General features: G+C 72.6%; 48 protein-coding genes and 2 pseudogenes (1 of these 50 running past the window's edge). 23 read left to right on the top strand and 27 right to left on the bottom strand.

Annotation, left to right across the window (positions count from 1 at the left end):
• A protein-coding gene (locus AB0I21_RS17890) for a dihydrofolate reductase family protein (RefSeq protein WP_360562327.1) crosses the window boundary here: on the top strand, nt 1-432 show its 3' portion. Its footprint begins 150 nt before the window's first position; only the last 432 of its 582 coding nucleotides appear in the window; its start codon lies beyond the left edge, outside the window; the stop codon is at nt 430-432.
• On the opposite strand, the gene AB0I21_RS17885 is transcribed toward AB0I21_RS17890, so the two are convergent.
• The 3 genes from AB0I21_RS17885 to AB0I21_RS17875 are packed head-to-tail and all read right to left on the bottom strand — an operon-like array spanning nt 429 to nt 2,148.
• Nucleotides 429-833 (bottom strand): hypothetical protein, encoded by a 405-nt coding sequence (locus tag AB0I21_RS17885; protein WP_360562325.1) that lies wholly within the window; start codon nt 831-833, stop codon nt 429-431. The two genes, AB0I21_RS17890 and AB0I21_RS17885, sit on opposite strands and share 4 nt — an antisense overlap.
• The gene (locus AB0I21_RS17880; protein WP_360562323.1) at nt 820-1,524 is read right to left on the bottom strand and encodes a helix-turn-helix domain-containing protein; all 705 of its coding nucleotides are present in this window, start codon (nt 1,522-1,524) and stop codon (nt 820-822) included. Before AB0I21_RS17880 ends, AB0I21_RS17885 begins: the two co-directional genes overlap by 14 nt.
• Before the next feature lie 45 nt (nt 1,525-1,569).
• A complete protein-coding gene (locus tag AB0I21_RS17875; protein ID WP_360562321.1) occupies nt 1,570-2,148 on the bottom strand; it encodes a TetR/AcrR family transcriptional regulator in 579 nt (192 codons plus the stop codon).
• 65 nt (nt 2,149-2,213) lie between these two features.
• On the opposite strand from AB0I21_RS17875, the gene AB0I21_RS17870 reads away from it, so the two are divergent.
• Nucleotides 2,214-3,143, top strand: coding sequence for a DUF2867 domain-containing protein (locus AB0I21_RS17870; protein ID WP_360562319.1), 930 nt, complete (start codon nt 2,214-2,216; stop codon nt 3,141-3,143).
• 127 nt (nt 3,144-3,270) lie between these two features.
• Here AB0I21_RS17870 and AB0I21_RS17865 read toward each other — a convergent pair whose 3' ends face one another.
• The 3 genes from AB0I21_RS17865 to AB0I21_RS17855 are packed head-to-tail and all read right to left on the bottom strand — an operon-like array spanning nt 3,271 to nt 6,831.
• Nucleotides 3,271-3,648: a VOC family protein gene (locus tag AB0I21_RS17865; RefSeq protein ID WP_360562318.1), complete on the bottom strand. Its 378-nt coding sequence runs from the start codon at nt 3,646-3,648 to the stop codon at nt 3,271-3,273.
• 19 nt (nt 3,649-3,667) lie between these two features.
• Nucleotides 3,668-6,088, bottom strand: coding sequence for an FtsX-like permease family protein (locus tag AB0I21_RS17860; protein ID WP_360562316.1), 2,421 nt, complete (start codon nt 6,086-6,088; stop codon nt 3,668-3,670).
• Nucleotides 6,082-6,831: an ABC transporter ATP-binding protein gene (locus AB0I21_RS17855; RefSeq protein ID WP_360562314.1), complete on the bottom strand. Its 750-nt coding sequence runs from the start codon at nt 6,829-6,831 to the stop codon at nt 6,082-6,084. Before AB0I21_RS17855 ends, AB0I21_RS17860 begins: the two co-directional genes overlap by 7 nt.
• Nucleotides 6,832-6,975: 144 nt before the next feature.
• Between AB0I21_RS17855 and AB0I21_RS17850 the strand changes: the two genes are divergently transcribed.
• Nucleotides 6,976-8,289 carry a condensation domain-containing protein gene (locus AB0I21_RS17850; RefSeq protein ID WP_360562312.1) on the top strand — a complete coding sequence of 438 codons (1,314 nt, stop codon included), beginning with the start codon at nt 6,976-6,978 and terminating at the stop codon, nt 8,287-8,289.
• Between the two features lie 100 nt (nt 8,290-8,389).
• Nucleotides 8,390-9,094 (top strand): laminin G domain-containing protein, encoded by a 705-nt coding sequence (locus AB0I21_RS17845; RefSeq protein ID WP_360562310.1) that lies wholly within the window; start codon nt 8,390-8,392, stop codon nt 9,092-9,094.
• A gap of 17 nt (nt 9,095-9,111) precedes the next feature.
• Here the strand turns inward: AB0I21_RS17845 and AB0I21_RS17840 are convergent, their stop codons facing one another.
• Nucleotides 9,112-9,921, bottom strand: coding sequence for an ROK family protein (locus AB0I21_RS17840; RefSeq protein ID WP_360562309.1), 810 nt, complete (start codon nt 9,919-9,921; stop codon nt 9,112-9,114).
• Nucleotides 9,922-10,060: 139 nt separating this feature from the next.
• On the opposite strand from AB0I21_RS17840, the gene AB0I21_RS17835 reads away from it, so the two are divergent.
• Genes AB0I21_RS17835 through AB0I21_RS17825 form a run of 3 tightly spaced genes read left to right on the top strand, consistent with a single transcriptional unit; the run spans nt 10,061 to nt 11,535 of the window.
• Nucleotides 10,061-10,564 (top strand): GNAT family N-acetyltransferase, encoded by a 504-nt coding sequence (locus AB0I21_RS17835; protein ID WP_360562307.1) that lies wholly within the window; start codon nt 10,061-10,063, stop codon nt 10,562-10,564.
• A complete protein-coding gene (locus AB0I21_RS17830; protein ID WP_360562306.1) occupies nt 10,561-11,025 on the top strand; it encodes a hypothetical protein in 465 nt (154 codons plus the stop codon). The genes AB0I21_RS17835 and AB0I21_RS17830 overlap by 4 nt, the downstream gene beginning before the upstream one ends.
• A 9-nt stretch (nt 11,026-11,034) precedes the next feature.
• A complete protein-coding gene (locus tag AB0I21_RS17825; RefSeq protein ID WP_360562305.1) occupies nt 11,035-11,535 on the top strand; it encodes a hypothetical protein in 501 nt (166 codons plus the stop codon).
• On the opposite strand, the gene AB0I21_RS17820 is transcribed toward AB0I21_RS17825, so the two are convergent.
• Both AB0I21_RS17820 and AB0I21_RS17815 read right to left on the bottom strand, forming a co-directional pair.
• Nucleotides 11,456-12,112 carry a hypothetical protein gene (locus AB0I21_RS17820; RefSeq protein ID WP_360562303.1) on the bottom strand — a complete coding sequence of 219 codons (657 nt, stop codon included), beginning with the start codon at nt 12,110-12,112 and terminating at the stop codon, nt 11,456-11,458. The genes AB0I21_RS17825 and AB0I21_RS17820 overlap by 80 nt on opposite strands.
• Nucleotides 12,109-13,872 carry a carbamoyltransferase C-terminal domain-containing protein gene (locus AB0I21_RS17815; RefSeq protein WP_360562302.1) on the bottom strand — a complete coding sequence of 588 codons (1,764 nt, stop codon included), beginning with the start codon at nt 13,870-13,872 and terminating at the stop codon, nt 12,109-12,111. The genes AB0I21_RS17820 and AB0I21_RS17815 overlap by 4 nt, the downstream gene beginning before the upstream one ends.
• A 166-nt stretch (nt 13,873-14,038) precedes the next feature.
• Between AB0I21_RS17815 and AB0I21_RS17810 the strand changes: the two genes are divergently transcribed.
• Both AB0I21_RS17810 and AB0I21_RS17805 read left to right on the top strand, forming a co-directional pair.
• Nucleotides 14,039-15,055, top strand: coding sequence for a hypothetical protein (locus tag AB0I21_RS17810; RefSeq protein WP_344498367.1), 1,017 nt, complete (start codon nt 14,039-14,041; stop codon nt 15,053-15,055).
• A 58-nt stretch (nt 15,056-15,113) separates the two neighbouring features.
• Entirely contained in the window at nt 15,114-15,284 is a 171-nt protein-coding gene (locus tag AB0I21_RS17805; protein ID WP_360562300.1) for a hypothetical protein, read from the top strand.
• Between the two features lie 376 nt (nt 15,285-15,660).
• On the opposite strand, the gene AB0I21_RS17800 is transcribed toward AB0I21_RS17805, so the two are convergent.
• Nucleotides 15,661-15,996: a PadR family transcriptional regulator gene (locus AB0I21_RS17800; RefSeq protein ID WP_344498365.1), complete on the bottom strand. Its 336-nt coding sequence runs from the start codon at nt 15,994-15,996 to the stop codon at nt 15,661-15,663.
• Nucleotides 15,997-16,126: 130 nt separating this feature from the next.
• On the opposite strand from AB0I21_RS17800, the gene AB0I21_RS17795 reads away from it, so the two are divergent.
• Nucleotides 16,127-18,469, top strand: a complete 2,343-nt coding sequence (locus AB0I21_RS17795) for an EAL domain-containing protein (RefSeq protein WP_360562298.1) — start codon at nt 16,127-16,129, stop codon at nt 18,467-18,469.
• On the opposite strand, the gene AB0I21_RS17790 is transcribed toward AB0I21_RS17795, so the two are convergent.
• Complete coding sequence (locus tag AB0I21_RS17790; protein WP_360562296.1) at nt 18,462-19,508, bottom strand: hypothetical protein; 1,047 nt, start codon at nt 19,506-19,508, stop codon at nt 18,462-18,464. The genes AB0I21_RS17795 and AB0I21_RS17790 overlap by 8 nt on opposite strands.
• 35 nt (nt 19,509-19,543) lie before the next feature.
• On the opposite strand from AB0I21_RS17790, the gene AB0I21_RS17785 reads away from it, so the two are divergent.
• Together AB0I21_RS17785 and AB0I21_RS17780 are read left to right on the top strand one after the other, a co-directional pair.
• The gene (locus tag AB0I21_RS17785) at nt 19,544-20,698 is read left to right on the top strand and encodes an NB-ARC domain-containing protein (RefSeq protein ID WP_360562295.1); all 1,155 of its coding nucleotides are present in this window, start codon (nt 19,544-19,546) and stop codon (nt 20,696-20,698) included.
• Complete coding sequence (locus AB0I21_RS17780; protein WP_360562293.1) at nt 20,698-21,102, top strand: tetratricopeptide repeat protein; 405 nt, start codon at nt 20,698-20,700, stop codon at nt 21,100-21,102. Before AB0I21_RS17785 ends, AB0I21_RS17780 begins: the two co-directional genes overlap by 1 nt.
• Here the strand turns inward: AB0I21_RS17780 and AB0I21_RS17775 are convergent.
• Together AB0I21_RS17775 and AB0I21_RS17770 are read right to left on the bottom strand one after the other, a co-directional pair.
• Nucleotides 21,096-25,097, bottom strand: coding sequence for a bifunctional nitrate reductase/sulfite reductase flavoprotein subunit alpha (locus AB0I21_RS17775; protein ID WP_360562292.1), 4,002 nt, complete (start codon nt 25,095-25,097; stop codon nt 21,096-21,098). The genes AB0I21_RS17780 and AB0I21_RS17775 overlap by 7 nt on opposite strands.
• Nucleotides 25,098-25,232: 135 nt before the next feature.
• On the bottom strand, nt 25,233-26,660 hold the full coding sequence (locus tag AB0I21_RS17770) for an MFS transporter (protein WP_360562291.1): 1,428 nt from the start codon (nt 26,658-26,660) through the stop codon (nt 25,233-25,235).
• A gap of 26 nt (nt 26,661-26,686) precedes the next feature.
• On the opposite strand from AB0I21_RS17770, the gene AB0I21_RS17765 reads away from it, so the two are divergent.
• Nucleotides 26,687-27,649: a winged helix-turn-helix transcriptional regulator gene (locus AB0I21_RS17765; RefSeq protein ID WP_360562289.1), complete on the top strand. Its 963-nt coding sequence runs from the start codon at nt 26,687-26,689 to the stop codon at nt 27,647-27,649.
• A 17-nt stretch (nt 27,650-27,666) separates the two neighbouring features.
• On the opposite strand, the gene AB0I21_RS17760 is transcribed toward AB0I21_RS17765, so the two are convergent.
• From AB0I21_RS17760 to AB0I21_RS17725, 8 genes and pseudogenes are all read right to left on the bottom strand, one after another.
• The gene (locus tag AB0I21_RS17760; protein ID WP_360562288.1) at nt 27,667-28,125 is read right to left on the bottom strand and encodes a pyridoxamine 5'-phosphate oxidase family protein; all 459 of its coding nucleotides are present in this window, start codon (nt 28,123-28,125) and stop codon (nt 27,667-27,669) included.
• A gap of 41 nt (nt 28,126-28,166) precedes the next feature.
• Nucleotides 28,167-28,556: a hypothetical protein gene (locus AB0I21_RS17755; RefSeq protein WP_360562286.1), complete on the bottom strand. Its 390-nt coding sequence runs from the start codon at nt 28,554-28,556 to the stop codon at nt 28,167-28,169.
• A gap of 657 nt (nt 28,557-29,213) precedes the next feature.
• Nucleotides 29,214-29,395: pseudogene (locus tag AB0I21_RS17750) on the bottom strand (IS5/IS1182 family transposase); the annotation flags it as partial.
• A gap of 108 nt (nt 29,396-29,503) precedes the next feature.
• Nucleotides 29,504-29,697, bottom strand: a pseudogene (locus AB0I21_RS17745) (IS5/IS1182 family transposase); the annotation flags it as partial.
• A 1,040-nt stretch (nt 29,698-30,737) separates the two neighbouring features.
• Complete coding sequence (locus AB0I21_RS17740; protein ID WP_360562284.1) at nt 30,738-31,304, bottom strand: DUF4240 domain-containing protein; 567 nt, start codon at nt 31,302-31,304, stop codon at nt 30,738-30,740.
• Between the two features lie 38 nt (nt 31,305-31,342).
• On the bottom strand, nt 31,343-33,709 hold the full coding sequence (locus AB0I21_RS17735; protein ID WP_360562282.1) for an FtsX-like permease family protein: 2,367 nt from the start codon (nt 33,707-33,709) through the stop codon (nt 31,343-31,345).
• A gap of 203 nt (nt 33,710-33,912) precedes the next feature.
• The gene (locus AB0I21_RS17730; RefSeq protein WP_360562280.1) at nt 33,913-34,581 is read right to left on the bottom strand and encodes an ABC transporter ATP-binding protein; all 669 of its coding nucleotides are present in this window, start codon (nt 34,579-34,581) and stop codon (nt 33,913-33,915) included.
• Nucleotides 34,581-35,105 carry a PadR family transcriptional regulator gene (locus tag AB0I21_RS17725; protein ID WP_360562279.1) on the bottom strand — a complete coding sequence of 175 codons (525 nt, stop codon included), beginning with the start codon at nt 35,103-35,105 and terminating at the stop codon, nt 34,581-34,583. The genes AB0I21_RS17730 and AB0I21_RS17725 overlap by 1 nt, the downstream gene beginning before the upstream one ends.
• Nucleotides 35,106-35,380: 275 nt before the next feature.
• Here AB0I21_RS17725 and AB0I21_RS17720 point away from each other — a divergent pair, with 275 nt between their 5' ends.
• Nucleotides 35,381-37,228, top strand: coding sequence for a glycoside hydrolase family 9 protein (locus AB0I21_RS17720; protein ID WP_360562277.1), 1,848 nt, complete (start codon nt 35,381-35,383; stop codon nt 37,226-37,228).
• A gap of 76 nt (nt 37,229-37,304) precedes the next feature.
• On the opposite strand, the gene AB0I21_RS17715 is transcribed toward AB0I21_RS17720, so the two are convergent.
• A complete protein-coding gene (locus tag AB0I21_RS17715) occupies nt 37,305-38,240 on the bottom strand; it encodes a small ribosomal subunit Rsm22 family protein (protein ID WP_360562275.1) in 936 nt (311 codons plus the stop codon).
• Nucleotides 38,237-39,175 (bottom strand): DUF389 domain-containing protein, encoded by a 939-nt coding sequence (locus AB0I21_RS17710; protein ID WP_360562273.1) that lies wholly within the window; start codon nt 39,173-39,175, stop codon nt 38,237-38,239. Before AB0I21_RS17710 ends, AB0I21_RS17715 begins: the two co-directional genes overlap by 4 nt.
• Before the next feature lie 77 nt (nt 39,176-39,252).
• Between AB0I21_RS17710 and AB0I21_RS17705 the strand changes: the two genes are divergently transcribed.
• Both AB0I21_RS17705 and AB0I21_RS17700 read left to right on the top strand, forming a co-directional pair.
• Entirely contained in the window at nt 39,253-40,671 is a 1,419-nt protein-coding gene (locus AB0I21_RS17705) for a WGR domain-containing protein (RefSeq protein ID WP_360562271.1), read from the top strand.
• Between the two features lie 1,315 nt (nt 40,672-41,986).
• The gene (locus tag AB0I21_RS17700; protein WP_360562269.1) at nt 41,987-42,787 is read left to right on the top strand and encodes a phosphotransferase; all 801 of its coding nucleotides are present in this window, start codon (nt 41,987-41,989) and stop codon (nt 42,785-42,787) included.
• Between the two features lie 38 nt (nt 42,788-42,825).
• On the opposite strand, the gene AB0I21_RS17695 is transcribed toward AB0I21_RS17700, so the two are convergent.
• Nucleotides 42,826-45,570 carry a cellulose binding domain-containing protein gene (locus AB0I21_RS17695; protein ID WP_360562267.1) on the bottom strand — a complete coding sequence of 915 codons (2,745 nt, stop codon included), beginning with the start codon at nt 45,568-45,570 and terminating at the stop codon, nt 42,826-42,828.
• Nucleotides 45,571-45,691: 121 nt separating this feature from the next.
• Between AB0I21_RS17695 and AB0I21_RS17690 the strand changes: the two genes are divergently transcribed.
• The gene (locus tag AB0I21_RS17690) at nt 45,692-46,750 is read left to right on the top strand and encodes a hypothetical protein (RefSeq protein ID WP_360562265.1); all 1,059 of its coding nucleotides are present in this window, start codon (nt 45,692-45,694) and stop codon (nt 46,748-46,750) included.
• Nucleotides 46,751-46,862: 112 nt separating this feature from the next.
• On the top strand, nt 46,863-48,425 hold the full coding sequence (locus tag AB0I21_RS17685; protein WP_360562263.1) for a DHA2 family efflux MFS transporter permease subunit: 1,563 nt from the start codon (nt 46,863-46,865) through the stop codon (nt 48,423-48,425).
• Nucleotides 48,426-48,488: 63 nt separating this feature from the next.
• Here the strand turns inward: AB0I21_RS17685 and AB0I21_RS17680 are convergent, their stop codons facing one another.
• A complete protein-coding gene (locus AB0I21_RS17680; RefSeq protein ID WP_360562261.1) occupies nt 48,489-49,319 on the bottom strand; it encodes an alpha/beta hydrolase in 831 nt (276 codons plus the stop codon).
• A gap of 74 nt (nt 49,320-49,393) precedes the next feature.
• Between AB0I21_RS17680 and AB0I21_RS17675 the strand changes: the two genes are divergently transcribed.
• Both AB0I21_RS17675 and AB0I21_RS17670 read left to right on the top strand, forming a co-directional pair.
• The gene (locus tag AB0I21_RS17675; protein ID WP_360562259.1) at nt 49,394-49,699 is read left to right on the top strand and encodes a helix-turn-helix transcriptional regulator; all 306 of its coding nucleotides are present in this window, start codon (nt 49,394-49,396) and stop codon (nt 49,697-49,699) included.
• The gene (locus AB0I21_RS17670; protein WP_360562258.1) at nt 49,693-50,493 is read left to right on the top strand and encodes a hypothetical protein; all 801 of its coding nucleotides are present in this window, start codon (nt 49,693-49,695) and stop codon (nt 50,491-50,493) included. Before AB0I21_RS17675 ends, AB0I21_RS17670 begins: the two co-directional genes overlap by 7 nt.
• A 1,876-nt stretch (nt 50,494-52,369) precedes the next feature.
• Here AB0I21_RS17670 and AB0I21_RS17665 read toward each other — a convergent pair.
• The gene (locus AB0I21_RS17665) at nt 52,370-53,614 is read right to left on the bottom strand and encodes a benzoate/H(+) symporter BenE family transporter (RefSeq protein ID WP_360562256.1); all 1,245 of its coding nucleotides are present in this window, start codon (nt 53,612-53,614) and stop codon (nt 52,370-52,372) included.
• Nucleotides 53,615-53,676: 62 nt separating this feature from the next.
• Between AB0I21_RS17665 and AB0I21_RS17660 the strand changes: the two genes are divergently transcribed.
• Nucleotides 53,677-54,198, top strand: a complete 522-nt coding sequence (locus tag AB0I21_RS17660; RefSeq protein ID WP_360562254.1) for an XRE family transcriptional regulator — start codon at nt 53,677-53,679, stop codon at nt 54,196-54,198.
• Here AB0I21_RS17660 and AB0I21_RS17655 read toward each other — a convergent pair.
• Nucleotides 54,195-54,383 carry a hypothetical protein gene (locus AB0I21_RS17655; RefSeq protein ID WP_360562253.1) on the bottom strand — a complete coding sequence of 63 codons (189 nt, stop codon included), beginning with the start codon at nt 54,381-54,383 and terminating at the stop codon, nt 54,195-54,197. The genes AB0I21_RS17660 and AB0I21_RS17655 overlap by 4 nt on opposite strands.
• 59 nt (nt 54,384-54,442) lie before the next feature.
• Here AB0I21_RS17655 and AB0I21_RS17650 point away from each other — a divergent pair, with 59 nt between their 5' ends.
• Both AB0I21_RS17650 and AB0I21_RS17645 read left to right on the top strand, forming a co-directional pair.
• Nucleotides 54,443-54,901 (top strand): GNAT family N-acetyltransferase, encoded by a 459-nt coding sequence (locus AB0I21_RS17650; RefSeq protein WP_360562251.1) that lies wholly within the window; start codon nt 54,443-54,445, stop codon nt 54,899-54,901.
• A 63-nt stretch (nt 54,902-54,964) separates the two neighbouring features.
• A partial coding sequence (locus AB0I21_RS17645; RefSeq protein WP_360562434.1) for a histidine kinase occupies nt 54,965-57,671 on the top strand: 2,707 nt, incomplete at its 3' end.

Raw genomic sequence — 57,671 nt, 5'->3', positions numbered from 1 at the left:
GGCCTGGCGTCGACCTCGGCGTACCTGTTCGGGCGCCGCACCTACGAGCACATGATCGCGTTCTGGCCCGGGCAGCCCGACTCGAACCCGATGGCGGCCCACCTGAACTCGACCGTGAAGTACGTCGCGACCGGCACGCCCCGGTCGCTGACGTGGCACAACGCGCACGTGCTGGACGGCCCGCTCGGCCCGTCGGTGCGCAAGCTCAAGTCCGAGGGCGAGGGCACGATCGCGGTGCTGGGCAGCGGCGTGCTCGTCCAGGACCTGATCGCCGAGGACCTGGTGGACGGTTACCGCCTGTTCCTGCACCCGCTGCTGCTCGGCACCGGCAAGCGCCTGTTCCGCGGCGCGGCCGTCCCGCGGCGGCTGTCCCTTGTGGCCTGCACCCCCACCTCCACCGGCGTCGTCATGCTGTCGTACGACGTGATTTAGACGACGTGCTTGCGGGCGGTGTCGCGGGCGCGCGACACCGCCGGCATCCGGGAGCGCAGCAGCCACGAGTCGGTCTGGCAGCCGCGGCAGGTGCGCACGGCCCCGACCGGCACGCGGGTGTCGCCGCGGACGTACTCGAGCCGGTGCAGGTCGACGAGCGGGCGGCCGCACCTGCGGCAGTCGCCCTCGCCGGTGCCGATCGTCGTGTATGCGACGTGCTGGGTGGTGTACCGCACGGTCGAGTACGACTTCTCGTCGCCGATGCGCAGGTCGGGGTCGCGCGGGGCGCCCGCATACGGGCCGGTGTCGGCGTGCGAGACCGCCCCGGCCACCCCGCCGAGGACCCGGAACCGGCGGCGCAGCCACGCCATGAACGCCGACCGCCGCTCAACCGGCTCCACGCGCGCCCCTCTCCACTGACGCCCCCGACGAAGACGGCGACGCTGACGACCGCCGCGACGGCGACGGCGACAGTGACGGCGACGACGACAGTGACGGCGACGGCGACGACGGGGCGGGCAGCAGCGCGGCGAGCACGCCGGCGGCGACCGTCGCCACGTCGGTCGACGGGTCGACGGCGTGCAGGAGAGCGAGGCCGCCGCCGAGGGCGCCCCACGCGACCACGAACTGCGCCAGCGGCACCGCCGGCCGGATCCCCAGCCGGTGGCAGTGGCGGTCGAGGTCGGCGGCGACGGCCTCGTCGAGGCGGCGCTGGGTCTCGGCCTGGTGCGCGGATCGGCCCGCGACTGCGGCGAGGTGCTCGGCGGAGACGAGGGTCCAGCGGGCCGCCGCCGGGTCACGGACGAACGCCGCCGGGTTGAGCACCTCCAGCAGCTCGTCGCGGCTGCCCGCGCGGTCGAGTGCGGCCCGCAGCCCGTCCAGCAGCGCGCCGGCCCGGGCGTCGACGATCGCCTGCCACAGGCCTTCCTTGCCGCCGAAGTGCTTGTAGACGGCGCCGCGCGTGAAGCCGGCCTCGGCGGCGATCTCCTCGACCGTCGCGCTCAGATACCCACGCCGCAGGAAGACGGCCAGCCCTGCGTCCAGCAGCTGCTCATGCGTCCGTTGCTGCTGCTGTACGCGGGTCAGCCGCACCAACTCGCACCGCCCGAACTCAGAAACGTCGTGTATCCAGAAACGCTACGTCACCGAGTGCGGCGGCGACAAGAGGGCACTCAGAACCGTGTCGAGGTAGGCGCCCTGAGCGCCGACGTCGGCCGGGAGCAGCTCCGGCAGGCGGGCGGCGAGCTGCGACTGCCCGACGTACGCCGAATAGGCCAGCAGCGCCCGCCGGGCGGCCTCGCCCGGGGCGAACCCGGCCTCGGCGAACAGCTGCTCGACGTACTCCAGGCGGCGGCGGGTCACCCGTTGCACCACCGGCGCGACCAGAGGGTGGTCGGCGACGGCGAGGACGTTGGTCTCCAGCCGGCTCGACCGGGCGTGCCCGAGCACGGTCGTGAACAGCAGCGACAGCTTCCGCGGCGGATCTCCCGCCGTCTCCACCATGTCGATGATCGCGTCGGTGCAGGCGCGCTCCCACAGCTGCATGGTCGCCTCGATGAGCGCGTCGCGGTTGGTGAAGTGCCAGTAGAAGCTGCCCTTGGTGGCGCCCAGCCGCGCGGCGATGGGCTCGACCGCGACCGCGGGCAGCCCTCCGTCGGCGATCGCGGCCAGTGCCGCCGCCGTCCAGTCCTCCGCGCTGAGCCGCCGTTGTGCCATCCCCATACGGTAGCGTACGGTTCTTCCATACGGCACCGTACGGAACGAGGGACGGGCAGGTAGCCATGGAGAACGTTCAACGCCGCACGATCGACGCGCCGCCGGAGCTGATGGGCGTGCTGCTGGACCGCGTCGCCGGGCCCGACAACGTGTTGTGGCCGGTCAAGGCCTGGCCGCCGATGCGGTTCGACCGGCCGCTCGGCCCGGGCGCGTCCGGCGGGCACGGCATGATCCGGTACGACGTCGTCGAGCACGTCCCCGGCCGGCTGCTGCGGTGCCGGTTCGACCCGGCGATCGGCGTCGTCGGCGAGCACGAGCTGCGGATCGAGCCCGACGGCGACGGCACTGCGGTCGTCCACGTCATCAGGGGCCGGCTCACCGGCGCGATGCGGGTGCTGTGGCCCGTCGCCGTCCGGTGGCTGCACGAGGCGCTGCTGCGGGACCTGCTCGACAACGCCGAGCGCGCCGGCACGGGCACGGTGCGCCGCCCGGCCCGCTGGTCACCGTGGGTGCGCCTGCTGCGCCGCGCCTTCCGGGGGCCGCGGCGGGTGCCGCTTCCCCGCGGCGCTCGGCTCGCGGCCGGGACGCTGGACCGGGTCGACCTGATGGACGCGTGGCAGGGCACCCGCCCGCCGGGCGCGAGCGCCGACCCGGCCGCCTGGCGGGCCGCGATGTTCGGCCGCCCGCCGCGCTGGGTCGGCGCGCTGATGCGGCTGCGCAACCACATCCCGGGCCTGGAGCCCCTCGACACCGGGAAGGTGTTCGCGCCGCTGGACGCCCGCACCGACGAGGTCCTGTTCGGCGCCGACACCCGCCACTTCGACCTGCGGATCTCGCTGTTCGTCGACGCGGAGTCGGTGGTCTGCTCGACCCTCGCCCGCCCCCGCACCCGCCGCGGCCGCGCCTACCTGGCCGTGGTCGGCCGCGTCCACCCGTTCGTGGTCAGGACGATGCTCGGCCGCGCCCTCCGTGCAGCCCCACCGGCGCTCGCCTGACCAAGACCGCCTGACCAGAGCCGCCCCGGCGACAACCTGACCAAGACCGCCTGACCAAGACCGCCTGACCAAGACCGCCTGACCAAGACCGCCTGACCAAGGCCGCCCCGGCGACAAACCTGCAGACCTAAGCGGTACCCATGATGGCCAGCAGCGAGCCGTCGGGGTCGGCGAAGAAGGCCATCCACTCCTCCACCCCGTTCTCGTGCCGGTGGATCATCGTGGGCGGCGCCTGGAAGGTGACGCCGCGGCCGGTCAGCGAGTCGTGGGCGGCGCGGATGTCCGGCACGCGGAAGTAGACGATCGACTGGGCGGCGGGGTCGAACGCGCCGGACTCGGGCCGGCTCAGGAACAGCCGGGTGCCGTCGCAGTCGAAGAACGCCAGGTCGCCGAACGTGTACAGGTGGGGCAGGCCGAGCACCCCGCCGTAGAAGTCGACCGCGCGGCCGATGTCGCTCACGTGCCGGGCGATCTGCCCGATCGGTCCGAGCCCGAACAACGCCATGGACCCGACCATAGACCTGTCACTCCCGGACGGACGACAGGCGCCCCGGCGGCGTGCGCAGGGCGAGCGCCGCCGGCACCAGGCTCGCGACGAGGGTGATCGCCACGCAGACGGCGGCGATCACCCCGATCGGCGTCCACGGCACCACGGTGCGCGGGTCCGCCACGAGACCGGCGAGCCCCGCCCGCAGCCCGGCCAGCATCCCCGCGGTGACGGCGCCGGCGAGCAGGACCCCCGTGGCGCCCACCAGCAGCGCCTCCACCGCGATCATCGCGAGGACCTGCCGCGGCGTGGCGCCGCCGAGGCGCAGGACGGCGAGGTCCCGCACACGGGCCCCGGTGGCCATGACGAGCGTGTTGGCGATCGCGATCGACGTGTACACCAGCGCCATGCCGAGCACGGCGACCAGCGCCAGGTGGTTGAGGCGGCGCTGCGCGGCGTTCAGCGACCGGAAGTACTCGGCGGCGGTGACGACCCGCGCACCGTCCAGGGTGGACCCGGTGAGGTAGACCGCGTCGGCGCCGGTCCGCGGGGCGTGCGCCGCCCGGAGCGCCCACGGCAGCAGGACCGTCTCGTCGAGGTCGAGCGACGGCTCCAGCACCGCCACGACCCGCAGCTGGACGGGCGAGGCGTCGTCCAGCCACAGCGTCGCCGTGCCGCCGGTCCGCCAGCCCGCGGCGCGGGCCAGCCCGGCGCCGGCCACGACGGTGTCGGTGCCCGCGAGGTCGGCGACCGAGCCGGAGCGCACCGGCAGCCGCAGCACGCCGTCGACGCCCGGTCCGGCGTACAGCGCGTCGAACTCCTCCGGATAGTCGTCGGTCGACACGTACACGACGGACTGCGCCGTGGGAACGCCCACAAAAGCCCGTGAAGGACCGACAGCACCGGAAGCGACCGGAATGCCGGCGGACCCCGACGGCAGGGCGATGGAGCCGGCGGTCACGCGGGCGGCCGACGCGCGCTCCGAGGCGTCCCCCAGGGTCGCGGTCGCCGCGAAGGTCGCCGCCGCGATGCCCACCGTGACGAGGATCGGCGCGACCGTCGACGCGGTCCGCCGGACCGCGGTGCGGGCGTTGTCGCGGGCCAGCGCCGCCGCGACGCCGGGCACCGGCAGCCCGGCCAGCCACGCCAGCCGCGGCGCGAAGACCGGTGCCAGCAGCGCGATCCCGGTGATGGCCAGCTGCGCGTCGAGCAGGACGAGGGCGATCGCCTCGCCGCCGAGGGACGGGACGACGGCCAGCAGGACGGCCGCGCCGCCGAGGAAGAGCACGCCGAAGACCCAGCGGCCGGCGGTCATGACCCGCCGCTCCGCGGCCGCCTCGCGCAGCGCCTCGATCGGGCGGACCTTCCCGGCCCGCCGGGCGGCGACGGCGGCGCCGGCGAGCGCGACGAGCAGGCTCACCCCGAAGGCGGCGAGCAGCGGCCACAGGATGAACCGGGCGGTGAACCCGGGCGGCGCGAACCCGGACCGGGCCAGCCACGCCGCGAACGGCGGCGCGACCAGCAGACCGGCGAGGCAGCCGGCGAGGCCCGCGACGACGCCGACGATGAGGGACTCGCCGAGGACGAGCCGCCGCACCTGGCGCGGCGTGGCCCCGGCGGCGCGCAGCAGCGCGAGCTCCTGGCGACGCTGCACGACCGCGAACGCGAACGTGCCGGCGACCACGAACACGGACACGAAGAGGGCGACCCCGGCGGTGGTGCCGAGCAGCGACGCGGCGGCGGCGAGGAGGTCGCCGCCGGGGTCGGCCTCGGCGCCGGCCCGGCGGTCGCCGGTGAGCACGGCCGGCCCCGGCCCGACGATCTCGCGGACCTGCGCCGCGGTGACCCCGTCGACGGCGATCGCGTCGACCCTCCCCTCGGCGAGCGCCGCCGCGGCCTGGTCGGTGAGGTAGGCGGCCGGTGGGCCGGTGACGATGCCGGCGACCAGCAGCGCCCGCGGCCCCAGCGGCGTCGACACCTCGACCCGGTCGCCCGGGCGGGCGCCCACGGCCTCGGGGAGCGCGACCTCGTCGTCGGCGTGCGGCGGATGGCCGTCGCGGATGGTGTACGGGTGCAGCCCCGCACTCGACCACGGGTGCGCCTCGAGCGCGACGCCGGCCACGTCGACCGGGACGGCACGGTCCACGACGACGGTGGCGCCGGGCAGCGCGGCGAGCCGCTCGGCGGTGCCGGCCGGCAGTTGCTGCGGGCGGCGGGTCCGGGTGCTGGAGGTGGAGTGCTCCCCGTCGCCCTCGTCGACGGTGACGCTGACGGTCTGGCTGCCGGTGACGACGACGGCCGGCCGCGCGTACCACACCGGCGCACGGCCGTCGGAGACGGTCGAGGCGATCGTCAGGCCCGTCGTGGCGAGCAGGCACGCGCCCAGCGACAGCGCCACGAACACCCCGGCGAACGACGCCCACCGCGCCCGCAGCGTCTGCGTGGCGACGCTCAGCACGGGACCGCCTCCAGGGACGTCATGCGCGCGGCGACGGCCTGCGCGGTCGGCCGGTCCAGGGTGCCCGCGACGCGCCCGTCGGCGAGGAACACGACCCGGTCGGCGTAGGACGCGGCGAGTGGGTCGTGGGTGACCATGACGACGGTCTGCCGGCCGCCGCCGTCCGCCGTGGACACCATGGCGCGCAGCAGCCGCAGCACGTCCCGCCCGGTCGCGGAGTCCAGCGCGCCGGTCGGCTCGTCGGCGAACAGGACCGCGGGCCGGGTGACGAGCGCCCGGGCGATCGCGACCCGCTGCTGCTGCCCGCCGGACAGCTCCGCCGGCCGGTGCCTTCCCCGGCCGCCGAGCCCGACGGCGTCGAGGACGGCGCGGACCTCGGCGCGCGCCGGCCGGCGGCCCGCGAGGCGCAGCGGCAGCGCCACGTTCTGCTCCGCGGTCAGCGACGGCAGCAGGTTGAACGCCTGGAACACGAAGCCGATCGTGTCGCGCCGCAGCAGCGTCAGCCCGGTCTCCGACAGCGTCGACAGGTCGGTCCCGGCGACGGTGACGGTGCCGCCGGTCGGCCGGTCCAGTCCGGCGGCGCACTGCAGCAGCGTGCTCTTGCCGGACCCTGACGGGCCCATCACCGCGGTGAACGTCCCGGCCGCGAACCCGAGCGTGACCTCGTGCAGCGCGGTGACCGCCCGGTCCCCGGCGCCGAACCGCCGGTGCACCCTGTCGAGCGTGACGACATCCGTCTCCATGCCGTCGATTCCACCGTGGACGACCCGGCCGGCACACGCCCGTACACCAGCCGAACACCGGTATGGCAGGCACTACTACAAACCGTATGGCAGGCCCGACACCATGATCCGCTACGATCGGCGCCGTCGAGGCGGAGGTATGGCATGACCACGGTTGCCGAGCACATCAACGTGGCGTTCGCCGGGGACGGCGCCGGGGAAGCCGACCTGTCGTGGGGGCAGCAGGACATCTGGCAGGCGATGGTGCGCCAGCGCTCGTGGCTGCCGAACGGCGCCTGGGGGCCGCTGCCCGAGGGCACCACCGTCGACGACGTCGCCGAGCAGCTGCGGTACATGATGAGCCGCTTCCCCACGGCGCGCACGAGGCTGCGGTTCGACGCGGAGGGTCGCCCGAGCCAGGTCGTGGCCGGGTCCGGCGAGATCACCCTCGAGATCGTCGACGCGGGCGACGACGACCCGGCGGCCGTCGCGGAGGCGGTACGGCTGCGGCTGCAGGACGCCGAGTACGACTTCGCCACGGACTGGCCGGTCAGGATGACCGCGGTGCGGTCCGGCGGCCGGCTGACCCATCTCGTCGTCGTCATGTGCCACCTGGTCGCCGACGGCTTCGGCACCGGGGTGATGCTGGAGGACCTCGCCACCAGGGTGGAGACGCCGATCCCGGAGCTGCAGCCGCTGGAGCAGGCCCGGTGGCAGGCGTCGCCGTCCGGCCAGCGGCAGAACACCCTCGCGCTGCGGCACTGGGACGGCATCCTGCGCGGCATGGCACCGCGCCGCTTCCCGGACCCGGCCGCGAAGCCCGAGCCGCGGCACTGGCGGGGCGAGCTCACGTCGTGGGCCCTCGCGCCCGCGCTGCGGGTGGTGACCGAGCGGACCGGCGTGCCACCGGCGCCGGCGCTGCTCGGGGTGTTCGCCGTCGCGCTCGCCCGGGTCACCGGGGTCAACCCGGTGGTGCTGCGCCCGATGGTCAACAACCGGTTCCGCCCCGGGCTGGACCGGGTGGTGTGCATGCTCGCCCAGTACGGCATCTGCCAGCTCGACGTGGCGGGCGCGTCGTTCGCGGAGGTCCTCGACCGGGCCAAGCGCGGCGCCATGGCCACGTACAAGCACGCGTACTACCACCCGGTGGAGCTCGACGACCTGGTCCGCCGGGTGGTCGAGGAGCGCGGCGGCGACCTGGAGCTGCCGGCCTACTTCAACGACCGGCGCGCCGCGGGTGAGGGCGGCACCGAGTTCCAGGGCCGCAAGGACGCGGCGTTCGAGTGGACGACCCGGCAGGACGTGCCGTTCGAGCCGCTGATCGTGCACATCGACGACCTCCCCGACGACGCGGTGCGGGCGATCATCTTCATGGACACGCACGTGATCTCCCCGGCGGACGGCGAGGCGCTGCTGCGCGGCATGGAGGCCGTCGCGGTCGAGGCCGCCCTGGACCCGGAGGCGCCGACAGGAGTGTGACGGCGCTGCGGCGATCCCGCCCCTGATAAGGCCTTTCGAGGTTTACGATCTGGTTTGTCCGGATTGCGGACTTTGAGTTCGGGGGTATTGCATGGTCTCTGTGACGCGGGTTCTGGCGGTGGCGGCGGCGGCCGCGGTACTGGGCGTCGGGGTGCCGGCCGCGGCCGGCGCCAGCTCCGGCCACTACCCGGTGGCGACCTGGTCGATGAACGAGGGCCCGGGCGCCCGCACGATGATCGACAGCAGCGGCAACGGACTGCACGGCCAGATCGGCAACGAGGTCGTCACCGACGTCGGCGTCCGCGGCGCGACCGGCTACCGGTTCACCCGCCTGCAGCCCGACCAGCCGCCCACGCACCCAAGGCACCTGGTGACCGTGCCGGACAGCTCCGCCCTCGACCCCGGCAGCCGCGACTACGCCGTCACGCTCAGGCTGCGCACGACCTACCAGTTCGGCAACATCATCCAGAAGGGCCAGGCCACCACGTCGGGCGGCAACTTCAAGTTCCAGATCCCGAACGGCATCGTGCAGTGCCTGTTCCGCGGCTCCAACGGCACGATCATCGTGCAGGCGACCCGGCGGATCAACGACGGCTGGTGGCACGTCGTGCGCTGCGAGCGGACCCGCTCCGGCGTCAGCCTCGAGATCGACGGCCGGACCGTGGCCCGCCGCGGCGGCTGGACCGGCTCGATCTCCAACGCCTGGCCGCTGTCCATCGGCGGCAAGACCGACTGCGACCAGCGCGACGTCGGCTGCGACTACTACGCCGGCGACCTCGACTGGGTCGAGATCGAGGCCCGCTGACCCGCTGACAGGGCCGTTCAGTGCAGGATGCTCGTCGGCGGCGTGCCGGCGAGCACTCTCGCACCCACCAGCGGGGCGTCCTCCGTCGCCGCCTGGTGTACGCGCACCGCCTGATACGTGAGCCGGTCCGCGAGCGCCTGCCGCAGCGGCGGCCACAGCTCGGCCCGGCGCGCCGCGATCGCCCCGCCGACCGCGACCGCCTCCAGTCCCGCGGTGAGCGCGAAGTTGGCGATGCCGGCGGCCAGGCGCTGCGCGTACACCTGCCAGAAGCGCGGATCGTCGACGTCCTCCAACCCGCGGCCCAGCCGCCGGCGCAGCTGCGCACCGCCGAGCAGCGTCTCCAGGCAGCCGGTCTGCCCGCAGCCGCAGCGCCGGTCGTTGCCCTCGACGAGCTGGTGGCCGGCCTCGGTGGTCAGCGCCACGAAGTGCTCCCCCCGCCCGAGCCGCACGGCCGCGCCGACGCCGGTCGACAGGGTGAGGTAGCCGCACCGGTCCTCCCCGCGCAGCGTGCCGAGCGCGTGCTCGCCGAGCAGGCCGCAGGTCGCGTCGTGGGCGACCCGCACCGGGCAGCCGAGCGCCGCCGCCAGGTCCCGGCCCAGGGGCCGGCCCTCATACGCCCGCAGGTGCAGCGAGACCCGCACGTCGCCGTCCTGGGTGACCCGTCCGCCGAACGACACGCCGACCGCCTCGGGCCGGCCCTTGACCGCGTCCCGCAGCAGGGCGAGCTGCCGGTCATAGTCGGGGTCCGTCGGGAAGCGCACGACCGTCCCGTCCTCGGCCGCCACTCTGGAACGGGTGCCGCCGACGTCGATCGCCACGACCCTCATCGCCCGCGTCACCGCGGCGGCGCCGGCTGATCCCACGGTCCGGTCTCCGGTGCCGGCTGCGGCAGGAGGTACTCCAGCTCGAACATGGGCCCGACCGTAGCAGCGCACCCTCACCGCGCGGAGGGACGACAATGGAACGATGATCGACACGTTGCGGCACCCGACGGAGGACGACCACGCCCGCGTCATGGCGGTCATGGACGAATGGTGGGGCAGCCTGGGCGGCGAGTCCGGCAGCGTGTACCGGGCGACGCTGCTGCCCCGCCTGTACTTCCAGCACTTCACCGACACCAGCTACGTGCTCGACCTGTCCGGCGGCCGGCTCGGCGCGTTCCTCGTCGGGTTCGTGTCGCAGTCCGACCCCGGGGTCGGCTACATCCACTTCGTCGGTGTCTCGCCGGCGCTGCGGCGCACCGGGGTCGGCGGCAGGCTGTACCGCCGATTCTTCACCGACGTCGCGGCGCGCGGCGTCCGGAAGGTCCACTCGATCACCGGCGTCGCGAACCGCCAGTCCCTCGCCTTCCACACCCGGCTCGGCTTCACCCTCGTGCCGGGCGACACCTCGCTGGACGGCCTGCCCGTGCACACCAACTACGACGGGCCGGGCCGCGACGCCCTCAAGTTCGTGAAGCACCTCCCATGACGACGCGGGTGGTGTTCTTCGACCCCGAGCACGGCATCGGGCTGCGGATCGCGGCCGGCAGCGGGCGCAGCTGGCAGGACCAGCCCGACGGGGACCCGCGGCACGCCCACTGCTCGCTCGACATCCCCCGGGACACGCTGTTGCCGTACATGGGCGAGGAACGACCCTGCTCGGACACCCTGTTCGTGCCGTGGTCCGACCTGGCCGCCTTCGCCGACGACCCGGCGGCGCTGCAACCCGGCGGCACCGCCCGCCTCGGCGACGCCGGCACCGCCCTGACGATCCGGATGCGCCGCGACGGCCACCTCCGCGCCGAGGCCGTGTTCAGCGTCGGCCACCACGTCGCCACCACCGTGCGCTGCCGCACCCTGTGGGACCGGCACCACGGCACCCCCGGCGACCTGCCCGCCCTGGCGGACCGCATCCGCGCCGTGGACCGCGTCCGCGCCGCGGGCCGTTAGGATCGATCGATGTCGGTGCTGCTGGTGGGGGCGAATCCGGGGCTGACCGTGGAGCGCGACGGCGGGACGGTCGCGTTCGTGTCGGTGTGGCGGGTCGACTGGTCGGCGCACGGCGCCGGGCGGGTGATCGTGCTGTGGCACGAGGGCCGCACCACGCTCGTCACGGACCGGCCGGTGCTGGGCCGGTGGCTGGCGGACACGTTCAACCGGCACTTCCCCGAGGTCGGTGGGCTGCCGTGGCCCGAGCCGGCGCTCATCGAGGCGGCGGTCGCCGTGGAGCTCGACCTCGCCACCGGCTGCACGGCCACCGGCGGCGGGATCACGGTCGAGCTGAGCGGCCCGTCCGGGCACCGCCTGATCACCGTGGACGACTTTCAGGGCACCGGGCGCAACCTGTCCACGGTGTTCGCCCGGTGCGGGCACGGCGCCCTCACGGCCGGGGGGACGCCGGTGCCGGGGACGGCGTCGGGGTTTCTCGCCGACGCCGAAGTGTGGACCTCGGCAGGGTGAGCACGGCCGCGGCCAGCAGCAGGTGCACCGCGCAGAAGACGATCGCGACCGCCGGGGTGGGCGTGCCGCCGACGAACACCGTGATGTGCGACGCCCAGTCCAGCCGCGCCGGGCGCCCTTCCGGCCAGTCGTTGAGGTAGTAGAACGACAGGTCGTTGAGGCCCGACACGACCACCAGCGCCGACGCGAACCCGAGCCGCAGCACCCGCTCCGTGCTCGCGCCGCCGAGCCGGTAGCCGAACAGGATCGCCAGCACGGTGAACGCGTTGACGAAGATCGCCATCTGGTAGAACGGCGCGAAGTCGCCGCCGTCGGCGAGCGCGACGACCCGCAGCACGTACAGGGTGTCCAGGACGCCCATGTACCCGAGGACGACGGCGGCGAGCAGGATCAGGCCCGGCGCGGCCCGCTGCGGGAAGCCGCCGATCGCGACGACCGCGAACAGCACCGGGCTGATCCGCAGCAGAAACTCCGCCGGGTTGTCGATCGTGCGGTCCGGCGGCAGGACACCCATGATGAGCACGGTCATCGCCGCGCCGGCGACCCCGGCCGCCAGCCACCACCAGCGACGGATCACTTCTGCGTCCAGAACGGCCCGAGCGCCAGCGCGTCCATGTCGGTCTTGAGGTAGCAGCGGACCGCGTCCTGCGGCGTGCAGACGATCGGCTCCTCGTTGTCGTTGAACGAGGTGTTCACCACCATCGGCACGCCGGTCAGCGCGTAGAACTCGCTGATCAGCTCGTGGTAGACCGGGTTGTCGACGGGCGAGACGGTCTGCACGCGGGCGGTGCCGTCCTCGTGCGTGATGGCCGGGACGACGGCCCGCTGGTGCTCCAGGACGTCGAAGACGAGCAGCATGACCGGGCTCGGGTAGCCGCTGGCGAAGTACTCCCCCGCGTGCTCGACCAGGCACGACGGCGCGAACGGGCGGAACGGCTCGCGGTGCTTGACCTTCTCGTTGAGCCGGTCCTTCGTGTCGGCGCCGCGCGGGTCGGCGAGGATCGAGCGGTTGCCGAGCGCCCGCGGGCCGACCTCGCCGCGCCCCTGGAACCAGCCGATGATCTTCCCGTCCGCGATCGCGGCGGCGGCGGTCTTCGTGATCGGGTCCCGGCGCTCGTACGGCAGGCCCGCCTCCGCGAGCGCCTTCTCCATGTCCGCCTCGGCGTAGGTCGGCCCGAGGAAGATGTACTCGCCCCGCGGGCGGGGCAGGCCCAACCCGGCGGAGACGACGGTCGCGGCGCCGAGCGCGGAGCCGTCGTCGGCGGCGGCCGGCTGGGCGAAGAACTCCTCGAACCCGGTCTGCAGCAGGATCTTGCCGTTCATGACGCTGTTGAGCGCGACCCCGCCGGCGGTCAGCAGCCGCGGGTTGCCGGTCTTCTCGTGCACCCACTTCGCGACGTGCAGGCCCGCCTCCTCCAGGGTGTTCTGCAGCGCGTACGCGACGTCGGCGTAGTGCTGCGGCACGGCGTCGCGGGTCTTCGGCCGGGGCGGGCCGAACGTGGCGCGGAACTTGTCCGACACCTGGTGCTTGCCGGTCGCGTGGTGGCGGAACCAGCTGAGGTTCAGCGCGTAGCGGCCGTCGCTGTCGAGGCGGACCAGGTCGCGGAACTGCTCCACGAACGTCGGCCGTCCGTACGCGGCGAGGCCCATGACCTTGCCCTCGTCGCGGGTCGGGTGGAAGCCGAGCCAGCCGGTGACGTCGGCGTACATGGCGCCGAGCGAGTGCGGGAACTTCACCCGCCGCAGGTCGTGGATCCTGTCGCCCTCGCCGACGGCGAGCAGCGTGCTGGTGCCGTCGCTGCCGATGCCGTCCCAGGCGATGATCGCGGCGTCGTCCCACGGCGAGATGTGCAGGGCGCTGCCCGCGTGCGCGTGGTGGTGGTCGACCAGGTGCACCTTGAGCTTCGTCGGCCCGTCGTAGCCGGTCGCCGCCCGCAGCAACGCCTCCAGCTGCGACGCGCGGCGCCACAGCACGAGCAGGGTGCCGCCCATGTGGTGGTCGTCGGCGTTGGTGGACGTCTCCCGCCGGGTGGTCGTCTCATGGAAGCCGCGGGCCTTGCCGTAGTCGCCGGCGTCGTTGCGCAGCACGGCCAGGGTGGCCGGGAAGTAGCGCAGGAAGTGCTTGCCGGCGTGCCACAGCAGGCGCCGGCCCTGGAAGAAGTACGCGACGTGGTCGACGTCGCCGAGGGTGATGCCCGCGCTGCGCAGGCACCACTGGATCGCCCGGACGGGGAAGCCCCCGTCGTGCTTGATCCTGCTGAACCGCTCCTCCTCACAGAACGCGACGATCCGCCCGTCGTGCAGGAGTGCCGCAGCCGAGTCGTGGTGTTGACTCAAGCCGAGTACATACATTGATCCTCATCTCATCGACCGAAGATCGTCCAGTCCCCCCGCCAACCTGCAAAAGTATTGACGTAAGTGGTTGTCGAAGGGAAGCCTTCCGGTCGGATTGTTGACCGCCTGCAGATCTTGGCGGAACATCAACAGCATCGAAGAACTGGTATTGGATCTTCTCGATCCGACCGGCTCCGCCGCGCCGCCGTGGTGGGGCCCCGCGGTCCGCGACGCCGAGCTGCACTCGGTGCTGGACTGGCCGGTCATGCGGACGCTGGCGTCGACCCGGCGCGGCCCGGTCCTCGTCGGCGCGCTCCGCGACGGCGACAAGGTCGCGGGACTCGTCACGCTGCGCCTGCGCCGGCTCCCGGCCCTCGGCCTCGCCGTCGCCGACGTCGAGAGCATGATCATCGGGGCGTTCTCCGGCATCGCCCTGGCCGGCGGCCTGCCCGGCACGCTGCACCCCAGCGGCGGCCCGGCGCCGTCCCTCTTCGCGGCCGCGGTCAGGACCCTCGAGGCGTCGCTGCGGCAGCGCTACGGCAAGCGCCTCCAGGCCGTCATGTACCGCCACATCTACCGCCGCGAGCTGCCCCACCTCCTGCACGGCGTCTCGGTCGTGCGAGCCGGCGCCCCGGCCCTGCTGCTGCGCAACACGTTCCCCGACTACGACTCGTACCTGCGAACCCTGCGCAAGTCGCGGCGCGTCGACCAGCAGCGGCTGGTCCGCAACATCGACGCCGACCCGTCGCTCACGGTCGCCTTCGGCCCGGCCGCCGACGCGGGCCTGGACGCCACCACCCTGCACCGCCTCTGCGCCGACACCGCCCGCCGCAACCACACCCACCGCTGGCCGCCGATGCGGGTCTGGCCACGGTCCCTGTTCGAGACCGTCCTGCAGCAGCCGGACGTCCTCGCCCTGCGCTACACCGGCCCGGACGGTTTGGTCGCGGCGACCCTCACCTTCGACCACCCCGTCGCGCCGATCCTGGGCCCGTGGGGCGCCCTCCCACTCGGCGGCCCCCGGCGCAGCGGCCTCTGGTTCGACCACCTGGCCCGCCTCATCCGCTGGGGCATCGAGCAGCAACGCCCCCTCATCGTCGGCGGCAAGGGCGCCCAGGGCCCGAAGGAGGCCCTCGGCTTCACCCCAGAACCACAGTGGACAGTCCTCCGCCGCCTGACCCCCTGACCCCAACAGCCCTCGCTGCGGCGCGTGCCGTGTCGCCTCAGAGGGTTAGGTTGATCGAGTGAGTTCACTCGAGACGGGTTACCGCGAGAAGATGCTCAAGAGCTGTGCGACGTTCCTGTCCCGCTGGGTTGACGCCGATGCACTGATGCTGGAACTGACCCTGTCGATCAAGACCCTCAAGATCGTGCCGACCGAGGAGGGCAGGAGCGGGAACCTCGCGTGCGGGTGAAGGCGCATCGTCGCCGCCGGGTTCGCGCGCGTCGCCGAATCGTCCGCGTGATCGAGCGGCGGCCGCTTCAGCGGAGTCGAGTGACCTGCCTCCGAATTGATCTCTGGAATCGCGGCTGAATCACGGAGCATCGATGGCAAAGGAGGGCGAATGGGGCATTGACCAACGTCTGGGCGTGGGCACGATGCCTCGCCGGCGTCGCGCTCCCCCGGTATCCGGCCCGACACAAAGACGGCGCTGGTGGCGGGCGTCAGGCCTGGGGCGCCGCCGAAGGGCCGGCGCAGCAGGCGGCAGGCGGCAGGCGGCAGGGCAGCAGGGCAGCAGGGCAGCAGGGCAGCAGGGCAGCAGGGCAGCAGGCGTCGCCAGTCCGGCGCAGTTACTCCAGGCCCGCCTGGAAGCCGCGCCGGCGGAGGCCCGCGGCGGCGGCGTTGGCGTTGCGGCGCAGGCGCTCCACCTCGGTGGCGAGCCGGGCAGCACCCTCGTCGGTGAGCCGGTAGTAGCGGCGGAGCCGGCCGTCGACGGCCTCCTCGCGCTCCACAGCGACCAGCCCCTGCTCGGCCAGCCGGTCCAGCGCGCCATACAGCGTGCCCGCGCCGAGCACCACCGCGCCGCCGGAGAGGGCGGTCACCTGCTGCAGGATCCCGTAGCCGTGCAGCGGCTCGCCGGTGAGCGCGGTCAGCACCAGAAACGTCGGCTCCTGTAAAGGCGGCATGACCAGCAAATTACAACCGCCGTGATATTACGTCAATCGTAACATGCTGAAATCGGGCAGCGGCTCATGGCAGCATTCGGTGGTCGATGATGGCGGCGCACTGGCGGACAGCACGGGACGAGGAGACCGGATGGGCGCACTGCGACGGCTGCGGGCCATGTCCGGGCCGATGCGCGCCTCGTGTCTGGTGCTGGCCGCCTGCACGACCTGGTTCCTGGTCAACCTGGTGACGCCGGTGGGGCCGCCGGTCCTGCTGTGGCTGCCCACCCCGGCCGGCGCACTGCTGCTCACGGCCGCGTTCCGGCGCACGGCGAGGACGATGACGCTGCCCGCGCCGACCCGCAGGTTCTGGGGGCACCTGAGCATCGCCGCGCTGTGCGTCGGGGTCGCGCACACCGCCCAGGCAGTCGACGTGCTCACCCATCCGGACGTCGGCGGCGCGTACAACGGGCCCGTCCTGCTGGCCTTCGACAGCGCCGCGGTGCTGCTCATCCTGTACGCGCTGTACCGCCTCCCACTGTCCCGGCGCAGCGCCGGCGAGCGGCTGCGGGTGGCGCTGGACGGCGGCACGGTCGTCGCCGGCGCCGCCGTGTTCATCTGGCACTTCCAGACCAGGGTCGCGCTGCGCACCGACAACCGCAACGAGGTCCTCGGCTCGCTGATCCTCGCCGTGCTCGCCCTGGTCGTGGTGCTCGCGGTGGCGAAGGTGATGCTGTCGGGCTACGAGTTCATCGACAAGTCGGCGCTGCAGTGGCTCGCCTTCTCGATCTTCTACGGCGCCACCAACTCGATGCTGCAGCCGCTGCTCGCGCCCGGCCACCCGCACCTGATGTCGACCCAGCTCAGCATCCCGGTGGTGTGCTGCCTGGCGGCGTGGGCCGCGGAGCGGGAGCGCGGCGCGCCCCGTAAAGCGGTGGCGGCGAAGCGGCGCCCGTTCAGCCTGGTGCCCTACGCGGCCGTTGCCGCCGTCTACGTCCTGCTCGTCCTCGAGACCTGGTTCGGCGACCACGGCGACGAGAAGATGCTGGTGCTCGGTGCGGTCACCCTCACGGCGCTGGTCATGGTGCGGCAGGTGGCCGCGTTCGTCGACAACGGCCGGCTCCTCGCCCGGCTCGACCACACCGCCACCCACGACGCGCTCACCCAGCTGCCCAACCGGGCGCTCTTCGGCCAGCGCCTCCAGCAGGCGCTGCGGGAGTCCGGCCCGGTCAGCGTCGCGCTCATCGACCTCGACGACTTCAAGGAGGTCAACGACACGCTCGGGCACGAGGTCGGCGACCTGCTGCTGGTCGAGGTGGCCCGGCGCCTCGCGGGTCGCGCCGGCGCCGCGGACACGGTCGCCCGGCTCGGCGGCGACGAGTTCGTCGTGGTGCTGCCCGGCGCCGACCCCGCCGCCGCCAGCCTCGCCGTGGAGCGGCTCGCCGACGCGCTGCGGGCGCCCGCCGTCGTCAACGGCCAGGAGCTGCCGATCTCCGCCAGCATCGGCATCGCCGACGGCCGCGCCGGCGACGACCCGAGCCTGCTGCTGCGCCGCGCCGACATCGCCATGTACGCGGCGAAGCGGCTCACCGGCACCGCCTACCTGCACTACGACTGCGCGATGTCGGAGCTCGGCGGCGAGAAAGGCGTGGCCGGTGCGGGCGGCGACCATCCGTCCCAGCTGCGTGAAGCCATCGACGGTGGGCGTTGTTTCCTGGTGTACCAGCCGATCGTGTCCCTCGACGACGGCCGGCTCGTCGGCGCCGAGGCCCTGGTCCGCTGGGACCACCCGGTCCACGGCGTCCTGCCGCCCGACGCGTTCATCCCCCTCGCCGAACGCACCGGCCTGATCGTGCCGCTCGGCCGGTTCGTGTTCGCCGACGCGTGCCGGCAGTTCGCGGCGTGGGACGCCCGGCACGGCGCCGCCGCCCCGGCCGTGCTCAACATCAACGTGTCCCCGCGCGAGCTGCGCGAGGCCGACTACGCCGGGTTCGTCGCCGAGACGCTGACGCTGCACGCCGTCGACCCGGCCCGCATCGTCCTGGAGATCACCGAGTCGATGGCCCTGACCCTCGGGCCGGCGACCGCGACCCTCGAGCGGCTCCGCGCGCTGGGCCTGCGGATCTCGCTCGACGACTTCGGCACCGGCAGCTCCACCCTCCGGCTGCTGCACGACTGCCCGGTCGACGAGGTCAAGCTCGACCGCTCCTTCACCCAGGCGCCCGCGCCGCCGTCGGGCGAGGGTCGTCCACCGGTCGCCGCCGCCGTCATCCAGCTCGCCCAGGCGTTGCGGCTGCACGCGGTCGCGGAGGGCGTCGAGACGCCGGAGCAGGCCGAGCAGCTGCGGTCGCTGGGGTACCGCTCGGCCCAGGGCTACCACTTCGCCCGCCCCGTGCCCGCCGCGCAGCTCACCGAGTGGATGACGGACCGCGCACCGCGCCCGACGACCTCAACCGGGTCGGCCGCGACGGCGCTGACCCGCGTCGCTACTTGAGCGTGATCTTCTGCTGGGCGCTGCCGGTCAGCTTCAGCGTGGCCGGCTTGCCGGCGCGGGTCAGCGCGCCCTTGGGCTCGAACCGGAACGTCAGCGTCTGCACCGAGCCCTCCGCGACCTCCATCCGCACCTCGTCGCGGATCGTGTAGCCGTTGGTCGGCACCGTCTCGCCCACGACGTCGGCCTGGGACGCCTCGACGGTCACCGCCTTGCCGTTGGCCGTCAGCTGCAGGCTCTGCCGCATGTCGATGGTGCCGTCCAGCACACCGATCGAGGTGAGCTTCGCCGCCACCCACACCCGCAGCCACGTGTGCCCGGCCGGCGCCCACGTGCCCTGCTGGCGGTGGTCGTACGGCTCCAGCGCCGCCGACACCTCGATCTCCACGTAGGTCTGGTGCGGCTCGCCGCTGATCTGCCCGACGAGCTTGTAGGACGTCTCACCGTACGGCCGCGGCTTCAGATAGGCGGCGACGGCGCCCGTCCCGACGGCGCCCGTGCGCAGGTCGATGCTCTGGTCCTTGTCGGCGTCGGACACGACGAGCGTCACCGGCGCCCCGGCGGGCACGAGCGCGACGAGCACACTGTTCGGCGACACGATCCCCTCGACCGGGCGGGCCTTGTCGCCGACCCGCAGCCGCGCCTTCACCACCGCGGACGGCTGCGTCTCCAGGCCCGGCACCGCCGCCAGCCGCGCGAACACGAACTCCTTGCCCTGTCCGGCGGCGATCGGTCCGCTCGCGTCGCGCGGGACGCCGGTCGCCGACTGCATCTTGCCGAACTGCGTGACGACCGCCGGCTCCAGGTGATCGGTGGTGCCGACCTCGGTGAGCCGCACCGCGTAGTCGGGCCCGCCGATCGCGGCGCTGGCCGGCAGCTGCTTCGCCGACGGCACCGCCAGCCCGCCGCCCGCGACGACGGCCAGTTCCTCGGCGACCGACGCCTGCGAGGACGAGGCCGCCGCGGGGACCTTCACCGGCTCCCCGCCGCACCCCGCCAGCAGCGCGCACGCCACCACGACAACCCCGACCCGTCTGCGCATCGGCACACCTTATAGGTGGATGCGACGATGGCATCGTGGACGTCAGGGGCCTACAAGCCGGCTCATACAACACACAGATCAACCATTACGCGGCCGCCCCGCCGCCGCTCGCCTGGCCGCTGCTCGTGGGCCGCGCCCCGCTGCGCGCCGACGCCTTCCAGCCCAGAGGTGCCCTTGTTTCCGTTTCGTCGCCGGTACTGGTGGGCGACGGCGGCACGGGGAAGACCCAGCTCGCCGCCGCGCTGTTCGAGCAGGCCCGCGCCGACGGCACCGACCTCGCGGTCTGGGTCACGGCGTCCTCGCGCACCGCGACGCTGACCGGCTACGCGGACGCCGCCGGCGCCCTCCGCCTCGCCACCGGCGACGTGGAGCGCGCCGCCGCCGCGTTCCTGACCTGGCTCGCGAACACCGACAGGACCTGGATCGTGGTCCTGGACGACGTCGCCGACCCCGCCGACCTGCGCGGCCTGTGGCCCTCCGGCCCGACCGGCCGCCTCGTGCTGACCACCCGCCGCCGCGACGCTGCCCTGCGCTCCCGCGGCACCGTGATCGACGTCGACGTCTTCACCCCGGCGGAGTCGGCCGCCTACCTGACGGCCAAGCTGGACCGGGCCGACCCCGACGCCGCGGCCCTGGCGGCGGACCTCGGCCACCTGCCCCTGGCCCTCGCCCAGGCCGCCGCCCTGATCGTCGACGACGCCTTGACCTGCGCCGAGTACCGCGCCCTGTTCGCCGACCGGACCAGCCGCCTGGCGGACCTGTTCCCCAACGCGACGGGCGACGACTACGACCACGAACTCGCGGCCACCTGGTCCCTGGCCGCCGACCGCGCGGACGCCCTCGCCCCGGCGGCCCTGGCCCGCCCGATGCTGCTCATGGCCGCCACCATTGACCCCAACGGCACAGGCCTACTTCTCCTCGATGGCGGACATCGCTGGCAAGCTCTGGGGCGACAGCCACCGCGACACGTTGGCGTTGCGGTATCGGACCGGCTACTGGCAGGGCGAGCGAGGCGACTTCCCCGCGGCGGTGTCCTCGCTGGAGCAGGTCCTGGCAGATCAGACCCGGATTCTCGGCGCAGAGCATCCCGACACCCTGCGCACCCGGGGCAACCTGGCCTATTGGCGCGGGCACGCCGGCGACCCGGCCAGGGCCGCGCGCGAGGACCCTGGAGGTCCTCTCCATTCTAGTGCGGACCCCCGACATCGAAGCATCGACGATCCTGAGCACGCGGCACAACCTGGCGCACTGGCGGGGGCTCGCCGGGGACCCGAGTGCCGCCGCGGAGGAGAGTGCGCGGCTACTCGTCGACGCCGAGCGGGTGCTCGGACCCGATCACCCGGACACGCTCGACACCCGTCGGAACCTGGCGCACTGGCGGGGGCTCGCCGGGGATCCGGACGCGGCCGTCGAGGGCCTCGATGCGGTGCTCGCCGACTACGTGCTCGGGGCGGATCATCCCGACACGATGCAGGTGCGGGAGAACCTCGTACATTGGCGGCCTCAGGAACTCGACGCGCTGCTCGCCGACAGGACCAGGGTCCTCGGGGCCGACCATCCGCACACCGTGCGGACGCGGCGGATGCGTCAGTAGACGTCGCGGACGTAGCGCTTGTCGGCGGCGAGCTGCTTCACATAGGCCTCGGCGGCGTCCGGGGTCAGGTGGCCGTGGGCGACGGCGATCTCGCGCAGGGTCCGGTCGACGTCCTTGGCCATGCGGCTGGCGTCGCCGCAGACGTAGAAGCAGGCGCCGTCCTGGAGCCAGGACCACAGGTGGGCGCCGTGCTCGCGCATGCGGTCCTGCACGTACACCTTGTTGCGCTGGTCGCGGGAGAACGCGAGGTCCAGGCGGGTGAGGACGCCGGTGTCGCGCAGGGCGAGCAGCTCGTCGGCGTAGTAGAAGTCGGTGCCGCGGCGCTGCTCGCCGAAGAACAACCAGTTGGCGCCGCGGGCGCCGCGCGCCTGGCGCTCCTGGAGGAAGCCGAGGAACGGGGCGACGCCGGTGCCGGGGCCGACCATGATCATGGGGGTGGCCGGGTCGGCCGGTGGGCGGAAGTGCGGGGCGCGCTGGACGAAGACCGGCACCTCGCCGTCGGCGGGCAGGTCGGCGAGGAACGTCGACGCGACGCCCTTGCGGATCTGGCCGCGACTGTTCGCGAAGCGGACCACCGACACCGTGAGGCTGACCCGGGAGGGGTCGAGCAGCGGCGTCGAGGAGATCGAGTACTGCCGCGGCTGGAGCCGCTTCAGCACGCCCGCCCACTCCTGCGCGGTCGCGTCGACGGGCCACTCGGCGATGACGTCGATCGCCTGGCGCCCCCACGTCCACTTCGCCAGCTCGCCCTGGTTGTCGGGGCGCAGCAGGGTCTTCAGGTGCGGGTCGGTGCCGCGCTCGGCGACGAACCGCAGCAGGTCCGGGCTGATCTTCGCGATCTCCAGGCGGCGGTGCAGCGCCTCGGCGAGCGGCAGCGTGCCGTGCTGGGCGACCTCGACCGGCTCGTCGGCGCGCAGTCCCGTGACCTTCAGCCACTCGTCGACCAGGTCCGGGCAGTTGACGGGCCAGACGCCGAGGGAGTCGCCGGCCTCGTACGGCAGGACGCCCTCCTCGGCCTCGAACGTGAACCGCCGCACCTCCTTCGCCGAGCCGGGCAGGCTCAGCAGGCGGTTGCCGGTGAGCCGGGCCGTCACCGGCCGGTTGCGGGTCGGCACCGGCGGTGGCGCCGCCCGCCGGGCCGGCGTGGCCCGCAGCGCGGCGATGACCTGGTCGAGCCAGGCACTGGCGGCAGGCTGGTAGTCCGGCTCGCAGTCGACGCGGGCGGTGAGCCTGGTCGCGCCGAGCTCGCTGAGCCGCGCGTCGAGGCGCCGGCCGTGGCCGCAGAAGTCGTCGTAGTTGGAGTCGCCGAACGCGAGCACGGCGTACCGGCGGTCGTCGAGCCGCGGCGTGTCCGGCCCGCCGAGCGACTGCCAGAACGCGGCGCCGTTGTCGGGCGCGTCCCCGTCGCCGAACGTGCTGGTGATGATGAGCAGGTCCGCCGGCCCGGCCAGGGTGTCGACGCCGACGTCGGCCATGCTGCGCACGCTCGCCCGCCAGCCCGCGTCGGCGAGCCGCCGGCCGACGACGCCGGCGAAGTCCTCGGCGTTGCCGGTCTGTGACGCCCACAGCACCTGGACCGCCGGGCCGGCCGGCTCCTCGGGCGCGGCCACCACGACCGGCGCTGCCGCCGGCACCCGCGAGTACCGCCCGGCGAGCAGCCCGTTCACCCACAGGGCCCGCTCGGGCAGGATCGGCGCCGACGCCGGGAGCACGGGCACGGTCGTGTGATCCGGCGGGGTGGCGACGAGCGCGTCCAGGAATCCGGCCAGATACCGCTTCTCATCGTCGGTGAGCTGCGGCGGTACCGGCGGAAGACCCAGCATCTCGCGCAGGCCCGGCTCGTCCGCAGGCAGGTCCGCGACCCTGGCCAGGGACACGGCGCAGACCTTCAGCTCCGGCTGGAAGGAGATCGGGTCGACGGCGTCGTTCGTGACGGCGTTGACGCTGAGGTACTCGCCGAACAGGTCGTTCCAGTGGAACGGTGCGAAGCAGCCGCCCGGCATCACCCGGTCCGTCACGACGGCGGGCAGCACCGCGCGGCCGCGGCGGGAGGCGACCTCGACCCGGTCGCCGTCGACGATCCCGAGGCGCGCGGCGTCGGCCGGGTTCAGCTCCACGAACGGGCCGGGGTTGAGCTTGTTGAGCTTGCCGACCCGGCCGGTCTTGGTCAGCGTGTGCCACTGGTGCTGCACGCGGCCCGTGTTGAGCAGAAACGGGTAGTCGTCGTCGGGCAGCTCCGCCGCCGGCAGGTGCGGACGCGCGAAGAAGACCGCGCGGCGGCTCGGCGTCGCGAACGCCAGTCGCGGCCGTGAGCCGTCGGGCCGCTCGTGCAGGTGCTGGCTGACGCCGTCGTTGAGGTAGCGGATCGGGTTGCGGGCCCCCGCCCCCGGCGGCGCGGGCCACTGCACCGGGCCGTCGCGGAGCTGGTCGTAGCTGACGCCGCGCAGGTCGTACCCGGTGGCCGGGTTCCAGAACGCCCGCAGCTCGGCGAAGATCTCCTCGGCGCTGCCGTAGTCGAAGGCGGCGCCGTGTCCCAGCTCCGTCGCGATGCGGGCGATCAGCTGCCAGTCGGGCAGGGCGTCTCCGGGCGGGGTCACGGCGCGGTGCACGAGCGTCAGGTTCCGCTCGGAATTGATCATGATGCCGTCGGTCTCGCCCCAGATCGTCGCGGGGAGGATCACGTCGGCGTACGCGTTGGTCTCGGTGTCGCCGTACACGTCCTGCGTGATGACCAGCTCGGCGGCCTCGAGGCCCTCGATGACGGTGCGGCGGTTGCCCACGGACGCGACGGGGTTGGTGCAGATGATCCAGCAGGCCTTGATCTCGCCGTCGGCCATCCGCTGGAACATGTCGACGGTGCCGGTGCCGACCTCGGTGCGGATGGTGCCGCGCGGCAGCCCCCACTGGTCCTCGGCGAACGCGCGGTCCTGCTCGACCAGCACCGAGCGCTGCCCGGGCAGGCCGGGGCCCATGTACCCCATCTCACGGCCGCCCATGGCGTTGGGCTGGCCGGTGAGCGACAGCGGCCCGCTGCCGGTGCGGCAGATCGCCCCGGTTGCGAGGTGCAGGTTGACCAGGGCGTTCGTGTTCCAGGTGCCGTGCGTGGACTGGTTGAGCCCCATGGTCCAGCAGCTCACCCAGTTCTCCGCGGTACCGATGAGCGCCGCGGCCTCACGCAACGATTTTTCGGAAATGCCGGTTATTTCGGACACTCTTGCCGGGGCGTAGTCGGCCAGGAAGGCGGGCATGGCGTCCCAGCCCTCCGTGTGCGCCGCGATGAACTCCTCGTCGACGTGGCCGCCCTCGACGAGCAGGTGCAGCAGACCGTTCAGCAGCGCGAGGTCGGTGCCGGGGTTGACCTGCAGGAACAGGTCGGCCTTGTCGGCGGTGGCGGTGCGCCGCGGGTCGACCACGATGAGCCTCGCGCCGGCCTTCATGCGGTCGAGCATCCGCAGGAACAGGATCGGGTGGCAGTCGGCCATGTTCGCGCCGATCACGAGGAACACGTCGGCGTGGTCGAGGTCGTCGTACGAGCCGGGCGGCCCGTCCGAGCCCAGCGACAGCTTGTAGCCGCTGCCGGCGCTCGCCATGCACAGCCGCGAGTTCGACTCGATCTGGTTGGTGCCGATGAAGCCCTTCGCCAGCTTGTTCGCCAGGTACTGCGCCTCCAGGGTCATCTGCCCCGACACGTACAGCGCGACCGCATCCGGCCCGTGCTCGTCGATGATCGCCCGCAGCCGCCGCGCGGTCTCGGTGATCGTGGCGTCGAGGTCGGCGTCCTGCGGCGCGGCACCGCGTTCCCGGCGGACCTTCGCCGTGCCGAGTCGCCCGGGCGCCGCGAGCATGTCGGCGCTCGTCGCCCCCTTGGTGCACAGCCGCCCGCGGTTGGCCGGGTGCTCCTTGTCACCGGCCGCCTTCAGCGCGCTCCGCCGGCCGTCAGGCCCGGTCTGGATGTCCAGCACCATCCCGCAGCCGACGCCACAGTACGAACACACCGTCCTGACCTGCGTGCCGAGTGCTACCACAACCACATCCCTCCGCCCGGCCGACACCGTCGCGTCGACCGTGACGCTGCGGGCAGCCTAAGGAGAGCGCGTTACACGCACGTCACGCCGTTCATCGCCACCCCGTTACACGTGCCCCACATCGACACCGCCCGAGCTGTGAAGGAGCTCGCCGCCGTCGCGCGGCGTGCCCTGGAAGTCGCCGGCGCGCGGCTTCTCCCGGAAGTCGCCGGCGCTCCGCGCGTCCTGGAAGTCGCCGGCGCCCGGCGCCTCTTGGAAGTCGCTGGCGCGAGACGTCTCTTGGAAGTCGCCGGCGCGAGACGTCTCTTGGAAGTCGGTCAGGTCGCGCAGCCGCCGGACGGGCGACAGGACCAGCGCGAGCGGGGCGGCCAGGGTCGCCGCGGCGAACAGCCACAGCGTCGTGCGCCCGTCCAGCGCGCCGGCCAGGGCACCCGCGACGAGGCCGCCGACGGGGATCGCGCCCCAGGACACGAACCGGACCGTGGCCATGACCCTCGGCAGCAGGTCCGGCGGGCTGGCGATCTGGCGGTACGTCCGGGTCGTGACGCTCAGCACGACCACCCCGCCGGCGAACACCACGTTGCCGGCGGCGAACGCCACGAACGCCGGCCAACCGGCGCCGACCGGCACGAGGGCCGCGCCGGCGACCGCCGCGAACCCGGCCCAGACCAGGGCCCTGGCGGATCCGAGCCGGCCCGTGATCCGCGCCGTCAGCGCCGCGCCGACGAGAGACCCGACGCCCTCCGCGGCGAGCAGCAGGCCGACCAGCCCGGCGGGCGCGTGCAGCTCGCGCACCAGGTACAGCGGGTACACGGCCAGCTGCGCGCCGCAGACGAAGTTGACGGCGGTCGCGGTCCACATGCCGGGGCCCATCACCGGGTGGCGGACCACGAACCACCATCCTTCCCGGATCAGCCCCCAGGCCGGGCCCGTCCCAGCACGGACCCTGCCGCCCCGAGCCGGCAGGGTCCGCAGCAGCGCGGCGGAGACGACGAAGCTGGCGGCGTCCACCAGTACCGTGGCGACGGGACCGAACAGTTGGACGCAGAACCCACCGACGGACGGCCCGCCGAGCTGGGTGGCGGCGTGCGTGGCCGACACGAGGCTGTTGCGGGCCTGCAGCCGCTCCCGCTCGACGATCTCCGGCAGGAAGGTCGCGTTGGCCACGTCGAAGACGACGTTGGCGAAGCTCACGACGAGTGCCACCGCGACCAGCTGCGGCACGCTCAGCCACCCCCACCACCAGGCGAGCGGCACCGACCCGACGGCGGCGGCCCGGGCGAGGTCCGCGCCGACCTGCACCCCGCGCAGCGGCAGCCGCTGCACGAACACCCCCGCCGGCAGCCCGATGACCAGCCACGCGAGATAGCTCGCCGCCGCGATCAGCCCCATCTCGAACGGGCCCGCGTCGAGCACCGTCAACGCCGTCAGTGGCAGCGCGACCGCCCCGACCGCCGACCCGACGCTGCTGGTGGTCCCGGCCGCCCACCAGGTCCAGAACAGCGTCTCTTTGCGCGATGTGGTGAGTTCCATAATGGAACGCACTATAGTCGGTAGGCATGGACCGCGCTGCCCTCGCCGACGCCGACTGCGGCATCAGCCAGGCGCTCGGCGTGATGGGCGACGGCTGGACGTTCCTGATCGTGCGGGACATCGCCGGCGGCACGACCCGCTTCGACGCGCTGCAGCGCGCCCTCGGCGTGAGCCGGCGCGCCCTCACCGAGCGCCTCGCCCGGCTCGTCGAGCACGGAGTGCTGCACCGGCGGCAGTATTCGGCGCACCCGCCGCGCTACGACTACCTGCTCACCGCGAAGGGCGAAGGGCTGCTGCCCGTGCTGGTCGCCCTGCAGGACTGGGGCACCCGCCACGTCATGGGCTCAGGCGCCCTGACCGCAACCGCCGCCGCTGCCCCCGGCTCCGCCTCTACCTCCGGCTCCGCTTCCGCTTCCGGCTCCGCTTCAGGCTCCCCTTCCGGCTCCGCTTCCGGCTCCGACTTCGGCTCCGGCGAGGTGCGCAGGGTGCACGCTCTGACCGGCCGCCGCCTGCCGGCCGTCACGCTCACCGCACACGACGACACCCCGGTCGACCTCGGCACTCCGGTCTCATGGATGCTGCTGTACTGCTTCCCTGGCGCCTTCGCCCCGGACGCCCACGGTTATCCGCCCGGGTGGGGAGACATCCCCGGCGCGCCCGGCTGCACCCTGGAGTCGCTGACCTACGCCGACCGCCACCCGGCGTTCCTGGCGAAGGGCGTCGCCGTGCACGGCGTGAGCACCCAGCGCCCCGACCAGCTGGCCGCGTTCGCCGCCCACGCCCGCCTGCCGTTTCCGCTGCTGTCGGACCAGGACCTCATGCTGACCGCCGGCCTGCTCCTGCCGACCTTCCGCGCCGCGGGCGTCGACCGCCTCAAGCGGCTCACCCTGCTCGCCGACCCCGCGGGCGTGATCCGCGAGGTGCAGTTCCCGATCACCGACCCGGCCGCCTCGGTCGACGAGATCCTCGCCCGCGTCCCGAACCCCTGACGCTTCTCCGTCGTGCCTTACAGCGTGACGGCGGCCCGCCCGTCGGGGCGGCTGCCGGGGTCGAGCACCCAGTGCTCACGGATCGCCGCCCGGTACATCCGGTAGATCCCGTCACCGGTGACCTCTTCGATCCTGACCAGCCGCCCACCCTTCGGCAGCGCCGCCGCACCATACGTCGCCGCGACCTCCGCCACGGCCTCCCCGGAGACCTCCTCCGCCACCCCACTCATGTACACGGCGAACGCCCCACCCACCTCCACCCGCGAGTCGAACACCACCATGCTCACCTCGGGCCGCACCGCCAGGTTCCGCGAATGCAACGTCTCCGGCGACGACATCCAGACGAGCTCCCGATACCCGTTCATCGTGTAGAAGACCGGCGACACCCACGGCTTCCCACCCGCGTCCGCGGTGCCCAGCACCACATACCGCCCCTCGTCCAGCACACCCCGCGCAGCATCCTCAAACCCCGCCATACCAACACCGTATGCCATCCCCCGGCACCCCGCAGACGCCGTCAGCGCGTCAGGACGAACGTGACCTCACCCGGACCGGCCGGATCGCGGACCCACACCTCAACCTCCACCAACCCTTCGGGCACCGGAACCCAGTGCTCGACAGCGCTGACCGCCATCCCCGCATCGAGACCGGCCGGACCGACCTCGAACCGACCCGTGTGCACCAGGCTCCAGCCATCAAGCACGGGCCGCCCGTCGTACACACGGACGATCACCGGCCCGCAATCATCACTCCAGGTCGCGACCAGCATCATGCCCGGCCCGGACACCGCCGTGTGCGGCCCACCACCCCATTCCGGCACACTGCAGTCCCCACCGGTCACGGACAGCCTGATCTGGCCGTACTCGGGCTCGATGCCCACCTCAAGCAACAGCTCACCATCCGCCATCGGCCGATGATGCCCGACCACGCCCACGCAAGAAACCCACGCACGCCCCCGTGCCCCGCTGACACAACCGACCCCCGCCGCGATCAGGCAAGGAACAGGATCAGCCAGCGAAGCCACCCCCTTTGCCACGGCGGGCAATACGCGGGCCGATACCGCGGACCCGAACCAGGCAACGCCACTTGTCGCGGTCGCGGTCGCCGTGGATGCAACGCGGCCGCTGCCTGGACCGACCGCGCACACCGCGGACCTGTGGAACCACGTCAAGCACCAGCAACAGCCGAGTGACGCCGCTACGGTGACCGCCAGCCAGCCCCACGTCGCGCGGGACACCGGCCGCCTCGGTGACCAGGTGGCGCTCGCTGCCCACCTCACCCCGGTCAACCGGACTCGAACCAGGCATCATGGTCGTGACCGGGACCGCGGTCGGCGTGGATGCGGCGCGACCGCTGCCTGGGCCGACCGTGCACACCGCCGACCTGCAGGACCGCGTCAAGCAGAGACAGCAACCAGGTGACGCCGCTGCGATGACCACCCGCCAGCGCCACGGCGAGCGGGACACCGACAGCGGGCCGCCGACACGCCGGTGATCAGATGGCGCTCGCCGCCCAGCCCGCCCCATCGACCGAGCTCGAATCAGGCGTCGCGGTCGTGGTCGCGGTCGTGGTCAAGACTGCGGTCGGCGTGGATGAGGCGTGGCCGGCGCCTAGGCCGACCGCGCACACCGCGGACCTGTAGAACCACGTCGAGCAACGACAGCAATTGACCAACGTCGCCGCAGCGACCGCCGGTCAGCATCACAGCGAGCGGGACACCGCCGCGTCGGCAATCAGATGGCGCTCGAGGCCCAGCCGCCCCAGTCGACCGGACTCCAACCCCGGCGGCCCCGGTCGACCGGACTCGAACCAGGCGCCATGGTCGCGGTCGTGGCCGAGGCTGCGGTCGAGGCTGCGGTCGGCGTGGATGCGGCCTGGCCGGCGTCTGGGCCAGCCGCGCACACTGCGGATCTCTAGGACCGCGTCGAGCTATGGCAGCAATTGACCAACGTCGCCGCGGTGACCGCCGGTCAGCATTACGGCGGACGGGACGCCGACGCGTCGGCGATCAGATGGCGCTCGCCGCCCTGGTCGACCGGACTCAGACCAGGCGTCATGGTCGTGGTCGAGGTCGAGGCTGCGGTCGAGGCTGCGGTCCGGGCTGCGGTCGGCGTGGATGCAGCCTGGCCCGCGTCTGGGCCGGCCGCACACACCGCGGACCTGTAGGATCACGTCGAGCAACGACAGCAATTGACCAACGTCGCCGCGGCGACCGCCGGTCAGCATCACGGCGAACGGGACGCCGACGCGTCGGAGATCAGATGGCGCTCGCCACCCAGCTTGCCCGGTCGGCCAGGATCGGGCTGGTGTGCGGCCCCCGTTAAGTGCACGCAGGTGCGAAGGGCCCCGCCCGGATCGGCGTGCACGCCGGCGATGGGTCGACGGCTGCCGCGGACAGGTCGCAGCTCGCGGCGGAGCTGGGTGAGAGCAGCGGCGCCACCGGCTATCCAGCCGCCCGGCGGCACGTGGCTCGGCCAGGATCACTTCGTGCGGCTGCTGCCAGACGCCGGGCTCGGGCGGCTCCTGCAACCACCGCCAGCAGGTAGCGCCGGAGGCGTCCGACGCCGCCGCCGCCGGCAACGCGCTTCACGACACTCCGGCCCGGGCCGCGAAGCCGAGTCACGCTGAACTGATCTCGAAGGCGCGACGCACGCGACCGTCGTGGCGAAGTCGACGGCGCCGGCCTCGCGCAGCACCCGACCGGCCACTGTGTGTACGACGTTGTCAACGCTCCGGCGGTCGCCGGAGTCAGGAAAGCGGTGCCACCAGCTATCCAGCCGCCCGGCGGAACGTGGCTCGGCCAGGGTCAGTTCGTGCGGCTGCTGCCAGACGCCGGGCTCGGGCGACTCCTGCAACCGCCGCCAGCAGGTAGCGCCGGAGGCGCCGGACACGGCCGCCGCCGGCAACGCGCTTCACGACACTCCGGCCCGGGCCGCGAAGCCGAGTCACGCTGAACTGATCTCGAAGGCGCGACGCACGCGACCGTCGTGGCGAAGTCGACGGCGCCGGCCTCGCGCAGCGCCCGACCGGCCACTGTGTGTACGACGTTGTCAACGCTCCGGCGGTCGCCGTGGTCAGAAGAAGGCGGTCAGGAGAGGAACAGGGCGGCCAGCCGGGGCAGGTGCAGCCGCATCCGCTCGTCGTCCTCGAGGTCCCACCGCTCGCCGCGGGCCGGTGACGGACGGGTCGGCGACCGGGTGGCTAACGCCTCGTCGTAGCCGGACGGGGAGCCGGTGCTGCGGGTGTAGGCCGTGCGGGCCACATACAGCATCGCCTCGCAGCCGAGCCAGCCCTTGCCGGTGGACGCCATGCGATGGACCACCGGCAGGTCGGCGAGGGAGTCGGGGTCGGCGACGGCGGCGTCGAACGCGGAGCGGCCCTGCAGCATCAGGCCGGCCCGGAAGTCCATGAAGCCGTCGTCGCCGCAGCCGCCCTCGATGAGATAGGCGGCGGCCCACAGCGGCGCCAGATACGCCGCGTCGAAGACCGTCGAGAAGCAGCGCCCGAACGCGACGATCGACGCGGGTGGCAGGGCCGCGACCCGCGACAGCACCTCGCCCGGCAGCGGGTCGTCGGCCGAGTCACGATCCCCCGCCGACGACCCGCACGCCGCCCGAGCCGATTCGATCAGCCCCCACCACTCCCGCAGCTCCATGACCGACACGGTAGCCCCGGGGTACGACAGAAAAACCGCTACTCGAAGCGCAGCCCATCGGGGCGCATGAGGCGCCACAGCGCGGGCAGGCTCGCGGTGGTGACGAGCAGGACCACCCCGCCGGCGATGCCGCACACGATCGCGATGCCGGTCACGTCGGCGTGGAAGGGCACGTCGACGGTGGCCAGGAGCATGGCGCCCAGGCCGAGGCCGAGGCCGGTCGCCAGCACCAGGCCCAGGACGACCGGGAGCAGGGTCTGCCAGAGGATCGACCAGCCCAGCGTGGAGCGGCGGACGCCGAAGGCGACCAGCGCGGCCAGGGTGCGCCGCCGCTCGCGCAGCTGCTCGATCGTGCCGACGAGCAGGCTCAGCCCGACGAGCAGGAGGGTGACGGCCGAGCCGGCGAACAGACCGCGGCGGATGCTCATGAACGTGCTGTCGCGCACCTTCGAGCGCAGGATCGACACGTCCATGGCCGGGCTGATGGCCATCGCGGCGTTGCGCAGCCGCTCCTCGGCGTCCAGGCCGGCGGCCGGGTCCAGGTGGACGTAGGACTCGAAGGTGGGCTCCGCGCGGGCGGCCGGCGCGGCGGCGGGCGTGACGAGGATGCCCTCGACGTCCTGGCCCCACGGGTCCTTGCGGGCCTGCGCCCGGTGCGCCGCCGCCGGCACGGTCCACTGTGGACCTTGCGGGGTGGCGGACGGGTCGCCCATGCGCACGGTCCGGCCGATGAGGTCGGGACGGTCCAGCACGAACACGTCGCCGTCCGCGCAGCTCTCCAGCGCGGCCATCTCGCGCAGCACGTCGCAGTCGCCGACCCGCACTCCCACGAAGTCGTCGTCGCTGATGGAGGCGATGTCCCTCCTGTACGTGTGGACCGACGTCACTCCGACGGCCCGCAGCCTCGCGTCGATCCCGGCGGCGTCCTTGGCCGTCGTGATCGGGGACACGGTGAGCAGCGTGACCGCCTGCGCACGGGTCGGGTCCTGCCCGGTGTTGATGGTGTACTCGGACTCGGCTGCGGCGAACAGCATCTGCAGCGCGATCGTGCCGGCCGCCGCGACCGCGATGGCGCCGACGGCCCGCACGGAGCTGCCGCCGGACAGTTGCAGGCGGCGCACCGCCATCTGCCACGACACGCTCCCGCCGGCGCCGAGGCGGCCGACCAGCCGGTCGAAGACCCACGGCAGCAGCAGCGCCACGCCGAGCAGCAGCAGCGACACCCCGCCGACCGCCTGCCACGGGTTGAACTCGCCGTGCTTGCCGGTCAGCGGCGCGAGCAGGCCGGCACCGGCGAGCGGGACGAGCACCCGCCACCACAGGCGCCGGTGGGTGCTGGAGGAGGCGCGGCGCACGACGCCGAGCGGCTCGACGACCACCCGGCGCATCGCCACCAGGGTCATCGCCAGCGCGGCCACGGGCACGGCCACGACGAGCAGCGCGAGCAGCGGCAGCGGCGGGCGCACGTCGGAGCCGTACACGCTGAGGTCGGCGATCTCGAACACCTCGACGAACTGCCGGCCGGCGAGGAAGAAGGCGCCGCCGGCGAGCAGGCCGAGGGTCGCGCTGATCACCGCCTCGCCGCCCGCGATCCGGCGGGTCATGGCACCGTCGGCGCCGACGAGCCGGACGGCGGCGAGCCGCCGGTCGCGCTGCTCGCCGCCGAAGCGGGTGGCGGCGGCCACGAACATCGCCACCGGCATGAGCAGCACCACGAAGATGACCACGACCAGCATGAGCAGGAAGGGGTCCAGCGGACGGTGCTCGCTGCGGCTGCCGTACGAGTCGATGCGCTGAACCTGCGGCTGGCCGAACGCGAGGTCGCCACGCTGGGCGTAGTAGACCAGCTCGTTCGGCCCGGAAAGACCGGCCTTGCCGATCGTGCCCGCCACGGTGCCGGGCATCCGGTCGCGCAGCAGCGCGCCGTCGGAGGAGGCCAGCAGGTCCCGCAGCGCCGGCGACACGAGCATCGTGCCGGGCGCCGGCATCGCCTGCACGCCGGGCGGCAGCACCGGGTGGGCGCCGTCGGCGCGGACGAGCCGGCCGCGGACGTTCTTGCCGTGGAAGGAGGTCGCGAGGTTCAGCGTCAGCACGGTCGTGTCCCCGGCCGGCAGCTCGTCGCCACCGTACCGGTCGTCGTCGCGGGCGGCGGTGCGGTCGCTGCGCGCGTCGAGCATCGTCGGGATGGACACGGACAGCAGCAGCACCGCGACGCCGAGGCCGACGCCGACGGCGGTGAGCGCGGTGCGCAGCAGCCCCTCCCGGCCGCCGCTGAGCGCGAGCCGGACCCCGAGGCCGATCTCCGTCGCCCAGCGCCGCAGCCGGCCGGCCCGCACGGGACCGCCCTCCGGCGCGTGCCGGCCGCCCCCGCCGAGCGCCACGGACGGCGTGTCGATGGCACTCATGCCGCCACCTCCGCTGCGCTCCGGCGTCGGCCTGAGCCAACGCTGCAACACTGATTCGCGGCTCCTCCGCTGCGCTCCGGACCGCTCACGCCGCCACCTCCGCTGCGCTCCGGCGTCGGCCTGAGCCAACGCTGCAACACTGATTCGCGGCTCCTCCGCTGCGCTCCGGACCGCTCATGCCGCCACCTCGCCGTACACCGCGATCATGACTGCCTCGCCAGGTCGAGGGCCTTGCCGTCGCGGACGACGATCTCGCGGTCGGCGTAGGCGGCGACCCGGGCCTCGTGCGTCACGAGCACGACGGCGGCTCCGGCGTCCCGCGCCGCCTCGGTGAACAGGCGCATGACCCGCTCGCCGTTGAGGGAGTCCAGGGCGCCGGTCGGCTCGTCGGCGAAGACGACCCGCGCGCCGGTGACGAGCGCCCGGGCGACGGCAACGCGCTGCCCCTGGCCGCCGGACACCTCGCCGGGCCGCTTGCCGGCCACGTCGGTGATCTCCAGGCGCTCCAGCCACCCGGCGGCGCGCCGCTGGGCGTCCTTGCGCCGGTGGCCGGACAGGCGCAGCGGCAGCGCCACGTTCTCCAGGCAGGTCAGCTCGGGCACGAGCTGGCCGAACTGGAACACGAAGCCGAACTCGCCGCGCCGCAGCGCGCTACGCCGGGCGTCGGACATCGCCGACAGCTCCTGGTCGCGGTAGAGGACCTGTCCGCCGTCGGGGCGGACGATCCCGGCGAGGCAGTGCAGCAGGGTCGACTTGCCGGAGCCGGACGGCCCCATCACGGCCACGACCTCGCCGGCCGCGACCGACATGGAGGCGCCCGACAGGGCCTGTGTGGATCCGAACGACTTCGTCAGTGACACGGCGGAGAGCATCAGGCACGCACCTTCCGGGCCAGGTCGTCGAGGCGGGCGGCGGTGAGCTCCAGCCAGCGCAGGTCGGCCTCCAGGTGGAACAGGGCGTGGTCGCAGATCAGCTGGTCGGCGAGGTCACCGCCGGTCTTGCGGCGGGTCAGCTCGCGCATGAGGCGCAGGTGCTCGGCCCGCTGCGTGTCCAGCAGCTCGCCCGCGGGGCGGCCGGTCAGCAGCGCGAGGATCACCTTCATGTAGAGGGTGTTCTGCAGGTACGGCTCGGGCTTCTCCGGCGAGGCCAGCCACTGCTCGACGTCCGTGACGCCGGCCTGGGTGATCGCGTAGCGCTTGCGGTCGGGGCCCTCGCCGGGCTCGACGCTGTCGACGGTGACCAGGCCGTGCTTCAGCAGCCGGGACAGGGTCGAGTAGACCTGCCCGTAGGCGAGGGGGCGGTCGCTGCCGAACCGCTCGTCGTAGGCCCGCTTCAGGTCGTAACCGTGGCGGGGCTGGGACTCGAGCAGCCCCAGAAACGCTTGACCGATGGACATGGAGGCGACTGTACACCATGTGTATACCTACGTTGTATACACACGTTGTAGAGCTATTGAGCTGGGCGGATGCGCAGAACGTCTCATGCGTTTGGAGGAGACGATGTGCCAACCGCCGCCGTGCGGAGTGGCCTAGGTCACAGCTCGGCCGTTTTGTCCAATTCAACCGGCATGTCGCTCGGTAGGTTCGCCCGGACACGCCGCTGATCACCCAATTTCTCCCCCTGGAGGAACGGTGGCGCGTGTGCTGCTAACCCGACCGAGAAGGAGAGCCGGTGCGCCTGCCGACCCTGTCCAACAAGGCCAAACTCGCTGCCATCGCGGCGATCGTGGCGGTCCCCGCCGTCACCCTGCCGATCGCGTTCGCCTCCAAGGACGGCGGCCTGCCCGGCGTCGGCTCCGGTGGAGCCGACGCCGCCTACGCGTTCCCCGCCACCCCTGACCAGATCCCCGACACCCCGGTGCGGGTCAACCAGGTGGGTTACCTGCCCGACGGCCCGAAGCAGGCCACCGTCATCAGCGACTCGAGCACCCCGCTGTCGTGGCAGCTCAAGGACAAGGCCGGCGCCGTCGTCGCCTCCGGCGAGACCACTCCGCACGGCATGGACCCCAGCTCCGGCCAGAACACCCACACCGTCGACTTCAGCTCCTACAAGGGCAGCGGCAGCACGTACACCCTGGAGGTCGACGGCAAGGCCAGCCTGCCGTTCGACCTGGACCCGAAGGCCTATCGCCAGCTCGCGATCGACGCCATGTCGTTCTACTACCCGCAGCGCAGCGGCATCGCCATCGACAACAAGATCGCGCCCGGCTACGGCCGCGCCGCGGGACACACCGCGGAGACCCCGAACGGCGGCGACACCAAGGTGCCGTGCGCGCCCGGCTCCTGCGACTACAGCCTCGACGTGACCGGCGGCTGGTACGACGCCGGCGACCACGGCAAGTACGTCGTCAACGGCGGCATCTCCGTCGCGCAGCTCATGAGCTCCTACGAGCGCTCCCCGAAGGCGGCGAAGGCGCGCGCCCTGCGCCAGCCCGAGACCGGCGGCAAGACCCCCGACGTGCTCAACGAGGCCCGCTGGGAGCTCGACTTCCTCATGAAGATGCAGGTCCCGGCCGGGCAGAAGCTCGCCGGCATGGCACACCACAAGGTCCAGGACGTCGCCTGGACCGGGCTGCCGACCGACCCGGCCGCCGACACGCAGCAGCGGGTGCTCAAGCCGCCGTCGACCGCCGCGACCCTCAACCTGGCCGCCGCGGCGGCGCAGGGCGCCCGGGTGTTCAAGGACTACGACCCGGCCTACGCCGAGAAGCTGCTGACCTCGGCCCGCGCCGCGTTCGCGGCGGCGCAGGCGAACCCGAAGGTCTACGCGCCGGACTCCGACTCCACGGGCGGCGGCGCGTACGGTGACACCGACGTCGACGACGAGTTCTACTGGGCGGCGGCGGAGCTGTACATCACCACCGGCGAGAAGAAGTTCTCCGACGTCGTGACCGCATCGCCGGTGCACAAGTCCGACGTCTTCGCCAACGCGTTCGACTGGCGCGCCGTCGGCGCCCTCGGCCGGCTCGACCTGGCGACGATCGACAACAAGCTGGGCGACCGGGAGCGGGTGAAGGCCAGCGTCGTCGCCGGCGCCGACAAGCACCTCGCCACGCTCACCTCGCAGGCGTACGGCCAGGCGTACGCGCCCAACGGCGGCTACGACTGGGCGTCCAACAGCCAGATGCTCAACAACCTCGCGGTCGTCGGCACCGCATTCGACCTCACCGGCGAGGCGAAGTACCGCGACGGCGTCCTGACCGGCATGGACTACATCTTCGGCCGCAACGCGCTCAACCAGTCCTACGTGACCGGCTACGGCGAGAAGGCCTCGAAGAACCAGCACAGCCGCTGGTACGCCAACCAGCTCGACCCGAAGCTGCCCAACCCGCCGCGCGGCACGCTCGCCGGTGGACCGAACTCGTCGCTGCAGGACGAGGTCGCCTCGGCGGCGCTGAAGGGCTGCAAGCCGCAGCTGTGCTACATCGACGACATCAAGTCGTGGTCGACGAACGAGCTGACCATCAACTGGAACTCGTCGCTGTCGTGGGTCGCCTCCTTCGCGGCCGACCAGACCTGACGCTGACCGCCTGAACGACGGGCCCGGCCGATCACCACGATCGGCCGGGCCCGCTCGTCGTCGGCCGCCGCGGCGGTCACTGCGATGCCTGGGGCCATTCGTCGCCCCACTGGGCGTCCCGGGCCTGCTTGTACCGCGGACCCTCCCGCTTGGAGACGAGGGTCGGGCCGACCGTGGTGTCCGGGTTGCAGACCTGCAGCGTGACCAGCCCCTTGCGGAACGTGGGGTGCCGCACCACCCGCCCCTGCCACTGCCGCTGTACGCCTTTCGTGACGGCCACGTAGGAGAACTTCTCGTCCTCGTAGCCGAGCTCGGCGGCCTTGAGCCGGCGGTGCAGCGCGGAGCGGTTGATGCGGGCGGTGAAGTGGCACCAGTCCTTGCCCGTCATCCCGCACGCCTGCTGGTGCGGGCACGGCGCGGCCACGGTCCAGCCGCCCGCGATGAGGCGGTCTCTCGCTTCGAGGATTCGCCGGTACCCCAGCGGGGTGCCCGGTTCGACGATGACCACCGCCTGCTCCGCCGCCGCGCCAGCGGCTTCGACGAGGTCGCGCTGGGCGTCCTCGGTGAGCTCGCCCAGCACGTACGACACCAGCACCATGTCCACGGTGGACAACGGCTCACCGAGGTGCCATTCCTGCCACGTGGCCCGCGGGAGCATGCGCTGGCCGAGCTTCAGCGCCTCCGGCACCTGGTCGAGGACGGTCATCTCCTGGATGCCCGGGAACTGTTCGAGGGCCGCCCAGGTCGCGGCGCCCGAGCCGCCGCCGACGTCGAGGATGCTGCGCGGGTCGACGCTCTCCCCGAGCTGCGCCAGCACGGCGCCCACGGCGGCGTGGGTGGCCGGCATCCGGTAGGCGGCGTACGCGGTGGCGTCGACCATGTTGCGGATCAGCGGCTCGTCGGCGGGGCGGCCGCTGCGGTAGTCGGCGATGAGGCGCTGCACCGACTCGGCGAGCCGCTTCGGCGGGACGGGCTCCAACAGCCGGTCCAGGGCTTCTCTGAGGTCCGTCACTGCCGTGCCGCCTTCCTTGCCGTCATGGTCCAGAACCAGCGTTGGGCGAGCAGCGTCAGCACGCCCGCGGTGATGATGGCCGCCAGGTTGAGCAGCAGCTGCACCGCCGAGCCGAGCGCTTCGTCGGGCACCCAGTACGCGATGGCGACGGCGATGTTGGCGGCCGCCGGCACGGTCGTCACCGAGATGAGGACGCCGATCAGCGGGCCGGCCTTCGACGATGTCAGCGACAGCATGCCGGCGATGCCGGCGAGGAAGCCGACCACCCAGGACAGGGCGTCGGGGCGCCAGATGAAGTCCGTCATCGGCCGCGGGTGCAGCAGCATGCCCCGCTCGACCAGGCCGGCGAGGTCGAGCAGGAACGTCGCGCCGACCGTCGCGAGCATCGCCGTCACGAAGCCGACCGACAGGGCGAGCGCGGACTTTTTCAAGAATGTCGGCCTTCTTCGGACAATTCCGACACACAGCGCGGCGAGGGGGCCGAACTCGGGGCCGACCACCATCGCACCGACGATGAGGATCGGCTGGTCGAACAGCACGCCGATGCCCGCGATGATCGCCGCGATGGCGAACATCAGCAGGTACGTGCCGGACAGCTCCGTCTCGTCGCCCGTCTTCTGCTCGATCTCGTCCCAGACGACCGCGTCGCCGGCCAGCCCGGGCGCGGCGTCGGCCGCGACGGCCGCCACGTGCGACAACGCCACATCGACGTGGTCGATCGCGATCGAGCCGGTCTCGTGGATCTTCAGCTTGCGCAGCGCCGACAACACCGGGCTGCCGGCCTCCCGGACGACGTCGCAGAGCACCAGGTCGCCGTCGGGCTGGCGGGCCGCGCCGGGCAGCACGACCAGGTTGGTCGCGCCCGGGGCGGCCTCGATGACCCGCACGACGTCTTCGGTCCGGTCCGGTGGGGAGATGACCCGCAGATGCAGCACGCCTGCGATTTTTGTCGGTGGTCGTCGCTACGCTGTCGGCGCCCCCTCGTTGGTTCGTACTTGAAAGGCCGTGACCGATGCCCCAGACGACCTATCTCGAGCTGTCCGAGGACAGCGGCGGCGCCCACAAGTTCTATGAGGTGACCGTCGACGGCGCCGAGATGTCGATCCGCTATGGCCGCATCGGCGACCCCGGCACCCTGAAGACCACCACCTACCCCGACCACACGAAGGCAACCGCCGAGGCCGCGAAGAAGATCGGCGAGAAGACCCGCAAGGGGTATGCCCCGGCCGTCGCCGGCCAGCGCGCCAAGCGTTCCGTCTCCCGCCGCGTGATCGTCAGCGCCCGCTCCACCGCGAAGACCGCGCCGCTGCTGTGGCGTTACAAGTCGGGCTCCTCCGCCTTCGGCATCTTCGTCGACGACCGCGTCTGCATGGTCGGCAACGAGGCCGGCGTCGTCACCACCCTCACCCACGACGCCCAGGTCGAGCGCCAGTTCCAGCTCCCCGACGGGGTGAAGTGCATCGTCGCCGACGACGACTGGCTCTATGCCGGCTGCGACGACGGCAACGTCTATGACCTCTCCGGCAAGGTCCCGCGCCTGGCCTACTCCATCGCCCCCGACATCGACATCTACTGGCTCGACATCCACGACGGCGTCCTCGGCGTCGCCGACGCCAAGGGCGGCATCTGCAGCATCGACCACGAGGACGACTTCCTCTGGCGCCGCCAGGGCAACGGTTCCAGCGGCTGGATGGTCCGCTGCGACGACAACGCCGTGCACCACGGCCACAGCAAGGGCGTCACCAGCTACGACTGGCGCACCGGCAAGGAGCTGTGGAACCAGCCCACCCGCGGCGCCGTCCTCTTCGGCTGGCAGGAGCGCGACACCCTCTACGCCGGCATGTCGTCCAACTCGGTCCTGTCCTTCACCAAGAGCGGTCAGACCGCCGTCACGTACCGCTGCGACAACACCATCTACTCCTGCGCCGCCGCCCCCGACGGCCGCTACGTCTTCGCCGGCGACTCCAGCTCCTCGGTGTATTGCTTCGCGGCCGACGGCACCCGGCTGTGGAAGCTCGGCACCGGCTGCGGCAGCGCCTACTCGATGCAGTATCACGCCGAGCGGCTCTACATCGTCACCACCGACGGCTCCCTGGCCTGCATCGACGCCAGCGAGGAGGCCGTCCGCGCCGCCGAGCAGGGCGTCGTCCCCGAGTATGTCGACGTCAAGGCCCCCCGCATGGAGGCCGTCGCCCCCTCCACCACCGTCGAGGTCGCCACCGACCCCAGCGACGGCATCATCGTCGAGTGCTTCGAGGAGGGCGGCCGCCTACGCATCCGCGTCGTCTCCCCCGGCTACCACCAGGACTGGCAGGTCCAGTTCCCCAAGGGCATCCGCGAGGCCCACGCCCGCTACGTCGTCCCCGAGATCCGCGAGGCCTCCCGCGGCGGCTTCTACCGCGCCCACGGCGACATCCGCCGCCTCGTCTGACCCGAGCCCGCCGCGCGCCGGTCCGAGGGCTTCTCCCCTCGGCCCGGCGCCACGCCGGCGCTGTCCACGCACCCGCTCCGACCACACACCCGCCCGGCACTTCCACCCACGCCCCCGACTCAGCCACACCCAGCCGACACCGCACACAACCCGGCATCGCGCCCAACCCGGCACCGCGCCCAGGCCTGGCACGGCACCCGGCCTGACGCAGCACCCAGTCTGGCGCGGCATCCGGTCTGGCGCGGCGTCCGGTCTGGCGCGGCGACGGTTCACCAGCTCTGACCACGCACCCGCCCCGACCACACACCCGCCCGGCACTCACCCACAGCCCCGACTCAGCCACACCCAGCCGACACCGCACACAACCCGCCACCGCGCCCCAACCCGGCACCGCGCCCAGGCCTGGCACGGAACCCGACCTGACGCAGCACCCAGTCTGGCGCGGCATCCGGTCTGGCGCGGCGACGGTTCACCAGCTCTGACCACGCACCCGCCCCGACCACACACCCGCCCGGCACTCACCCACAGCCCCGACTCAGCCACACCCAGCCGACACCGCACACAACCCGCCACCGTGCACAACACAGCACCGCGCCCAGGCCTGGTGCGGCGCCCGGTCTGGCAGGGTGCCCGGCCTGGCACAGCACCCGGTTGACCGGATCTGACCACCCACCCGCTCCGATCAGGCACTCGCCGGCGCTCACACAGCCCCGGCTCAGTCGCACCCGGGCGGCACCGCGCGGCCAGGCACCGTGCACAACCCGGCAGTGCGCCCGGTTTGGCGCGGCGCCCGGTTCAGTCGCGCCGATCTGGTCGCACCGACCTGGATCGCGCTCGACCAGGCGTGCCGGAGCAGCGGCGTGGTGGGCTGTGGCCGGCTGGCCCTGGCAACGCCGAAACGGAGCGGCCGCGATGCCCCAAGACGGACGGGCCACGCCCCGCGGGCGGGCGCCGAGGGACCCCACAGCGCAGCGAGCCCGCCACCGCTGGTTCGGGCAGTGCTGGCGATCCCCTCTGCATCAGCCGGACCGAGTTACCCCATGCGTACGTACTCCCCGCGGGCCGTCCGGTCCAAGGACATCCACGCCGAGGGTGTCATCCCAGCGCCGTGATCCGTGGACGGGGTTGGTCGTTTGCGCGGCCGGGTTCGTCCGTGGATCACGGCGGCGGGGACGCGGCTCGTCCGGGGCTCACGCCGGGCGCCGCTCGGGGTGGGGCAGAGAATGGGGGTATGGAGGCTGCGGTGCGGTGGGTGCGGTCGTTGGCGGCGGCGGAAAGTGTGGCGCTGGTGGTCGGAGGGCGCTGTGGGTTGCGGGTGACGGGGTGCGAGCTGGTCAGGTCGCTGGTCAACGATGTGTACCGGGTGGACGTCGAGGGCGGCCTGGTCTATGCGTGCAAGGTGTACGCCGCCGGGAAGGCGCATGTCGCGTGGGAGCAGGATCTCGCGGTGCACCTTGCGGCGGCGGGGGTCACCGAGGCGGTGCCCGTTGCGATGGAGGACGGGGCGCTCGTCGGGGAGATCGAGGCGCCTGAGGGGGTGCGGCAGTTCACCGTCACGGTGTGGATGCGGGGTGGCAAGCCGCGACCGCCGTGGTCCGGGGAGTTGTTCTTCCGGCACGGCGCGGCGCTCGCCCGGTTCCACGAGGCGGCGGACGGGTTCGGCAGCGCGCATCCGGCCAGGACGTACGATCCGGTCCGCACGCTGGACGACGCGTTGGCGTACATCGGCGACCCCATGGTGCACGAGATCGCGGAGCGGGTCAGGCCGCTGCTGGACGGCATCGGCGACGTCGGGGTGCGGCACGGGGATGCGAGCCTGGACAACGTGCACCTGACCGATGACGGCAGGATGCTGTGGCACGACTTCGACCTTGCCGCCGTGGGGCCGCGCGCGGCGGACCTGACCGGGGCGTATGCGAGCGGGCACTGGCCGGCGTTCCAGGCCGGGTACGCCTCGCGGCGGCGGACGACCGGCGACGTGCGGGCGCTGCGGGTGGTGGAGCTGGTGCGCAACATCGCGTGGCACCTGCGGGACAAGGTGGCGTTGCGGGGCACGGAGTCGACGGCCGAGGGCTGGGTCGAACGCGAGTTGCAGAGCCTGCGAGATCTGCTGTAGGCGGCGGCAGCCCCGCCGCCGCCTACAGCGTCACTCCGCTACCCGACGGCGCAGGTCGTGCCGTTGAGGGTGAACGCGGTCGGATTGGCGTTGGTGGTGTTGTTCCAGGAGGCGATGAAGCCGAAGTCGACGCTGCCGCCGTTGGCGGCGATCGTCTTCGTGTAGTCGGCGGGGGTGATGGTGACGTTCGCGCCGCTCTGGGTGTAGGCGCCGCCCCAGATCTGGTTGATGACCTGGCCGTTGGCGTAGGTCCACTTGAGGGTCCAGCCGTTCACCGGGGTGGCCGAACGGTTGGTGATCTTCACGGCGCCCTGGAAGCCGCCGCCCCACTGGCCGGCGACGGAGTACGCCACGGTGCAGGCGGCCGATGAGGAGGACGAGGGCGAGGACGAGGCGGAGCGGGACGGCGACACCGAGACCGACGGCGACACCGACCGCGAGGGCGATGCGGAAGAGGCCGACGGCGACGCGGAGAACGACGTCGGCGGGGCGCCGGTGCGGTCGCCGTAGATGATGCCGCGGCCGTTCGTGCCGAGGTACACCCGGCCGTAGATGCGCGGGTCGCCGGTGATGGTGTCGCCGATGTTGCCGTACTGGTGCTGGTCGTCGTTGATCCGCAGCCAGGAGGCGGCGGTGTCGTCGGAGCGGTAGACGCCCTTCTTGCCGTCGACCTGCGCCACGGCGAACACGGCCACGTTCGGGCGGCCCGGTGCGCCCTTGCCGAACCCGACGGCGTTCGCCGCCTGTACCGACGCGACCTTGGCGAACGAGACGCCACCGTCGGTCGACCGGAAGAGCCCGGAGGTGCCACCCGCCAGCCAGATCTCGCCGGCCACGCCCGGGACCGCCTTGAACGACGCCGTGGCGGGCAGGCCACTGGCGGCCGCCGTGAACGTGGCGCCACCGTTGGTGCTGCGGTAGAACGTACCGCCGCTGAAACCGTAGAACGTGCTGGACTGAACCCGGTCGGACTCGACGACCGCGTTCTGCGGCAGGCCCGACGCTTGAGTCCACGTGTTGCCGAAGCCGACCGAGTAGACGGGGGCGGAGTTCTTCGGCGCCCAGACGAACCTGGACCCGTCGGCCGCGGCGGCGATGGTGCCGCCCTCGTTGATGCCGCCCGGCTCGCTGCCCTGGAACCAGTTCGCGCCGCCGTCGGTGGAGAACGCGGCGTGGCTGTCGTTGGGGCGGTCGCTGTCGGCGAAGTTGCCGGCACGGACCATGACGCTCGGGTTGAGCTCGGCGTAGTCGAGGCTGGTGGTGCTGGTGAAGTACGGCGACTGGAACATCATCGCGGGCACGGCGTCGAGGTTCGTGTGCCGGAAGCCGCCGATGTCGCCGAGGCCGGAGATGAGCGGCGCGCCGGTCGGCGGGCTGATGAGGTCCAGCACCGCGGTCTCCTCCAGGCCCGCGGCCATGGGCTTGATCGTGATCTGGCCGCCGGTGTCCCACGTGGTGAGGTCGGTGCTGCCGTACACGGTGGCGCCGGTGCCGTACATGAACCGGTTGGAGTTGAAGGGGTCGATCTCCATCGACTCGGTCATCCAGCCGAGCTTCGGCGTCACCTCGGGGGGCTGCGGGTTGGCCCCGAGAGAGAGCCACGGCGAGCGGCTGACGTCCATCTTGTACCGGAAGCTCCGGTTGGGGTAGCTGGTGAAGTCCCAGATCCGGGTCCAGGTCGCGCCACCGTCGGTGCTGCGGAAGAAGATGACGTCCGGCCACCACGAGATCTGCGTGGCGACCATGATGGTGCCGGGGTGCTGGCGGTCGATGGTGAGGCCGCTGTATCCGAAGTAGTCGTCGCTGCTGCTGCTCGGCACGGGGCTGATCTGCGTCCAGGCGCCGGTCGCGGTGTTGTACTTCCAGACGTCACCCTTGCCGCCGTCGTACGGGCCGCCGGTGTCGCTGGTCGCGATGTACAGGTAGCCGCCGGCGGTGTCCAGGACGCCCTTGTGCGCCAGGTACCCGGTCGGCTGCCCGGCGAGGCGCTCCCAGGTGGTGCCGCCGTTGGTGGTGCGGTAGACGGTGTTCTGCTTGTCCGCCACACCGACGTAGATCGTCTGCGTGGTGTTTCCGGCAGTACCGGAGCGCTTGTCGAACGTCACCCAGGTGATGCCCTGGTTGTCGGTCAGGTACCCGTTGGGGTCGTTCGGGTCCTGTGCGTAGTTGCCCGGGTTGGGGAACGCGGTCACCTTCGCCCAGGTGACGCCGGAGTCGGTGCTGCGCCACAGCCCGTTGCCGCTGGGGGCGCCGAGGTACAGGATCGAGTTCTTGTTCGGGTCGATCGCCAGCCGCTCCCCCATGCCGCGGCCCGGCATGTTGCCGCCGAGCTTGAACGGCAGAGCCGAGGTCTGCCAGGTGACGCCCTTGTCGGAGGAGCGCAGGACCGCGCCGTTGTTGGGGTCCCAGCTGTTGGTGTACATGCCGGCGGCCACGTAAACCTTGTTCGGGTCGACCTCGTCGGTGGCGAGGCTGACGACGCCGTTGTAGCCCCAGTTGTCCTGGCCGACCCAGTCCAGCAGAGGGATCCAGCGGTTCGTGGCGGGGTCGAGGCGGTACGCCCCGCCGATGTCTGTCCGGGCGTACACCAGATTCTGCTGCTTCTGGTTGAAGATGATGCCTGGCACGAAGCCGCCGCCCTCGATCTGGACGTTCTTGAGCGCGTACGGGTCCGCGGCCGCGGCCTGCGCGGGGCTGGTGGCGGTCTGCACGGCGACGCCGACGGCGACGACCGTCACCGCCCCCGCCAGCCCGGCGATGAGCCCTCTCAGCTTGGTTCGCATGGGCCGCATGGTGTGAGCGCTCACTGTCCCGGGTCAACGAAGCCGGTGTCCCATCCCAGGTCAAACCCCTTCGGAGTGTGAAACTCTCACCACGCGGGTCGCTTGCGTATGGTTGAGCCCCGTGAGACGGGCCCGACCGCTGATCGCCCTCGCCGCCGCGCTCGTCGTCGGCGGGTGGCTGCTGTTCTCGCCCACGTCGCGGGACACGCCGCCCTCGGTCGCGCCGTCGGGTGCGGGGACCGTCACGGCGACGCTGGAGCCGGGGGTGATGCCCGCGAAGCTCGCCGACGGGGTGATCTACACGCCGCTGCTGTATCTGGAGACCGGCGCCTCCGTCGGGACCGCCCCGTCCGCCGACGGCAAGGCTGAGCGGCTCCTGTTTCGGGAGGCTGCCACGGTACGGGAGCTGCGCAGCGTGCCGAAGGACCTGTTCCCCCAGTGGCTGGGCCTCACCGCCGCCGACGGGGTCCTCTACTGGGCGGAGTCGGCCGCGACCGCCGCGGGGCCGTACGAGACGCGGCTGTGGCGCGCGCCTCTGGCTGGAGGGGCACCGGTCACGCTGACCGCCGACACGGGCGGGATCGTGTTCTTCGACTCACAGTACGACCTGGTCGTCGCCGAGGAGCGGGTGCACTGGGTGGCCGCCACGCCCGACGACGCGCCGAAGACGGAGGTGCGGTCGGTCGCCGTCACCGGTGGCGCCGTCAGCACGGAGGTCATCGACGGCCGGTACAGGTGGAGCTCCTGGCCCTGGCTCGTCAGCGTCGACCCGGGCGCGGCGACGCTGCTGAACCGGGCCGACGGGCAGCGGCGATCCGTGCCGGCGACCGCGGCGGAGACCATGCTGTGCACGCCGGAGTGGTGCCGCGCCATCCAGGAGACGGCGAGCGGGCGCAACCTCGTCGACGTCATGCGCGCCGACGGCGAGGGACGGCGCCGGGTAGCGGGTGACCTGAACGCCGTCGGTGTCGACGTCGGCCTGCTGGACCGCTTCGAGCTGCTGACCGGGGTCGAGGGCGAGTCGCTGCGGCTGCTCGCGTACGACCTGACGACGGGCCGGACGACCGTGCTCGCGCGGGACGTCGGCGTGGTGACGACCAAGGCCGGCCTCGTCTGGTGGTCCACCGGGAGCCCCGAACCGACCGCTTGGCACGTGCTGGACCTGCGGCGGCTGGCGTAGCCACAACCCCTGTAATAGGCCGGAATCGAACGTGTGCTCGACTAGTAATCAAGCCGCGTAGGCTGGTCACCGGCCATTTTCACGGACGGTGACCTCGATCAGGAGGGGTTTTGTGACGAATCCAACGGCCACGGCATCGACTAAGATCGACGCCGCGGTGCTGAAGATCGCGGGGGTCGTGGTCCTCGGTGCGATCATGTCGATTCTCGACATCACGGTCGTCAGCGTGGCGCTGCCGACCTTCCAGACCGAATTCAACGCGTCCTACGCGACTGTCGCCTGGACGATGACCGGTTACACCCTCGCGCTGGCGACCGTCATCCCCCTCACCGGCTGGGCGGCGGACCGGTTCGGCACGAAGCGGCTGTACATGGTCGCGCTCGCCCTCTTCACGATCGGCTCCGGCCTGTGCGCCACCGCCGACTCCATCGGCCAGCTCATCGGCTGGCGGGTCGTGCAGGGGCTCGGTGGCGGCATGCTCATGCCGCTGGGCATGACGATGCTGACCCGGGCCGCCGGCCCGGAGCGGATCGGCCGGCTCATGGCCATCCTCGGCATCCCGATGCTGCTCGGCCCGATCACCGGCCCGATCCTCGGCGGCTGGCTCATCGACGACTACAGCTGGCACTGGATCTTCCTGATCAACCTGCCGATCGGCGCCGTCGCGCTGGTCTACGCGGCGCTCGCGCTGCCGAAGGACGAAGCGCACCCGTCGGAGTCCTTCGACTTCCTCGGCATGTTGATGCTGTCCCCGGGCCTCGCGCTGTTCCTGTTCGGCGTGTCGTCGTGGCCGGAGGCCGGCACGTTCTCCGCGACGAAGGTGTGGCTGCCGATGCTCATCGGCGGGCTGCTCGTCATCGGCTTCGTCTTCTACTCCTTCAAACCGGCGCACCCGCTGCTGGACCTGCGGCTGTTCCGCAACCGCAAGCTGACGATCGCGACGATCACCCTGTTCGTGTTCATCATCGCGTTCATGGGCGCCGGCCTGCTGTTCCCGAGCTACTTCCTGCAGGTCGGCGGCGAGTCCACGCTGCACGCCGGTCTGCTGATGGCGCCGCAGGGCATCGGCGCGATGCTCACCATGCCGATCGCCGGCATGCTCGCCGACAAGGTCCCGGTCGGCCGGACGGTGCCGTTCGCGATGGCGCTCATCGCCGTCGGCTTCTTCACGTTCACGCAGGTCACCGCCGACACGTCGTACTGGCTGCTGTGCGGCTCGCTGTTCGTCATGGGCCTCGGCATGGGCGGCACGATGATGCCGATCATGACGTCGGCGCTCAAGACGCTCGGCCACGCCGAGGTCGCCCGCGGCTCCACGCTGGTCAACATCCTCCAGCAGATCGGCGGCTCCATCGGCGGTGCCGTCATGTCGGTGATCCTGACCAGGCAGCTCAACGAGTCGGACCTGGTGCCGGGCTCCAACCCGCCGGTCACCGAGGCCCAGCTGGCCATCGCGGCGCAGCACTCCGACCAGATCAAGGCGCAGGTGCCGCCGCCGCTGTTCGAGAAGGGCCTGGACTTCGTCGCGGAGTCGTTCGCCACGACGTTCTGGGTCGGCTTCGCGCTGGTCCTGCTGACGTTCATCCCGATCGCCTTCCTGCCGCGCAAGAAGGAGGCGAAGGCGGCCGGCGACGACGCGGCGGCCGGCGCCGCGACGCCGGTGATCGTGCACTGACGTCCTGATCTGGAAAGGCCGCCCCGTTGCCGGGGCGGCCTTTTTCATGCGCTTTCAGGGCTCTTATGCGCTTTTGAGGGATCCTGCCGCGAAGAACTCGGCGAACGGCCGCACGAACGCGGGCCGGGCGATGTTGGCCGAGTTGTGCGACGCGCCGGGGATGAGCACCGCCTTCCCCCTCGGTGCGGCGTCGGCGACGGCCTGGCAGTTCTCCATGAAGTACCGGGGGCTGCGGGCACCCGCGGCGAGCAGGAGCTCCGCGCTGACGCCCGCGTAGTCCTCCGCCTTGCCGCTGTGGTCATGGATGCGGCGGATCTCCGGCGGCATCGTCGGCATGAGCTCGACGAACCGCTTGCCGATGCTCGTGCGCAGGAACATGCTGGTCATGGCCTTGGCGACCGGGAACGGCACCTTGGCGCCGAAGTCGTCCGGGTAGGTGGCCCTGGCCATCACCGTCATCGCCCGCGCGTGGTCACCCTGCCGCACGAGCCGCTCGAACTCGTCGAGGAACTCCGCCGACGGGCGGCCGCCGAAGTGCAGGCCGGGGTCGTACACCGCGATCCGCTCCAACGGGAGGGTGAGTCCCGCCCGGAGCGCGGTGAACCCGCCGCCGCTGTGCCCGAAGACACTGCGCGCACCGGTGTGCTCGAGGACCGCGCCGAGGTCGGCGAGGTCCGTCTCCACCGTCTCCGTGCCCGTCAGCGGCGCCGAGTCGGCCCGGCCGCGCCGGTTGTACAGGTGCACGGTGAACTTGTCCGCGAGCGCGGCGGCCAGCCGGTGGTAGTCCCGGACGGTGACACCCCCGCCGTGCAGGATCACGATCCCCGGCCCGGTGCCGGTCGAATACACGGTGACCTTCGCACCGTCCCCTGAGGTGACCTTCGCTTCTCTCATGTTCAATTATGCGAACGGTGTTTGCAGTTTTTCAACCCTATGCAGAACTGGGAGTAGCTATGTAGAGTACAGGCATGGCCGGAATGCGCATGACGACGCCGCGGCTCCTCGTGCTGCGGGCGCTGCTCGACGACCCGTCGCGCGAGCGCTACGGGCTCGATCTGGCCACGGAGGCGGGGCTCGAGCCGGGCACGATCTACCCGATCCTGGTCGCCTTCGAGGGCGCGGGCTGGCTGTCCAGCCGCGAGGAGGAGATCGACGTGCACGCCGCCGGCCGCCCCCGCCGGCGCTATTACCTGCTGACCGCGGCGGGCGTGACCGCCGCCCGGGCGGCCCTCGCCAAGCGGTCCGCCCCGCGCGTCGGGCGCCTGGCGTGGTGACCGGCGCGGCCCCGGCCGCCCTCACCACCGGCGTGCGGCTCGCCGTCGCGACGCTCGCGCTGCTGCTGCCCGCCGCGTTCCGCGACCGCCAGCGCGCCGAGTGGACCGCGGACCTCATGACCCTGCCGGCCGGGCGCTGGCGCTACCTGTTCGGCGCGGCCCGCACGCTCCCGGCGCTGCGCGCCGCCGCACACCGCGCCGGCCTCTCCCGCGGCCCGGTCGCCGCCGCCGCGTCCTTCCCGTCCGACGCGCTGGCCCGCACGCTGCTCGCCGGCCTCGGCTGGCCCGTGCTGTCGTGGCTGCTGATGGTGCCGCTGCGTTACTTCCTGTTCGACATCCCCGGCCGCATCGCCGCCGGCGGCGGCCCCGTCGACCCGAAGAGCCTCTGGCCTTCCGGCGCGTTGTTCGTCGTCCTGCTCCCGCTGATCCTGGCGCTGACCTTCGGCGCCTATGTCGCCCTTGCCGGCGGCTGGCTCCTCGCCGCCTCGATCGGCCTGGCCGGCGCCGCCGTGGGTGTCGGCCTGCGGCGCCTCTGGCTCGCCGTCGCCGGCCTGTCCCTCGCCGCGGCCGCCCTGCTCGCCGTGACGGTCGCCGGCCTGCCCATGTTCGACGCCGACCCGGGCTATGGCGCCGCCCTCCTCGGCACGACGGCCGTCGGCCTCGGTCTGTGGTCCCGCACCCTGAGCCGGTGGCAGCGAGGCTGGCTGCTCACGATCGGCCTGGCCGCAGCCGCGGTGCTGGCCGCCCACCACACCCCCCTCGGCGCGGCCATGCACACCTGGTATCTGGACTGACGGTGAGGATGTAGGTGAGTCCCGCACCGGTCGGCCTGACCCTTGCACTGACTGACTTCGGGTCCTGATCGGGATCTGCCGGCTGCGCCGGTGCGGGACTCACCCGCACTCACCGGACGTGGCGGTGTGACCTCACAGCAGCCTGCGCCAGCAGGCACCCATCACTGTCTTGTCCATCTCGCCCGGCTGGTGCCCGCCGCCCTGCACCCGGTCGAACGGAGAAGGACAGCCAATGTCCACGACGGCACGATCCGAGCCGACGACCAACGCGCCGACGCACCGGCCCTCCGACGCACCGGCCCTCCGGTCGCTCTGAGGAGCACGGGGCCGCACCCCGCCGGCCTGGTGCCGGGGCCGACCGCCGTGTTGGGTGCCGCCGCGCCTGAGGCTGACCGCCCCGTCTGGACCGCCCCGTCTGGACCGCCCCGTCTGGACCGCCCCGTCTGGACCGCCACGTCTGGGCTCGCCGCCGTATTGGGAGGCTGCCGCGTCTGAGCCGGCCGCCGCGTCTAAGCCGGCCGCCGCGTCTGAGCCGGCCGCCGCGCCAGGTGATCGCCGCGCCAGGGTCGCCGTGACTCGGGTCGCCACTGCTCGGGTCGCCACTACGTGCGGAAGCCGGGCGATGCTGGCGGGCGCGGTGGCGCTGGACGCGTGCCTGCGACTGTGCCCCTCTGTCCGAGGTCCGCTCGCCAGCACCCCGGCTCACACCCGCGACTGGCTCCAGGCAGGCCCCCGAGTGATCCCGAATGAATCTGGTAGCTCTGGAGCCCGTTGCGAACCCGCCCACCAGAGCGCGGTGAAGACACCGCACTGCGCACACCGGGCGACTTCCAGCACCATTGCCGGACCGACGTTGGTCAATGCCAGCAAATGCGGCTTTTGCGCCATCGAGGCTGCGCGATCCACCCACAAGATGATCTCCGAATTGATGGTGGATCGCGCAATGTCTATCCGATCCACCCGGGCGGCCCGGCGCGCGGCACCCAACCGCCGCCAGCAGTGACCACTGCATCACCGCCGGCGTCCTCGTCCAGAACCCCGGCGGCGCCCAGCAACGCCAACCGACGACCGCCAGGATCGTCCACACCGCCGGCCTGCCGCGCCGCCACCGCCCCGCGCATTTCCCCCGCCACCGACACCGATGTCGGCGCCACCCTGCCCGACAACGGCTACCGCAGCAACGCCGACCTCGTCGCTCCAGCCCCGGACCGGCTCATCGCCACCAGCACAACCTCACCCACCCCGCACCGACGCCACGCAAACCGGGAGGGCGGACGGAAGCAGCGACTGGCGCCGATGACCGGAGACCTTCCCGCCCGACTCCGGCCCTCGACCCGCCTGGCCAGCACTCTCAAGGCCAGCGCTCCACAGGTTGGCGGCAACCACGGCCAGATACCCGAAGGCGTCCAGGGCCAACGCATGGAGATCAGCTCCCACCAGGTCGCTCCCCGACCCAGCAGCCAGACGGCGCCAGCAGCACGCAGCCCCAACACCAACAGTCCGCCAACTAGGTCCGAAGCAGTTCCAGACTGCGGGCACCCCAGTTCGCGGCCGGCTCCCGTGCCCACTCACCACGCAGACGTCGATCAATGCCCCGATACGCCCCATTCCAAGACCGAGGCCGCGCAGCCACCGACCCCGGCCACCACCCGGCCCGCCACCACCGACAGCGGACCACCACCAACAGCGGCCGCCACCAAGCAGCCATCGACCCAACTGTTGCCCAGGGCCATTGCAAAACCGCGGGGCGCCCAACCCACAGGCGAGGCAGGCACCCACTCACCACCACAGACATTGGTCAATGCCCTGAAACGTCCCATTACGAGGGGGATGTCGCGCAGTCACCGGGCCTGCCGCCGCTGGCAGCGGACCGTCGTCACCGGGATGCTGCCGGACCTGCAGCGGTAGGCGCCGGCCGTTCTGTCGCCACAGGAGAAGGCGGGGTCGGGTCCGGAGGCGAGGAGGGCTTGGTCCGGCGGTACAGGAGCAGCGCAGTCAAACCGCCCGCCACGAGGCCCCAGAAGGCGGGGCCGATGTTCAGGATCGTGGTGCCTGACGCTGTCACGACGAAGGTGACCACCGCGGCCTCGCGGCCCGAAGGGTCGGTGACCGCGCTGGCCAGAGAGGCGCCGAGGGCGGACAGCAAGGCCAGGCCGGCGACGGCGATGACCAGGACCGGCGGCGAAAGCAGTACGAGCGCCATCGCCAGACCCGCGCCAAGGCCGAGGGTGAGCTGGCCCGCGCCGAGGGCGGCCGTGGCGACCCAGCGCCGGCGGGGGTCGGGGTGGGTGTCGGGGCCGGCGGTGAGGGCCGCGGTGATCGCCGCCAGGTTGAGGGCGTGGCCGCCGAACGGGGCGGCGAAGGCGCTCGCCACGCCGGTGGTGACGAGGACGCCGCGGAGGGGTGGGGTGTAGCCGTACGTGGCCATGACGGCCATGCCGGGGACGTTCTGGGCGGCCATGGTCACCAGGAACAGCGGGACGGCGATGCTGATCAGGGCCGGCAGGTTGAACGTCGGCACCGTGAGCACCGCGGCGGGGGCGATCGAGACGCCGGTGAGGTGGACGCCGCGGACGGCGATCGCGACGACGGCGGCCAGCAGCGCGCCCGGGACGGCCCACTGGCGGGCGAAGCGGGTCAGCACCGCCCAGGTGAGCACCACCGGGATGGCGAGCGCGGGCACGTCGACGACGGCGCGGACGGGAGCGGTGCAGAGGCTGAGGATGACGCCCGCGAGCATGGCGCCGGCGATCGGGCGCGGGATCGCGGCGATCGCGCGGCCGAGCCACGGCGACAGGCCCGCGACGACGATGAGCGCGGCGCAGACGAGGAACGCGCCGACGGCCGCGGGCCAGCCGCCCTGCACGTGGCCGGTGGCGACGAGCAGCGCGGCGCCGGGGGTGGACCAGGCGATGCTGATCGGCATGCGGAACCGCAGCGCGAGGAAGACGGCGGTCGCGGCGATGCCGGCGCACAGGGCGAGCAGCCCGGACGCGGCCTGCGCGGGGGTGGCGCCGACGGCGCGCAGGCCGGCGAGCACGACGGTGAACGAGCTCGCGTACCCGACCACGGCGCTCACCAGCCCCGCCAGGATCGGCTGTGCCGAATCGAACCGCCGCATGACCACCCTCCGTTTCGCGTTCCGTATACGGAACGACTTGAAGAGAATGGCACCATAGCTGCGTGGAGACAAGTCTCGGTGACCGGCTGCGGGAGCTGCGGGCCGCGCGGGGGATGTCGCTGTCGGAGCTGGCGCGGGCCGCCGGCATCGGCAAGGCCACGCTGTCCGGGCTGGAGCACGGGACCAGGAACCCCACGCTGGAGACGCTCTACGCGGTGGCGGGTGCGTTGGGCGTACCGCTGACGGCGCTGGTGCGGGAGCAGCACGGCGAACCCGTCCGGGGGTCCGCGGTCACGGCGACGCTGCTGGAGGTGTTCGACGAGCCGGGGGTGACGTTCGAGCTGCTGCGCATGCGGGTGCGCCCCGGCGTCGTGCAGCAGTCACCACCCCACGCGCCGGGCGTGACCGAGCACGTCACGGTGTCGGAGGGTGTACTGCGGGCGGGCCCCACCAGCGCACCATTGATCGCAGGGCCGGGCGAGCACATCGCGTGGCCGGCCGACGTGCCGCACGTGTACGGCACCGTCGGCCCGGACGAGGTGGTCGCCACGCTCCTGATCAGGTCGCCCCGCGGGCAGACCTAGTCGACCGTGGTGTCCTCGGAGTCCTGGTCCTTGTCGTGGCCGTGACCGGTGATCCCATCCACGATCGCGTCGATGGGCTGCCCGATGTAGTCGAAGTCGGGCACCGCGATCCGCTCCGCTTCGTCACGGATGATGTCGATGTCCACGGTCTCGTCGACGCGGGGGACGTCATGCCTGCTGGTCATACTGAACCAGTTTCCGGCCGGGGCTGCCGCCAAACCCGGACTGTGGCATCGTCGCCACGATGGAGGTCCGCACAGCGCGCACCGAGGACGTCGACGCCCTCGTCACGATCCATCAGGTGGCCCGCCGCACGTACTACGGCGACCTGGAGATCGCTGACGACACGAGGGAGTTGCGGGACGCGTACACCGTCAGCATCCAGGCAACGGATCGCCTCGTGCTGTGCGTGGACGGCGCCGACGGCCGGCCCGCCGGGTTCCTGTCGCTGGGACCGCCGGCGCGGCTCGTCGGCCTGTACGTCGACCCGGCGCACTGGCTCCGCGGCGCCGGCAGCGCCCTGCACGACGCCGGCATCGCGGCCTGGCGCGAGGCCGGCATCACCGAGGGTCAGCTGGAGGTCTGGGACGGCAACGACCGCGCCAAGGCCTTCTACCTGCGGCGCGGCTGGCAGCCGTCCGGCGGGCGCCGCGACGGCCCGCTGGGCCGCGACTTCGTGGTCCTAGGACTGAAGGTGGTCTAGGGCTCAGTCTTTGGACCGTTCTGCGGGGGCGGCGGCTCTCATACGATTCCAAGGGTGAGACGGATGGTCGACGCCATGCGCGTGGTCTGGGACGAGCCGCGCGCCCCAGACGCGCCCCGGCGGGTGTGGCGCGACTGGGCGCTCGTCGGCGTGTTCGGCCCGCTCGCCGTGCTGGAGGGGCTGCTCCGCCCCGACCTGCCGATGCGCGTGCTCTCCGTCCTGGTCGTCCTGGCCGGCGTCGTGGCGGTGGTGCCCTGGCGCCGGCGTCAGCCGTTGGCGGCGGTCGCGGTGGCGTTCGGCGTGACCGGCCTGCTGCCGCTGCTGGCGGGCCATGCCATGGACAATGGTGCCGCCGTTGCGGTGCTGCTTCTGGTGTACGCGCTGACGCGCTGGGGCTCCGGCCGCGAAATCGTGCTCGGCACGGCGGTCATCGCCGTGAAGGCCGGCGTGTTGGACCAGCTCGTGCAGGTCAAGCCGAGCGACACCGTCGCGGGGCTGGCCGTGCTGTCCAGCTGTCTCGCGCTGGGCCTGGCGCTGCGGTATCGTGCCGGCGCCCGCCGCCGCGAGATCGACCGCATCCGCCTCCTCGAACGCGAGCGCCTGGCCCGCGACCTGCACGACACCGTCGCCCACCACGTCTCGGCGATGGCCATCCGCGCCCAGGCCGGCATCGCCACCGCTGCCACGGACCCTGACGCCGCGCTCTCCGCCCTGCACCTCATCGAGGCCGAGGCATCGCAGGCCCTGAAGGAGATGCGCGCCATGGTCCGTCTCCTGCGCCACGCCGGCCCGGCCGACCCGCCCGAGCTGTCCCCGACCCCGTCCTTCGCCGACCTGGCGCACCTCGCCGACCCGGCAGCCGTGCCCACCTGTGCACAGCCCGACACCACACGGACCGACAACACCCAGCCAGCCGAAACCCCTGCCGCCGAATCCCCAACCGACGAAGCCCGGGCCAACGAAGCCAGGGCCGACGGCACGTGGGCTGAAGACACACGGACCAGCGAGGCACAGACCGGCACCGCACAGAGCGACCACTCGCCGCCCCACGACGCACGAGCCAACAACCTTCGAGTCAGCGACCCTAGAGTCAGCGACCCCCGAACCAGCAACCCGCACCCCGGCAACGCCCGAACCGGCAGCACACAGACCCACGAAGCCCACGCCGGTGAAACCCCAGTCGACGACACGCGGGCAGAAGACACACAGACCAGCGAGGCACAGACCGGCAGCGCACAGAGCGACCACTCGCCGCCCCACGACGCACGAACCGACAACCTTCGAGTCAGCGACCCTAGAGTCAGCGACCCCCGAACCAGCAACCCGCACGCCGGCAACCCCCGAACCGGCACCACACAGACCGACCAGGCCCACACCGGCGAAACCCCAGTCGACGACACGCGGGCAGAAGACACACAGACCAGCAAGACACAGACCGACAGCGCACAGAGCGACCACTCGCCGCCCCACGACGCACGAACCGACAACCTTCGGATCAGCGACCCCCGAACCAGCAACCCACAGACCGGCAATCCACGAACCGGTAGCACGCGGGTTGACGGCGCGCGGAGCCGTGACCCGAAGACGTACGACCCCCGGACCCACGACACGGGGACAGTCAGCACCCGGATCGGCGACGCACAGACCGGCAACGCGCGGAGCGGCGACGCAGGGATCGACAGCCTCTGGACCGATGATCCACAACCCGGCGACCCCCGAACCGGCGACCCCCGAACCAACTGCACGCGGGTTGACGGCGCGCGGAGCCGTGACCCGCAGACGTACGACCCCCGGACCCACGACACGGGGACAGTCAGCACCCGGATCGGCGACGCACAGACCGGCAACGCGCGGAGCGGCGACGCAGGGATCGACAGCCTCTGGACCGGTGATCTACAACCCGGCGACCCCCGGAGCGGCGACCTACGAACCGGTGACCCTCGGACCAGTGACCCTCAGGCCGGTGACCCTCAGGCCGGTGACACTCCGGCCTCTGGCATTCGGATCGGCGGCCCGCAGGCGGACGGAGCGCGGACCGGCAAGGCGCGGAGCGGGCCTCGCGTGGACGTCGAGCTCTCCGGCGACCTTGATGGCATCCCGGCGCCGGTGGGTGCGGCCATCTACCGCCTGGCCCAGGAGTCGGTCACCAACGCCAGGCGGCACGCCCGGCATGCGACCAGGATCGAGGTGCGGGTCCACGCCGACGACACGTCGGTGCGGCTGCGGGTCACCGACGACGGCGACTCAGGCTCGGCCCGGCCGGCCGCCGCCCACGGGTACGGCCTCATCGGCATGACCGAACGCGCCACCCTCCTCGGCGGCACCTGCGAGGCCGGCCCGACCCACCGCGACGGCACCGGCCGCGGCTGGACCGTGACCGCCGTCCTGCCACGCTCAGGGTCGACTGCCCCGTCCCGACCCGGACGGCCCGTGCCCGCGACCTCACGCTCACCCGAAGCGCCGCAGCCGCTCGGACCGGCACCATCGCCGGGACCGACCCCGTCGACCAAGGCACCGCCGACCGAGCACTTGCCCACGGCTCCCCCGTCCTCCGAGGGACCTCGCGACGATCCCCCGCGCCCCGAGACGCCGCGACCCGAGACCTCGCGCCCCGAGACGCCGCGACCCGAGACCTCGCGCCCCGAGACGCCGCGACCTGAGATGCCGCGCACTGAGACGCCGCGCGCCGAGCCCCCGCACCTCGAGAGGGCGGGCGCCGAGCCCCCGCGCGCTGAGATGCCGGGCGCTGAGATGCCGGGCGCCGAGCCCC

The sequence above is a fragment of the Dactylosporangium sp. NPDC050588 genome (assembly GCF_040654975.1).
Classification (GTDB): domain Bacteria; phylum Actinomycetota; class Actinomycetes; order Mycobacteriales; family Micromonosporaceae; genus Dactylosporangium; species Dactylosporangium maewongense.
Note: the sequence above shows the minus strand (reverse complement) of the source record. Positions and strands in the feature narration are given on the sequence as shown.

Coding starts and splice junctions, on each gene's coding strand:
- AB0I21_RS17665 (WP_360562256.1), bottom strand. CDS start 53,614: ATGCGGCGGTTCGATTCGGCACAGCCGATCCTGGCGGGGCTGGTGAGC.
- AB0I21_RS17725 (WP_360562279.1), bottom strand. CDS start 35,105: ATGTCCATCGGTCAAGCGTTTCTGGGGCTGCTCGAGTCCCAGCCCCGC.
- AB0I21_RS17705 (WP_360562271.1), top strand. CDS start 39,253: ATGCCCCAGACGACCTATCTCGAGCTGTCCGAGGACAGCGGCGGCGCC.
- AB0I21_RS17875 (WP_360562321.1), bottom strand. CDS start 2,148: ATGGCACAACGGCGGCTCAGCGCGGAGGACTGGACGGCGGCGGCACTG.
- AB0I21_RS17825 (WP_360562305.1), top strand. CDS start 11,035: ATGTCGGTGCTGCTGGTGGGGGCGAATCCGGGGCTGACCGTGGAGCGC.
- AB0I21_RS17760 (WP_360562288.1), bottom strand. CDS start 28,125: ATGGCGGGGTTTGAGGATGCTGCGCGGGGTGTGCTGGACGAGGGGCGG.
- AB0I21_RS17870 (WP_360562319.1), top strand. CDS start 2,214: ATGGAGAACGTTCAACGCCGCACGATCGACGCGCCGCCGGAGCTGATG.
- AB0I21_RS17730 (WP_360562280.1), bottom strand. CDS start 34,581: ATGCTCTCCGCCGTGTCACTGACGAAGTCGTTCGGATCCACACAGGCC.
- AB0I21_RS17650 (WP_360562251.1), top strand. CDS start 54,443: ATGGAGGTCCGCACAGCGCGCACCGAGGACGTCGACGCCCTCGTCACG.
- AB0I21_RS17680 (WP_360562261.1), bottom strand. CDS start 49,319: ATGAGAGAAGCGAAGGTCACCTCAGGGGACGGTGCGAAGGTCACCGTG.
- AB0I21_RS17865 (WP_360562318.1), bottom strand. CDS start 3,648: ATGGCGTTGTTCGGGCTCGGACCGATCGGGCAGATCGCCCGGCACGTG.
- AB0I21_RS17770 (WP_360562291.1), bottom strand. CDS start 26,660: ATGGAACTCACCACATCGCGCAAAGAGACGCTGTTCTGGACCTGGTGG.
- AB0I21_RS17740 (WP_360562284.1), bottom strand. CDS start 31,304: ATGGAGCTGCGGGAGTGGTGGGGGCTGATCGAATCGGCTCGGGCGGCG.
- AB0I21_RS17835 (WP_360562307.1), top strand. CDS start 10,061: ATGATCGACACGTTGCGGCACCCGACGGAGGACGACCACGCCCGCGTC.
- AB0I21_RS17790 (WP_360562296.1), bottom strand. CDS start 19,508: ATGCGCAGACGGGTCGGGGTTGTCGTGGTGGCGTGCGCGCTGCTGGCG.
- AB0I21_RS17765 (WP_360562289.1), top strand. CDS start 26,687: ATGGACCGCGCTGCCCTCGCCGACGCCGACTGCGGCATCAGCCAGGCG.
- AB0I21_RS17855 (WP_360562314.1), bottom strand. CDS start 6,831: ATGGAGACGGATGTCGTCACGCTCGACAGGGTGCACCGGCGGTTCGGC.
- AB0I21_RS17840 (WP_360562309.1), bottom strand. CDS start 9,921: ATGAGGGTCGTGGCGATCGACGTCGGCGGCACCCGTTCCAGAGTGGCG.
- AB0I21_RS17695 (WP_360562267.1), bottom strand. CDS start 45,570: ATGCGAACCAAGCTGAGAGGGCTCATCGCCGGGCTGGCGGGGGCGGTG.
- AB0I21_RS17850 (WP_360562312.1), top strand. CDS start 6,976: ATGACCACGGTTGCCGAGCACATCAACGTGGCGTTCGCCGGGGACGGC.
- AB0I21_RS17830 (WP_360562306.1), top strand. CDS start 10,561: ATGACGACGCGGGTGGTGTTCTTCGACCCCGAGCACGGCATCGGGCTG.
- AB0I21_RS17655 (WP_360562253.1), bottom strand. CDS start 54,383: ATGACCAGCAGGCATGACGTCCCCCGCGTCGACGAGACCGTGGACATC.
- AB0I21_RS17755 (WP_360562286.1), bottom strand. CDS start 28,556: ATGGCGGATGGTGAGCTGTTGCTTGAGGTGGGCATCGAGCCCGAGTAC.
- AB0I21_RS17795 (WP_360562298.1), top strand. CDS start 16,127: ATGGGCGCACTGCGACGGCTGCGGGCCATGTCCGGGCCGATGCGCGCC.
- AB0I21_RS17675 (WP_360562259.1), top strand. CDS start 49,394: ATGGCCGGAATGCGCATGACGACGCCGCGGCTCCTCGTGCTGCGGGCG.
- AB0I21_RS17800 (WP_344498365.1), bottom strand. CDS start 15,996: ATGCCGCCTTTACAGGAGCCGACGTTTCTGGTGCTGACCGCGCTCACC.
- AB0I21_RS17735 (WP_360562282.1), bottom strand. CDS start 33,709: ATGAGTGCCATCGACACGCCGTCCGTGGCGCTCGGCGGGGGCGGCCGG.